The following is a 57,671-nucleotide window of genomic DNA, read 5'->3' as shown; positions in this document are numbered from 1 at the left end:
CACGGCGAAGCCGACGAGCGCATAGGCGATCACCAGCGCGGTCGTGACGATCTGGGCCAGCATGGCGATCGTACCGCCGACGAAACAGAGGCCGAGCGCCACCAGCAGCGCGACCAGCGTCATCGGCGGCAGCACGGTGCTTCGGAGTTCCGGCCATGGCCGATGCAGTCGCCCCGAGGTCTGCGTGACCTTGCCCGCGAGCCACAAATTCAGCGTCAGCGTCACCATCGCGACCATCGTTGCGGCGAGCGGCGCGATTATCACCAGCCAATCGACGACCCGTTCGATGTCGCCACTGGGCTGCTCGTCGGCCGCGGTGGCTGCAGTGAAGACCCTGAGGAGGCCGTGTCGCAGCGTGGCGGTGATCGTCTCGGCATCCGAGCCGAGCGTCAGCAGCGCGCCGGTGGTGGTGAGGACGGCAAATGCCGCGATCCAAAGCAGGATGCGGCCGACCGGATACCATTCGATCAGGGGCTGCGCCGGTTCGACGGCTTCGCCGGCGACTGGCCGCCCGAGCAGCGCGAGATGGCCGAGCCACCAACTGGGCAGGGCGACCATCACGGCAAAGGCGATGCAATAGGGGAGCCCGAAGATCGCGCCGAGGCTCGCAGCCGCAGCGATGCCGCCGATGGTGGCGGCAAGCGGTCCCCAGCCGAGCGCTGTCACCATCAGCGGCAGCGGGGCAAGATAGAACAGCAGCAACGAGATCAGCGCGCCCGATACGATCGAGGCGAACATCAGCGCCGACGCAGCGCCGGCCGCAATGGCTATCAGGACTATTGCGATCATCAGCTGTCCCGCTCCTTTCGAGCGGTTAGAGGTACTCTCTCGAGAACCCCAACCATCGGCGACCGGACGACCCGGAAGCCTTATGAAGAGTGGCGGCCGGCGGCGTGTGCCGCCGGCCGTCAAGGATTAGCGAATGACGTAGGGCAAGAGGCCGAGGAAACGCGAGCGCTTGATGGCGCGGGCGAGTTCACGCTGCTTCTTGGCCGAGACGGCCGTGATGCGGCTCGGCACGATCTTGCCGCGCTCCGAGACGTAACGCATCAGGAGCTTGGAGTCCTTGTAGTCGATCTTCGGCGCATTCGCGCCGGTGAACGGGCAGGACTTGCGACGACGGAAAAATGGGCGGCGGGCGCCAGCTTCAGCCATGATTCTTTACTCCTCGGTCGCTGCTGGTTCTTCATCGCGCGGACGGCGCGGGCCACGATCGCCGCGGAAGCCGCCGCCATCGCGATCACGATCACCACGGAAACCACCTTCGCGGTCGCCACGGAATCCGCCGCCGCGATCATCGCGCTCGCGGTCACGGTCGGCCTTGCGCATCATCGCCGACGGGCCTTCCTCGTGCTCTTCGACGCGCACGGTGAGATAGCGGATGACGTCTTCGCTGATCCGCTCCTGGCGCTCGATCTCGGTGACGACAGCCGACGGTGCGTCGATGTTCATCAGCACGAAATGCGCCTTGCGGTTCTTGTTCATGCGGTAGGTGAGGGAGCGCACGCCCCAATTCTCGGTCTTGGTGACCTTGCCGCCGCCCTGTTCGACGATTCCCGTCATCTGGGCCGTCAGTTCTTCCACCTGCTGGGTGCTCGCGTCCTGACGCGCGAGGAAAACATGCTCGTAGAGAGCCATGGGTGTCCTTTCCTGTGTTGGCGCGGAGCCCAGCGACAAGCCCTTCGAGACCTTCGGAAAGGACTCGATGTTGCTCAGAAGGCGGAAGCACGGGACGACGGGCCGACTGGCCCTATCACATCAAAATCAACAGGTGATTTGCTGAGACCGTCCGTTCAGCTCCCGGCCGGGACCCCACGGATGGCGCGGTTTATACGGATTTTGAGCGGGATGGCAAGCATTCTCGACCTGCCTCGGGACTTCAATTCGCCCGGCAGCCAGTCCCGGAGGCGCTTCGTAGGCCGGAGGAGCCACCAGTTTCAGGTTGATTTTCTTGTTTGTATGTCATACAAATAAACTTGAGGGTACGATCATGGATCCCGATGCGAGCGGCCAGATGCCCGATCCGAAGCACACCGCGCGCGCCACGCGGTCGGCGGGGCGCAAGATGCGCTCGCTGCTGCTTGATGGCGCCAGCCGGCTGTTCAGGGAGCGCGGGCTCTCCGGGACGTCGATCTCGGATATCGCCGCTGCGGCGGACGCCTTTCCGAGCCAGATCACCTATTACTTCCGCACCAAGGAGGCGCTGTTCGTCGAAGCCGCCTGCCGCGACATGCTCTATGTGGCGCGCGCAGCCGAGCAGGCTGCGCTGCAGGCTACCACGCCGCGCGATTACACCCGCACGCTGGTGGAGACCGTGACCGCGGCCGATTCGGTCGCCTTCTTCGCGGAGGCGCTGACCATGACCCGGCGCCGGCAGGATCTGGCGCCGCTGGTCGAACGCACCATCGAGCGGCTGCACGGCGAGGGGGCGCGGGCCTATGCCGGCCAGATCGAGCGCCATGGCTGGCGCTCGCTGCGCGACCCCGATGCAACGTCGCGCCGGTTCTGGGCGGTGGCGATCGGCGTGATGGTCGAAGGCTACGCCATGGGCCGCTCGCCAGACCAACTCGCCGCTGAGATGCTGCGGGTGCTCGGCGAACAGGCGGCCGCAACATCTGCAACGGCGATATCGGCAAATGACGGGCCACGCCTGCGCCTGGTCGGTGAACGTGGCACTGTGACCTCATCAGGCGAGGAGAGTGCATCATGACCGCGCTTCGCATGCGTGCCCGCGATTTCCTGACCGAGGAAGAGCTGATTGCGGTTCGGCAGCGCACGACATGGAGGGGCGCAGCGCTGATCGCGCATGCATGGGCGCTGATCCTGGGCGCGATCGCGCTCGTCGCATGGTGGCCCAATCCGCTGACCTATCTGCTTGCGGTTGCGGTCATCGGCTCGCGCCAGCTTGGCCTGGCGATCCTGATGCATGACGGCGCGCATGGCTGTCTTTCGGCGGACGAGAAGACCAATTTGACGCTGAGCCAATGGTTCTGCGCCTATCCGATCTTTGCCGAGACCCGCGGCTATCGCCGCTATCACCTGCAGCATCACGCCCGGACGCAGCAGGAGAATGATCCCGATCTCGTGCTGTCGGCGCCGTTCCCAATCACGCGGCCAAGCTACCGCCGCAAGTTCATCCGCGATATCACCGGACAGACCGGCTACCAGCAGCGCAAGGCGCAACTGCTCAACGCGATCGGGCCGAGCGAATGGCCGTTGTCGCGGCGCGCCGCGCATTTCTGGGAAAAGCTCGGCCCGCAATGCGTCATCAATGCGGTGCTGTTCGCAGGCCTCGCCGCGGCCGGCGTGTGGTGGGCCTATCCGCTGTTATGGCTGGTGCCGCTACTGACCTGGATGATGGTGATCACGCGGATCCGCAACATCGCCGAACATGCCGTCGTGCCCGACAGCTCCGACCCCTTGCGCAATACCCGCACCACGCGCGCCAATGTCCTCGAACGCCTGTTCATCGCGCCCTATTACGTGAACTATCATCTCGAGCATCATCTGCTGTTCTACGTGCCCTGTTACAACCTGCCGCGCGTCCACCGTATCCTGAGCGAGAGCCGCTATGCCGATCGGATGGAGGTGCAGCCGGGCTATGCCGCCGTGCTGCGGCTTGCGACCGGCAGGCCCGACCACGAGGATCGCCCGGGGCAATTGGTCAACAGCGCGCGCCGGGCGCAGGCCGGTGCCAAGGTTAACGCCGACCAGAATGCCGGCGGGTTCTAGCCCGAGGCGGTCCGGCATCCCCAGGGTTCCGCCGGCGCGGCTTGACATGGCGGCCGTCATCAGTGTCTTACGGCCCGTTCAGGGCATGGTCGGACCCGCCGAGGCGCCTTTCGCCATGCGGACACCGTAGCGACAAACGCGTAGCGTTTGCGGGGGAAGATCACGCTCAACAAGGTAGGGAGCGCCGATGACGGCAGCATTTACGTTTCCCGGGCAGGGCTCGCAGGCAGTCGGCATGGGCAAGGCCCTGGCCGAGGCTTTTCCGGTGGCCAGGGCGGTGTTCGACGAGGTCGATTCCGCGCTCGGCGAGAAGTTGACCGCGACCATCTGGGATGGTCCGGCCGAGACGCTGCAACTGACCGAAAATGCGCAGCCAGCCCTGATGGCGGTCTCGATCGCAACCTTGCGCGTGCTTGAAAGCGAAGCCGGTTTCTCGGTCGGCCGTGACGCGGTCTTCGTCGCCGGGCACTCGCTTGGCGAGTATTCGGCGCTGGCGGCAGCCGGCAGCCTGACCGTCAGCGACACCGCGCGGCTGTTGCGTACCCGCGGCCTGGCCATGCAGAAGGCCGTGCCGGTCGGTGCCGGTGCTATGGCCGCATTGCTCGGCCTCGATTACGAGACCGCTGTTGCGGTCGCCAGCGAGGCCGCCCAGGGGCAGGTCTGCCAGGCCGCCAACGACAATGGCGGCGGGCAGGTGGTCGTTTCGGGCGACAAGGCTGCCGTTGATCGCGCCGTGGAGATCGCAAAGGCCAAGGGCGCCAAACGCGCAATGCTGTTGCCGGTATCGGCACCTTTCCACTGCAAGCTGATGCAGCCGGCGGCGGATGCGATGGCGCAGGCGCTGGCCGGCGTCGCCATCAGGGCGCCCGCGGCGCCGCTCGTCTCCAACGTGCTGGCCTCTGCCATCACGGATCCCGACGAGATTCGCCGCCGCCTGATCGAGCAGGTCACGGGCACCGTGCGCTGGCGCGAGTCGGTAGCCTATATGGCAGGCCAGGGCGTCACACGGTTCTTCGAGATCGGCGCCGGCAAGGTGCTGAGCGGGCTGGTCAAGCGCATCACGGACGGCGCGGTCGGCGTGTCCGTCAGCGGTCCCAACGATATTGCGGCGGCCAAGGACGCATTGGCAGCTTCGGCGTAAACAGCCGCGAGAGGAGATTTTGATGTTCGATTTGACCGGCAAGACAGCGCTCGTCACGGGTGCAACCGGCGGCATCGGCGGCGCGATCGCCCAGGCGCTGCACGCGCAGGGCGCAACGGTTGCGATTTCAGGGACGCGCCGCGAGGTGCTGGATGGCTTTGCCGCCAAGCTTGGCGAGCGCGTTCACGTGCTGCCCTGCAATCTCTCGAGCAAGGACGACGTCGAGGCCCTGGTGCCCGCGGCGGAAAAGGCGATGGGCCAGGTCGACATCCTGATCGCCAACGCCGGCATCACCCGCGACAACCTGTTCGTGCAACTGCGCGACGAGGACTGGGACGATGTCATCGCGGTCAACCTGACCGCGACCTTCCGCCTCGCGCGCGCGGCGACCAAACTGATGATGCGCAAGCGCTTCGGCCGGATCATCGCCATCACCTCGATCGTCGGCGTCACCGGCAATCCGGGGCAGGGCAATTACACCGCCTCGAAGGCCGGCCTTATCGGCCTGATCAAGACGCTGGGTGCCGAATATGCCAAGCGTGGCGTGACTGCCAACTGCATCGCGCCGGGTTTCATCAAGACGCCGATGACGGACGCGCTCAATGACAAGCAGCGCGAGACCATCCTCGCGAAAGTTCCTGCGGCGCGGCTCGGAACGCCCGAGGACATCGCTGCCGCGGCAGTCTATCTGGCTTCGAACGAGGCCGCTTACGTCACCGGACAGACGATTCACGTCAATGGTGGGATGGCTATGATTTGAGCTGCTTACTGGCTCTCGCAATGCGGCGAAAGGCCGTTTTCGGGAGCCGGTTCAGGCGTGTAGTCAAGGCTTGGGAAGTATGATAGCTGAACCCCCCACGGATGGGCAAAGAACGCCATTGCAGGATTTTGAAACCCTGTATATTGGCGTGGCGACGCCTGCCGTTCGCCGGGGCTTAGTCGGCTACGACCGGGCCGAATCAAACTATGCGCGATTGAGTAAATCGAGACGACCACGATGGCTCGTATCGTCTTGGGGTCGGGTCCAATGGAACAACGAGGTTGAACGATGAGTGAGATTGGCGAGCGGGTTAAGAAGATTGTGGTCGAACATCTCGGTGTCGAACCGGAAAAGGTGGTCGATGCCGCCAGTTTCATCGATGACCTCGGCGCCGACAGTCTCGACACGGTCGAGCTCGTGATGGCCTTCGAAGAAGAATTCGGCTGCGAAATCCCGGACGATGCCGCGGAAACGATTCTGACCGTCGGTGACGCGACGAAATTTCTTGAGAAGAACGCGAAGAGCTGACGCCTTTTCGCGAGGTTGACGGAGCCGGACGGACCGTTGTCGAACGGTCCCCCGGTTTCTTACTATTGGCCGCCCGTTTCGGGCCGGAGAGACTGAGATGAGGCGAGTTGTCGTCACGGGGCTGGGCATGGTTACACCGCTCGGCTGCGGCGTTGACGCAACTTGGGCGCGCATTCTCGCCGGACAAAGCGGTGCGACGAAGATCGATACCTTCGAGGTGTCCGATCTGCCGAGCAAGATCGCCTGTTCCGTGCCGCGCGGCGATGGGTCCGACGGCACCTTCAATCCCGATCAGTGGATGGAGCCAAAGGACCAGCGCAAGGTCGACGACTTCATCATCTTTGCGATGTGTGCGGCCAAGCAGGCGCTCGACGATGCCAACTGGCATCCCGAGACCGAAGACGACAAATGCGCGAGCGGCACGATGATCGGCTCCGGCATCGGCGGCCTTTCGGGCATCGCCGAGACTGCGATCATTCTGAAGGAGCGCGGGCCGCGCAAGGTCTCGCCGTTCTTCATTCCCGGCCGTCTGATCAACCTGGCATCGGGTTACGTCTCGATCGCGCACGGCCTCAAGGGACCCAATCATTCGGTAGTCACCGCCTGCTCGACCGGCGCGCACGCCATCGGCGACGGCGCGCGGCTGATCGCGCTCGGCGATGCCGACGTGATGGTGGCTGGTGGCGCCGAGTCGCCGATCAGCCGCATCGGTATTGCCGGATTCTGCGCCGCGCGCGCACTTTCCACTGGCTTCAACGAGACGCCAGAAAAGGCATCGCGTCCGTACGACAAGGACCGCGACGGTTTTGTCATGGGCGAGGGCGCCGGCGTCGTGGTGCTGGAAGAGTATGAGCACGCGAAGAGCCGCGGCGCGAAGATCTACGCCGAGGTGACCGGCTACGGTCTGTCCGGCGATGCCTATCACATCACCTCGCCGTCGCCGGATGGCGATGGCGGCTTCCGCAGCATGCGCATGGCACTGAAGCGGGCCGGCCTCACGCCATCGGACATCGACTATATCAACGCCCACGGCACCTCGACGCAGGTCGGCGACGAGATCGAACTCGGCGCGGTCGAACGCCTGCTCGGCAATGCGGCCTCGAAGGTCTCGATGTCGTCGACCAAATCTGCGACCGGACATCTGCTCGGTGCGGCCGGCGCGATCGAGGCGATCTTCGCGATTCTTGCGATTCGCGATAATGTCGTGCCGCCGACCATCAACCTCGACAATCCGTCGGTCCAAACGGCGATCGATCTTGTGCCCCATACGTCGCGCAAGCGCGAGGTCAATGTGGCATTGTCCAATTCGTTCGGTTTCGGAGGCACCAACGCCTCCGTGATCGTGCAACGCGTAGCGAATTAGTCGTTGTTTTGAACTAGTCCACCGTTTTGCCGTATTCTGCGGTGACTCCTGATAGCGGGCGTATGCTATTGGCTGGGCAGGGGTTTGTCCGGCCACGATTGAACCGGCAGGATTTGGTTTGCATCGATGAGTGAGAGGCCGCCCATTTCACCGAGGAGTCCGCGCGCCGCGTTGGAGCCTGAGCAGGTTCCGCCGCCGCCGAAGCGTTCCGAGCGCGCCCGCAATCCGTTCGTGATCGTCGGCAACGCCATCTTCACCCTCCTGATCATCCTGATGATCGGCGCTGGAACGACGTACTACTACGGCAGGCAGACCCTGGAATCGCCTGGGCCGCTGCTGGAAGACAAGATCGTCAACATCCCGGCCCGCGCCGGCAAGCGCGACATCGCGGACGTGCTCCAGCGCGAGGGCGTGATCAACGTCAATCCCTGGATATTCATCGGCAGCGTGTATGCGCTAAAGGCAAGCTCCGACCTCAAGCCCGGTGAGTATTCGTTCCAGAAGAATGCGAGCCTGCGCGACGTCATCGCCACCATCGTCGAGGGCAAGGTGGTGCAGCACGCCATCACCGTTCCGGAAGGTCTGACCTCCGAGCAGATCCTGTCGCGGCTCTCCGACAACGACATCTTCACCGGCTCGGTGCGCGAAATTCCGCGTGAGGGAACGCTGTTGCCCGAGACCTACAAGTTCCCGCGCGGCACCACGCGGGACCAGGTGATCCAGCGCATGCAGCAGGCGCAGAAGCGTGTGCTGGCCGAAATCTGGGAACGCCGCAATGCCGACACGCCGCTGAAGTCGCCGGACCAGCTCGTGACGCTGGCCTCGATCGTCGAGAAGGAGACCGGTCGTGCCGACGAGCGCAGCCGCGTCGCCGCTGTCTTCGTCAACCGCATGCGGCAGAAGATGAAGCTGCAATCCGATCCGACGATCATCTATGGGCTGGTCGGTGGCAAGGGAACGTTGGGCCGCCCGATCAAGCGCAGCGAGATCACCCAGCCGTCGCCCTACAACACCTATGTGATCGACGGCCTGCCGCCCGGACCGATCGCCAATCCCGGCCGCGCTTCGCTGGAGGCGACTGCCAATCCGGCGCGCACGCGCGACCTGTTCTTCGTTGCTGACGGGACCGGCGGTCACGCCTTTACCGAAACCTACGACCAGCACGCCAAGAACGTCGCCAAGCTGCGCACGATGGAAAAGCAGATCCAGAACGACACCGTCGAGCCCGCGGATGATCAGCCGCCGGCCGCCGCCACGGCGCCCGCATCAGCCGATACCAGTCCCACGGCGACCACGCCCCCGAAGCCTACCAATCAGAAGAAGCCCCCGCGTGGCGGTCGTCAGGGCGCTGCCCAGCAGACCAATGTGCCGCCCGTGGTGCAGCGCTAACCTCTGATTTCCCATGAGTGGAACGTAATTCCACTTTCACGGAATTCGTTTTAAGGTCGCTGGGGCGTCGAGCGAGTCCCGAAGGCTCCAGGCGAGCCTCATATCCTTCTGTTGGAGAGTTAACGCGATGGCGCTATCGAGCATGACAGGCTTTGCCCGAAGCCATGGCGCGAGCGGCCCCTATACGTTCGAGTGGGAGCTGAAGTCGGTCAACGCCAAAGGCTTTGACCTGCGGCTGCGGCTGCCGCCGGGGTGGGACGAACTGGAGGCCTTGGCCAAGAAGCGCGCCGGCGAGGTGCTGTCGCGGGGCACGGTCTACGCCAATCTCAGCGTCAAGCGCGCCGGCGCGGCGCAAACGATCCGCATCAACGAGGACGTGCTGGCCGCCGTGGTTGACGTCGCCGGCCTGCTTGCGCAACGGATCGACGCGGTGGCGCCGAGCATCGATGGCCTGCTCGGCATCAAGGGCGTCATCGAAATGGTCGAACCCGAAAGCAGCGAGGAAGAGGACAAGGCGGCCCGCGACGCGGCCGCGACGGCCTTCGAAACGGCGCTCGGCGATCTCGTCGAGATGCGCAACCGCGAGGGCACAGCCCTCGGCCAAATCCTGATCCAGCGGATGGACGAGATCGAACGGCTCGCCAAGCGCGCCGAGGCCGCCCCCGGCCGCAAGCCCGAAGCGATCAAGGCGCGGCTTGCCGAACAGATCGCAGCCCTGCTGGAAACCTCAGATCGCTTCGATGCCGACCGGCTCAGCCAGGAGGCGATCCTGATCGCCACCAAGGCCGATATCCGCGAGGAGCTCGACCGCATCGCCTCGCATATCGCCCAGGCGCGCGACATGATCGGCAAGGGCGGCCCGGTTGGGCGGCGGCTCGACTTCCTCTCGCAGGAGTTCAATCGCGAGGTCAACACCTGCTGCTCGAAATCGAACGATATCGAGCTGACCAATACCGGCCTCGAGATGAAGAACGTGGTCGAGCAATTCCGCGAGCAGGTCCAGAATCTGGAGTGAGCGATGACGGCGCAGGGTTTTGACGGCGTTGAGCGGCGCGGACTGATGTTCGTTCTGTCGTCGCCCTCGGGCGCCGGCAAGACGACGCTGTCGCGCATGCTGATCGACCGCATGCCGGGGCTGAAGATGTCGGTGTCGGCGACCACGCGGCCAAAGCGGCCCGGCGAGGTCGACGGCCGCGACTATTTCTTCGTCGACAAGGCGAAGTTCGAGACGATGGCCAAGCAGGGCGACCTGCTGGAATGGGCTACCGTGTTCGACAATCGCTACGGCACGCCGCGGCTGCCGGTCGAGGCTGCGCTGTCAGCCGGCCAGGACGTGCTGTTCGATATCGACTGGCAGGGCACCCAGCAACTGCGCGAGAAGGCCCGCGCCGACGTGGTCAGCGTCTTCATCCTGCCGCCGTCCGCTTCCGATCTCGAAAAGCGGCTGCACACCCGCGCGCAGGATTCCGAGGAGGTCATCCGCGGGCGGATGAACCGCGCGACCCATGAGCTGAGCCACTGGGCAGAATATGACTACATCGTCGTCAACCATGATGTCGACGACGCCTTTGCCGAAGTGCAGTCGATCCTGCAGGCCGAGCGGCTGAAGCGCGAGCGGCGCACCGGCCTTACCGAATTCGTGCGCGGCCTGCAGCGCCAGCTCGAGAAATAGCCGCCTCAGTTCGTCGCGGTGCGTGCGAGCCGCTTTAGCATCTCCGCGATCTGCCGATCGCTGTCCTCGGACTGCTCGGGATCACGCACCGGTTCGCGACGCCGGATTGGCGGTTCGGCACGGCGCGGTGGCACATCGGACAGCCGAATCGGACGCTCCCGGCGCGGAGGGATCGGCGGTGCGCGCTCGCTGCTGAGCGAATCCCACGGCGCACGCCACTCGTCGCGGATCTCGTAGGGCGGTGAGCGTCTGCGCGTCTGCCGGAACACGAGCGCGCTGACCAGGCCCGCCAGCGCCAGCGCACCCACCATGACGATCAGCAGCATCTGCGTGGACGAGGAGGACGGCTTCTCTGCGGGAGCTTCCACCGCGACGGGCGCAGCCGGCGCGGCTGTGGCCGCTTGGGGCCTCGCATCGGCTTGCGTGGCGGCAGGCGGCGGAGCGTTGGCCGCGAGCCTTGTGCCGTTCGACCCGCTCATGCTCGACGCATCGAACCAGCGCGCCGTCACCGGCGACGATGGCGCGGTCGCCTCAGGGGGCGTGGCGGCCGCGCTGGCATCGGGGGCGGGATTGCTTGCGTAGCTGACGTCGGTGGTTGCTGCCGGCGCGACGGTTGCGGACGGAGCGACGACTTCAGCATGTGCGTCGGCGACCGATTTGCGCATCGCTGGCTGCGGTTGCACCTGTGGTGGGATGGCGTCCGCTGCCGCTGCGTCGGGCGCAGTCTGTTGCTGCGCGGTTGCGGCTTTGGCGGCCTTGTTCCTGGCTTCACCGAGATACCAGCACTGCTTCTTGGTCGTGCGATCGAGGTGGTAGAACCAGTGGCTTCCTGTCGGCGCGGTTCCCTTCGGGCTGGACAGGCAACTGTCCGCCGGCTTGATATCGGCCGTCTTGGCATCGGGCGTCTTGATATCCACCGTCTTGGCGGCGTTCTCCGCAACAGCAGTAAAATTGGCGCCGGCTAGGAGGCTCGCGACGAGCGCCGCGGCAAATTTTGCTGAACCATTTGACATACGCGTCCCCGGTAATTTCTTTACACAAGCGCTGGCGATCCCAATCTCGGTAAAGAGTTGGGTCGCAATGCGCCGCAAATCCGGAACGGGTAGGGCTTAATTGGGGCTCAAGGCTCGCCGCAATTGTGGCGCACCAGCGGCCAAAATGTCCCCGAGCTCCTTCGCTCGAAAACGCTCTAATTGCTCTCGATCACGTCGCTGAACAGCACGTAGCGCTCGCCGTTGAAGCGGACCAGCCGCATTTGCTTGATCGGCCGCAGGTCGGTCGGAGAGGTCCGCAGCCCAATACCCGGCAGCAGCAGCGGCAGCTCCATGTCGAGATGGGAGGCCTGCTTCATGACGTTCTCGCGCGTCAGGTCGTTACCGCACTGCTTGAGGATCTGCACCACCGCGTAGCCGATATTGTAGCCGTAGGGCGCATAGTAGTCGCTCTTGTCCACGCGCGGATTGTACTTGTCCATCCAGATGTTCCAGGCCTTCATGGCCGGATCGTCGTTCCACTGCGGATCTGCGGGGTCTTTCTGGTACGCCGCCGAGATCACGCCCTTGGCCGCCTCAAACCCAGCCGGACGGATCGCGCCCGCGATCGAGGAGCCGACGCTGGAGAGGAACTCCTGTGGATGCCAGTCGATGTCATAGGCCTTGCGGATCGCCTGCGCGGCGAATTTCGGCACCGAGGCGATGAACAGCACATTGGCGCCGGAGGCTTTCAGCGACACGATCTGCGAATCCACCGTGGGATCGCTGGTGTTGTAGACCTGCTGCGACACGATCATCGTCGCAGCCTTGTCGCCGAGCCCGCGCTTGAGTCCCATCACATAGTCGCGGCCGAGATCGTCGTTCTGCGCGAGGATGCCGATCTTCGCGTCTGGCTGCGTCGACAGGATGTACCTGGCGTAGATCTCGCCTTCGGACGCGTAATGCGGCGTCCAGCTCATCGTCCACGGGTAGTGCTCGGGATCGTTGAAGATGGTGGCGCCCGATCCAACGAAGAGATGCGGCACCTGTTTCTGGTTGATGTATTTGAGCACCGCCATGTTGGTCGATGTGCCGACCGGGTTGACGAGGAACAGCACCTCGTCGCTCTCGATCAGGCGGCGGATCTGCTCGACCGTTTTGGGCGGGCTGTAGGCGTCGTCAAGGCTGATGAAGTTGATCTTGCGGCCGTTGACGCCACCCTGGTCGTTGATCATCGCGAAATAGGCGGTGATCGAGATGGCGCCCGCTGCATAGGCCGACGCCGGGCCGCTATACGGCGTTGTGGTCCCGATCTTGATGTCCGTGTCGGTGACGCCGGGCCCGTAATGCGTTTGCGCGACAGCCGGCGTCGCGGCAAGGGCGAGCGCGAACGCGGCCCATGTCGTGATCGTCGAACGCTTCCTCCTCATGCACGTCCTCCCCAGTTGTTTGGGTGAGGCCGGCGGGACGTTTGCTAAAGCGCGATTGTGCTTTAGTTCTTCAACACAATACGTCCCACGACTTTACCGGCCCGCAACTCATCGATCCATGTCTGGACATCGGCCATCAGCTCTTCCTTCATCGGCGTCGGCTTGATCTTGCCGGCACGGGCGAGCGCCATCAACTCCTGGCCCTCGGCCAGCGTTCCCACCATGAAGCCCTCGATGGTCATGCGCTTGTAGACCCATTGCACCATCGGCAGGCTGAAATTGCCGCCCATCAGGCCGGACACCACGATCTTGCCGCCACGCGCCACCGTCGACACGGCGAACGCCATCGACTTTTCGTTGCCCGCGAAGTCGACGACGCCGTCAAAGCCGCCGTCGCTCTCCTTCAGCATGCGCTTGACCACGTCCGGCTCCGCCGGATCGTAGGCGAGCGCGGCGCCGTTCTTCAGCGCGGTCTCGCGCGCGGCGGGGCTCAGATCGGCCACCGCGATGTTCTGCTTGAACATCGCCTGCGCGAACGACAGGCCCATCATGCCGACGCCGCCGAGCCCAATCAGCAGGAGATTGCGTTGGCGCGGACGATCCACCAGCCGCTTCAACGCGCCGTAGGCGGTGACGCCTGAGCACATCAACGTCGCGGCCTGGTTGATCGGCAACGGATCGTAGTCGAGCAGGTATTTTGCGTCGGGCACCAGCACGTGGGTCGCAAAGCCGCCGTCGATGGAGACACCGAGGAAGCGCTGCTTGGCGCAAAGATTCTCGTCGCCGTTGAGACAGTCGCGGCACTGACCGCAGCCGATCCAGGGAAATACGGCCTTCTTGGTTCCGATCAGATCCTTCGACACGTCGGGACCGACGTCGTCGACGACGCCGGCGATCTCATGGCCGAGCGTGAAGGGCAGGGCCATGCCGCGGGTGGTGTCGAGTTTCTTGCCGCCGCCGAGATCGGCGTAACCGTCCTGGATGTGGAGATCAGAATGACAGAGACCGCAGCGCTCGATGCGGATCAGGACTTCGCGTCCCTGCGGCTTCGGCGTGTCGATGATGGTTTCGCACAATGGTGCATCGAACTTGACGAGGGATTGGCGAACCATGCGCGCCATTACGTTTTCTCCTGATGGTCTATTTTATGGACCGTATATCGGCCAATTCCCGTGCCATGGCAACAAAGCCTGCAACTGGAACGGTTTCAGCGCGCCGCGTGGCGTCGACATGGGCGGCGGCCGCGAGCCGCTCGGGATCGACGGACAGCGATTTCAGGCTCTGGCGCAGCATCTTGCGGCGCTGCCCGAAGGCGGCGGCCGCCACCTGCTCGAGCATGCGACGGTTGCACGGCTCGGGCGCTGCGCGCGGTATCAATCGTACCACCGAGGACGTGACCTTCGGCTGCGGCACGAATGCCGCCGGCGAAATGTCGAACAGGATCTTGGTCTCGGCGCGCCAGTTGGCGAGCACCGCAAGCCGGCCATAGGCCTCGTCGTCCTCATGGGCGACGATGCGCTCGGCGACCTCGCGCTGAAACATCAGCACCATCGTGTCGTACCAGGGTGGCCAGGGTTCGATCGACAGCCAGTCGACCAGCAGGTGGGTCGCGATGTTGTAGGGCAGGTTGGCGACGATCTTGGCCTTGCCGCCATCAAGGTAGGGAAGCGGATCAAAGCGCTGCGCGTCGCCATGCACGATCTCGATGCGGCCGGGATAGCGCTTGACGACATAGTCGAGCGCGGCAGCCGCGCGTTCATCGCGCTCAATTGCGATGACGCGTTTGGCGCCGAGCGCGAGCAGCGCGCGGGTCAATCCGCCGGGGCCGGGCCCGACCTCGATCACCGTGGAGTCCTCGAGCGGGCCGGCGGCGCGCGCGATCCGTGCGGTGAGATTGAGATCGAGCAGAAAATTCTGGCCGAGCGACTTGCGCGCCGACAGTGAATGATCGCGAATGATGTCGCGCAGCGGCGGCAGGTCGTCGATCGCGCTCATCTAAAGCATGATCATGATTGCGCCGCGGCCATCCGCGCGGCGAGCCGCAGTGCGGCGATCAGGCTCGAGGGATTGGCGTTGCCGGTGCCGGCGATGTCGAACGCAGTGCCGTGATCGGGCGAGGTTCGAATGAACGGCAGTCCCAGCGTGACATTGACCGCGTCCTCGAATGCGACGGTCTTGATCGGGATCAGCGCCTGGTCGTGATACATGCAGATCGCGCAGTCATAGGTCTTGCGCGCGGCTTCGTGGAACATGGTGTCGGCCGGCAGCGGGCCTCTGGCGGCAATCCCTTCACTGCGCAGGATATCGACTGCCGGTGCGACGATCTCGACGTCTTCCAATCCAAGCGTGCCGTCTTCGCCGGCATGCGGGTTGAGGCCCGATATGGCAAGGCGCGGCGCCGCGAGGCCGAACCGCGCTTTCATGTCCGAGACCACGATGCGCGCCGTCGACAAGATCAGGTCGGTCGACAGTTGCGCCAGCGCCTCGCGGACCGAAAGGTGTATCGTCACCGGGACGACGGCGAGCTTCGGCGACCACAACATCATGACCGGTTGCGGCACGCGTGCGCCGTTGGCGGCGAGTTCGGCCAGGAATTCGGTATGGCCGGGATGGCGGAAGCCGGCGCGATAGAGCACGCTCTTGGCGATCGGATTGGTGACGACGGCGCTGGCCTTGCCCGACCTGACATCGGCGACCGCCTGACGGATCGAGGCCATCGCTGCAATGGCACTCGTCTCGTCGGGGACACCCGGTCGCGCAGTTGCCGGCTGGCCGGTCGCAACGACCGGCAGGGCGCGTGCAAATGTTGTGGTCGCTTCCTCGGCGCTGACGTCGGCAAATTCGACGGTGATCCCGAGCGTTCTGGCACGTTCGGCAAGGGATGTGCGATCGCCGAGCAAATAGAACGGCGGGAGATCGAGTTCGCGGCGCCGCAGCCATGCGGCGAGAGTGATGTCGGGTCCGATGCCCGCGGGCTCGCCGGATGTCAGCGCGAGGGGTTTTGCCATGCGTCAATGATAGTCGATTATTTTGCGCCCGGATATTCGATCATCGCGGCCCTGCGGATTTCCTGCAGGTAGGACTTCGCCTTCGCCTCGTACTTCTCCGCGAACATCTTGTCTCTGATCTCGCGCTTCTTCGGCGTGTCCACGGTGGTTTCCTTCCTCCCGCAGAGTGCGACCATTTCGATTCCCTGCTTGGTGACCTCGGGAGTGGTCAGATGACCGATCGGGGTCTTGTCCAGCATGTCGCGGAGCGGTGGGGGCAGGTCGGCCGAGGTCTTCACGACGATTTCGCGGATCGCCGCGTTGCGCATCGACTTGAAGTAGGAGTTGGCTTCTTCACAGCTCGTGACGCGTTCGCGCAGGGTGTCCGCTTCCTTGCGCCGTGTTTCAAAGTCGGATTGCGGCGCGCCGCGCGGCACGATCAGGACGATTGGCTGCATCCGATATTCGAAGGCGTTGGTTTCGGTCGTCTCGCCGGTCTGCTGCGCCGCGGCAGCAACGTCCTTTTCGCCAACCTGCAGGCTCTCCTTGAAGCGCCCGCGCACCAGGGCGGTCCAGACCATGTCGGCCTTGATACGTTGCTTCAAAGTGTCCGGCCGGATGCCCTTGCCTTCCAGCACCTTGGTGAGCTGATCGCCGCTGAGCCGCATCCGCTGCGCCATCCCGCCATAGGACTGCTCGATGTCGCTGGCCCCGGGATCGACACCGTATTTCTTGGCTTCCTTGATCTTCACCTTCTCGTCGATCAGGTCGTTGAGAATGGCTTGTCGATCCGGGTTCTTGGCGCCCGTCAGGGTGTTCAGCTTGATGCGCTGCTCGATGTCGAGATTCGTGATGGGCTCGCCATTGACCATGACGGCAATGCTTTGGGCGTGCAGTCGTGCGCCACCGCCCAACAGGAGAGTCAGGGCGAGCAGAGATCTCAGGAGGAGCGAATAGCGGCGAGTTGGCAGGCTAGCGATCGTCATTGTCATATCAGCCGTTTAAACCCATTCAAGCTGGAGCCGCGACGCGCGGCGCTCCAAGGCTGGTTCCACGTTACTGGATGCCGGCCGAGCTGCTCGTGGTCGAGGATTGCGCGATGGTCCGCAGGCCGATCTGGAACATGAAGGCGTGGCTGAGGACGGGTGGCGTGGTGCCCGCCTGGTATGTATAGGACGTGACATAGTTGGCGGCCAGCACGAAACAATCGTCTACGTAACCTGCGCCAACGACATACTGGTTGATCTTGTTCGCTTCAAGGTCCCAGCGCGCCGCACCCTGGAGCACCCAGTTCGTCGCCACCTTGACCGATCCACTGGCAAGAATGCCTTCGCGGCGCGTCAGATATCCAAGTTCCGGCTGCGGCGCGTAGTTGCCGTACATCAGGCTGACCGACCAGCGGTCGAAGTTGGCGGTCCCCTGGGCCTCGAACCGGTTGATGTTCCACGTCGCCTCGTCCATGCGCGAGCGCACGCTGAACGTATAGGTCCTGTTGGGCGAATAGGCGACGCTTGCGACATAGTCCGATCGCGCATTCTGCAAACCGGAGTCGACGCCGGTGTTGGTGACGTCGGTGACCGCGAACGAGTTCGCCCCGAACATCTGGTAGGATTGTCCGAACATCGTCTTGACGCTGCCGCCGCGATCGAACTGGGTGGTGGCCTGCACGCCGACATTGGCGCGGCTGCCGCCCTCGACACGGTCGTAGCCGGAGAACTTGTCAATCGAGAACAGGTTGCTGGTATCGAACACCAGGCTTTGCGCGTCCTCGTTCGGAAGCTTGCCGGCGTTAGGCTCGTTGGGCCGGATGATGACCTGCGCGATCGGCTCGATGGTGGTCGTACCCCACGGCTGTACGTTGATGAAGGGGTAGCGATATTCGAAGCCGACGGTCGGCATCAGGCGAACCGTCTGGGTGTCGCCGACCGGGAGGAAGTTGGACACGCCCGGCTGGTTCGAGATGTCGGCGTTGATCGCGTCGCCGCGAACGCTGACGAACGGTGTCCAGATCTCGCCGAACGGGTCGGTGTACGACTTACGCCACTGCGCCTCGGCCGTCAGGCGGGTGTAGGTGCCCGGCATGCCGCGCAACAGGCACTGCGACGGCAGCCGCGCCATCGGATCGGCGGACGCGGACGTGCACAGGCTGTTGGTGTTGGCGACCGTCGTGATCGGATCGAACACCGCGGTGTCGCGGGTCAGGCTGGTGAAGTTCATCTTGTAGCTGAACTCGCCACCCAGGATCGGGCTGTTGATCACGTTGTTGTAGTCGATGACCGGAGCGATGACCGGAACCTGGCTCTGGTTGCCGGAGAAGCTGAGGTAATAGATCGCACGGGCGTCGAAGAAGCTGCGGTTGCCGACGCCGGTCAGATAGAGCTGCGAGATCGCTTCCGTCGGCAGCGTTATGAACGATCCGAATGGATCCTTGTACGCGGCCAGCCGGTAGTCGGACATGAAGTAGTAATCGGAAAGCGCGACACCGTCCCAGCCCCAGACCCACTTGTCGTTCAGCGCGAACTGACCCTTGGTCTCGACGCCGCCGCGGAACTGGCGATCGCCGGGCTGGCCGGCGAAGGCGCCGGGGTCGGTCTGGTCGATGCCGTAGAGGCGGACCTGATAGGAGCCGTTCGACAGGCGCTGGCGGAATTCACCCTGGAGCAGCACGCCCTGCTTTGAGGTGATGCGCGGATTGAATGTTGCGTCGAAGTCGGGCGCGAGCGCGAAGTAATAGGGGATTTCGACGCCGTAGCCGTAGGCCGAGTACGAGGTGACAGCCGGCATCAGGAAGCCGCTCTTGCGCTTCACGGTCGGGTCGGGCGTTGAGAAGTAGGGCAGATAGGCCATCGGAACGCCGAAGAACTCGATCTGGGCGTTCTCGAAATAGAGCATCTTCTCGGCTTGGTCATGGATGATGCGCGCGCCCTTGACCTGCCAGAGCGGGGGCTTCTTCGGATCGTCCTTACACGGCGCGCACGCGGTATAAACGCCGTTGTCGAACACTGTGTAATTGCCGCTGGAGCGATCGGCGCGAGTCGCCGCCATGCGCGTCGCGTCTTCGGTGTCGACGCGCAGCGAATCGACGAAACCATCGCGGTAGTCGTCGCTCAGATCCATGATGTTGGCGTAGGTGATCTTGCCTTCCGCATCGGTCATGCGGATGTTGCCCTCGGCATGAAGGCGCTTGGTCTTCTGGTCGTAGATGACCTTGTCGGCCTCGACGCTGGTGCCGTTGTAGAACATCTGAACGTTGCCGACCGCCGAGATGCGCTGATTGTTGTAGTCGTAATCGACCTCGGTGGCCTGAACGAGCATCTGCCCGTCATTCTTGGCCGGTGGGTGCGACGGCTTCGGCGGACGCGGATTGTAGGTGAAGCTCTGCGCGGCAGCAGGCGTCGGCGCGGCAACACCGAGTGTACCAACGACTATGAACGCAACGAGGAGCGAGGCGCCGAGCGCGGCCACGCGGCTGCGATGACGGCGCAGCACACTGCGCCACCCGAACACAGGCGACCTCAACTGGCGGGCGGCGACGTCGGCCACTACCCGTCCTCCTGATACAGCAAGGCCAAGAATCCGGTGAGGCCGCCCACAACGACAGGCAACCACGCCGCAGCGATGGGGTGCATCAACTCAGCCTTGCTCAAATCTTCAGTTACTTTCGAGAGGACGTAGAGCAGAAAGCCTGCACCCACGCCACTCAAAACCATCTTCTGCACGCCGCCCATCCGGAAGAAGCGGAGGCTCACAGAAGCCGCCAACATCACCATCGCAGCCAGCAAAAACGGCTGCGCGATGAGCTTGTGATACTGCAAACGATAGCCGGCGGTCGCGAACCCTGAACTCTCCGACGAACGGATGTAGTTCGGTAGTTGCCAAAAGGACACAGTTTCGGGGGTCGAAAAACTGTTGCGAACCTGAGCCGGGGTGAGGGTGGTGGTCAGGTAGAAAGTGTCCTGGTCAACCGGGGGCTTGTCGAGGGTGTATCGGCGTACTCCCGTGAACATCCAGCGCCCGTCTTCGAGGGTCGCCTCACGCGCCTCGATTCGCTCCTTGAACTGCAGCGCCGTGTCGAATCGGAAGATGGTCAGGCCGGTCAGCCGCACGCCCTGCTGCTCGCTGCGGGCTGCGTTGATGATCGCCTGACCTTCGTCGTTGATCTGGTTCAGCCAAAAGCCCGACGCGTCCTGGACGCCGCCGCCCGGCGCCGAGCCGAACAACTCGGCTTCCATCCGTTTGGAGAGCTCGCGCAGATTCGCGGAAATCGGATTGTAGGTGGTGGTCGCTACGACGCCGAGCGCGATCGCACTGACGAGGGCGGGCGAGATGAATTGCCAGGCCGAGACGCCGGCGGCGCGCGCCACGACGAGCTCCAGCTTGCGCGACAAACCAAGATAGCAGGTCATGGCGCCGATCAGCACGCAAAACGGCATCAGCTTCTCGAGCAGCTGCGGCACACGGAACAGCGAGGTCTCCGCGATGGTGATCGCAGAGGCGTCGACGAGTCCCGACGTTTTGCGCACCATCTCGATGTAGTCGACCAGCACCAGCAGCACGAAAATGCCCGCGAACACACCTACCGCCGAGACCACGAAGCGGCCGGCGAAGTAGCGCCCGAGCGTATTTGTGACCATGCTCATGCGGTCACCGGCCGTCGGAAGAAGCGCGCAATGCGCTCGTTATTCCTGTTGATCTGCTCCATCAGCGCGGCCGGCGGCTCGACGACCACGCCACCGACAATCATCCAGATACCGATGCCAATGCCGCTGAACAGCATCAGATACTGGATCAGCGCGGCCAATGGCGACTTCACGGTGATGACCGAGCAGGCGAAGCCGACCATGCGCAGGCCGAAAACCGCGAATACCGAGCCGCCGATCGAGAAATTGCGGCTCTGGCGGGTCGTCCGGGGTGCGCCCAGGAACGCGAAGGTGAGGGCTGCGAACGCGAATGGATAGATCGGCGCCATGAAGCGATCATGCAGCTCGGCGCGGAACTGACCGGACAATTGCTGATAGATCGGATCGTCTTCGCTGGGCCACAGCAATTCCCACATATAGCGCTCACGGATGCCGAGTGTGACGTCGCGGCCCTGAGAGAATTTCGACATGTCGAAGGCGTAGCGCTGGAACACCACCAGCGCAGGATCGCGCTTGCCGACCTCGAATCGCTCGAGATTGCCGTCCTCGAGCACGAGATACGAGCCGTTCTCGTTCTTTAGCACGGTGCCGTGGTCGGCAACGATCGTGACACGCTCCTGCGGATCGCGGCGATCGTCGACGAAGATGCCGCCGAGCACGCCGCCCGGAAGGCGCTCGCGGATCCGAATCGTGAGATTCTGATCGAGCTGGGCGAAGCGGCCGGGCTGCAGGATGTTGGTCAGCACGTCGGCGGTGATCTCGGCGTCCCACTGCTTGATTCGCCGCATGCCGTCGGGCGCGAGGTAGGCGCCGATGAAGGCGACCATCGCCGCCACCACGCAGGTGGCGAAGAGGAACGGCCGGAACAGCCGGAACGGCGAGAACCCCGCCGCGTTCATCACGATGATTTCGGAATCGGTCGCGAGCTTGTTCAGCGTATGCGAGATCGCGATCATCAGCGCGATCGGCGCGATGATCAGGACCAGTGCCGGAATCACGAGGCTGGTGATCCCCAGGAAGGTGAGAATGGTCTGACCCTGGCTCGTCATCAGGTCGATGCCGCGCAACGCCTGCGTAATCCAGATCACACCGGTGAGGCTGACCAGAACAAGCGCAAACGACGCCAGCGTCGTTTTGAAGATGTACTTGTCGATCGACCCCATTACACCCGCACGACCCCCTCGCGCCCCCAAACGCACGGATTTCGACCAACCCCGACAAACGGGTTCCCCTATGGTCGAGCCGCAGATCAGTCCGGCTTCACTTTCACACTACCATCCCTTTGATCCGTCAACAAAATGGCCGAGCCAAGGCATCCTTTACGTATGGTTAATTATTCCCCCTTGTGGCCTTCCCGCCACGCTGGCGCTTGGCAGCGGCGCGGCAGGCGGGCCATAGTGCGGCCGAGCCCGGTCCGGATCGCTTTCGGACCGCCATTCGCAACGCGCATCCCGAGTGCCGCCGGACCGTCCGAGGTCCGGGCAACACCCTGAATTCTGGAGGATTTGCCCATGTCCGACGCCGTCAAGGTCGGCTTTGTCCCACTGTCCGCGCCCGTTCGCGGCATTCTGGTCGTGTTTTGCGACGAGCAATTGAAGCTGGGGACGGCGACGCGGAAGGCACTGGGGACCGCCTCCGAGACGATCAAGCGGGCCGCAGCTGCCAACCAGTTCAAGGGCAAAAGCGGCGCCGCGCTGGACATTCTGGCGCCGGACGGAATCAAGGCCGACCGTCTGATCGTGATCGGCGCCGGCAAGCCGTCCGATCTCAAGGAGAAGGATTTTCTCAAATTCGGCGGCGTGACATCCGGCAAGCTCAACGCCGGCAGCCATGCCATGACCATCATCGCCGAATTGCCCGATGCGACGATGACAGCGGACCAGGCGGCCGCGATCGCGACCGGTGTCCGGCTGCGCGCCTACAAGTTCGACCGTTATAAGACCAGGAAAAAGGACGGCGAGAACGGCGCTGTACGGGCCGATGTCTCGGTCGCCGTGGCTGATGCCGCGGCTTCGAAAAAGGCGTTTGCGCCCGATGCGCATATCGTCGATGGCGTCAATCTGGCGCGTGAACTCGTCAACGAGCCGCCGAACGTGCTCTACCCCGAGGAGTTCGCACGTCGCGCCACCCAGCTCCGCAAGCTCGGCGTCAATGTCGAGGTGCTCGACGTCAAGGCGATGACCAAGCTCGGCATGGGCGCGCTGCTCGGCGTCGCGCAAGGATCGGTCCGACCCGGCCGCACCGTGATCATGCGCTGGAACGGCGGCAAGAAGGGCGAGGCGCCGGTCGCATTCGTCGGCAAGGGCGTCTGCTTCGACACCGGCGGCATCTCCATCAAGTCGGCGGGCGGCATGGAGGATATGAAGGGTGACATGGGTGGCGCGGCCTGCGTGGTCGGGCTGATGCATGCGCTCGCAGCGCGCAAGGCGCGCGTCAACGTCGTCGGCGCCATCGGCCTCGTCGAGAACATGCCCGACGGCAACGCGCAACGTCCCGGCGACATCGTCACCTCGATGTCCGGCCAGACCATCGAGATCATCAACACCGACGCCGAAGGACGCTTGGTGCTCGCCGACGTGCTTTGGTACGTCGCCAAGAAGTTCAAGCCGAAATTCATGGTCGATCTCGCAACCCTGACCGGTGCGATCATGGTCGCACTCGGCACCGATCACGCCGGGCTGTTCTCCAACAATGACGAGCTCTCCGAGCGCCTCGCCAAGGTGGGACTGGAGACCGGTGAGAAAGTCTGGCGCATGCCGCTCGGTCCCGAATACGACAAGCAGATCGACTCGCAATTCGCCGACATGAAGAACACCGGCACGCGCAACGGCGGCTCGATTACTGCGGCTCAGTTCCTGCAGCGCTTCGTTGACGGCACGCCATGGGCCCATCTCGACATCGCGGGCACCGCGATGGGGGCGCCGAAAACCGAGATCAACCAGAGCTGGGGTTCCGGTTATGGCGTCCGCCTGCTCGAACGCCTCGTCTCGGAGTATTATGAATCGAAGAAGTGAGGCGGCTGACCCCGCATGACCGAGGTTCTGTTCTACCATCTGCAGAACATGACGCTGGAAAGCGTGCTGCCGCCGCTGCTCGAGAAGTCGCTCGAGCGCGGCTGGCGCGTGGTCGTGCAATCGACATCGCAGGAGCGCGCCGAGACGCTCGATGCGCATTTATGGACCTACAGCGACGATTCGTTCCTGCCGCACGCGATCTGGCGCGTCGGCGACGCGCAGGACCAGCCGATCATCCTGTCGATCGAGGAGGGGAATCCGAACCGGGCCAATGTCCGGTTCCTGATTGAAAATGCGGCGTTGCCGGCCGATTGCGACAGCTATGAGCGGGTGGTTCTCGTGTTCAACGGCGACGATCCGGATGCGGTCGCTGCGGCGCGGGAGAACTGGGCCGCTTGCAAAGCGCGGGGCTTCGAGGTCACCTACTGGCAAGCCGACGAGCGGGGGCGATGGCAGCGGCGCCAATAGCGATATCAGGCAATTAATGATAATTCGAGGTTTCTTGCGGCGGGCCACGGTCATGCCGCAAAGTGATGTTCGGACAACCCCTTACGCATAAGGGTAGGAGCCTTGTCGATCGTGCGGGACGGAACATTCAGTCGAAAGTCGCTGCTGGCGCTGCTCGTGCTTGCGCCCGGCCTGGCCGGCTGCTCGAGCGCGTCCGACATTTTCTCGCGCGATGCGGATTGGTTCTCGCGTCCGAGCCGGGTGTTCATTCGCAACATCTCGATCGAATCCCCGCCGCTGACACCCGATAAGCCGGTGACCAACGACGACCTCGTCAGTGCCGACGGGGGCTGTCCGGGCATGGCACCACCCCCCGGTGCCACCGATGCGAACGCACTTGCAGACGGCGCCGCGGGTGCGCCAGCGCCCCAGCCGATGGGCGGGACCGTCGCGCTCGGTCATACCGAGTGCGACGTCGTACGCGGCATCGGTGCACCTGACAGCGTGAACATGTCCAGCGGCCCACGTGGCGACCGCGTCGCGGTCGTGACCTGGTCGCGCGGGCCGCGCGCCGGCATCTACACCTTCACCGGCGGCCGGCTGACGTCGGTCGAGCGTGGGCCGGATGCCGCGCCGGAGCCGAAGGTCGCAAAGCCGAAGAAGAAAAAGCCGGCAGCGACCAAGCCTCCGGCAACCTCAAACGGTTGAGGCGAGAACAGGGCGACGTCTCGATTCGCCGCTTACTCGCCGCTTGCTAATTCGTTGCCTCATCATATTCGGCGCTGGCCTCCAGCCACTTTTGCTCGGCGCGCTGCAACGCGCTTTCGGCGCCGGCGCGTGCCTTGGTGAGTTGCGCCGCCTGCTTGGGATCGCGCGTGAAGATATCGGGCAACGCAAGCGCGGTGTCGATCTTGGTGATGATGCCGTTGATGCGCTCGATCTCGGCCTCGGCCTGCGTGATCCGCTGTTTGGGCGAAACGCGCCTTTCGCTCCTGCCGCGCTCGGGCCTTGCAGCCTCCTTGATGCGTTCGCGGGAGGCCGGCCGGCTGCCACTGGCCGACAGGACCATCTTCCGGTAGTCGTCGAGATCGCCGTCATACGCCGTCACGGCCTGGTTGGCGACGATCCAAAGCTGATCGGCGCAGGCCTCGATCAGGTAGCGGTCATGTGAGACCATGATGATGGCGCCGGGAAAATCATTGATGGCCTCCGCCAGCGCGGCGCGGCTGTCGATGTCGAGATGGTTGGTCGGTTCGTCCAGGATGATCATGTTCGGGCCGAAGAAGGTCGCAAGCCCGAGCAGCAGCCGTGCCTTCTCGCCGCCTGAGAGGCTCTGCACCTTGGTGTCTCCGGCTTTTCCGGAAAAGCCGATCGCACCGACCCGGCCGCGGACCTTGCTCTCGGGCGCTTCCGGCATCAGCTTGCGGATATGGTCATAAGGCGAGCCATCGAGATTGAGCTCATCGACCTGATGCTGGGCGAAATAGCCGACCGACAATTTGTCGGCGCGCGTGACCCTGCCCGAGAATGGCGCCAGCTTGCCCGCCAGCAGCTTGACCAGCGTCGACTTGCCGTTGCCGTTGGCACCGAGCAGCGCGATGCGATCGTCGGAATCGATGCGCAGCGTCACGCGATTGAGCACGGGCTTGCTTGCCTCGTAGCCGACCGAGACGTCATCGACCGCGATGATCGGGGGTGACAGCAGTTTCTCGGGCGTCGGGAACGAAATCTCGCGGACGTCCTGCGTCACGAGAGCCGTGACCGGCTTCATCCGCTCCAGCATCTTCACGCGTGACTGGGCCTGCCGCGCCTTTGAGGCCTTGGCCTTGAACCGGTCGACAAAGGCCTGCAGCCGCTTGCGCTCATCGGCCTGCCGCTTGGCATGCTTGGCATCGAGCATGTCGCGTGATGCGCGCTGCTCCTCGAACGAGGAATAGGTGCCCTTGTAGAGCGTCAGTTTGCCGCGATCGAGGTGCAGGATCTGATCGACCGAGGTATCCAGCAGGTCGCGGTCATGGCTGATGACGATCACCGTGCGCGGATAGTTGGCGAGGTGATTCTCCAGCCACAGCGTGCCTTCGAGATCGAGATAGTTGGTGGGCTCGTCCAGCAACAGCAGATCGGGCGCCGAGAACAGCGTCGCGGCGAGCGCGACGCGCATGCGCCAGCCGCCGGAAAATTCGGCGCAGGGACGCGCCTGGTCGGTCGTCGAGAACCCGAGGCCTGACAGGATCGCAGCGGCGCGGGCCGGAGCCGAATGGGCGTCGATGTCGATCAGCCGAGTTTGGATTTCGGCGATCCGGTGCGGATCCTGCGCGCTCTCGGCCTCGCGCAACAAAGCGTCGCGCTCGAGATCGGCCCTCAGCACGACCTTGATCAGGCTCTCGGGACCATCAGGCGCTTCCTGTGCGAGGCTGCCGATCCGCCAGCGCGGCGGGATCGCGATGCTGCCGTTTTCGGTCGGGAGGTCGCCACGGATGGCATGAAACAGCGTCGACTTGCCGACCCCATTGCGGCCGACAAATCCGACGCGCGCGCCGGGTACGATCTGCACGGAACTGTGATCGATCAGCAGCCTTCCGGCGATCCGGACCGAGATGTCGGTGATGGTGAGCATGCAGCGTTGTCACCGGACCCGCCGCCAAACGCAACCCGTCTAAGTGTAAAATCTGCTCCGAAAGCCTGTCCCGGCGCGCCTCGGGAAATGCATCTTGGGGCCGATATCGGCCCCAAGGGATCTAACAGCGGAATCTAACGGCGATCCTGCTCGCGTCGGCGCATTTCGTCCACGAGCTGCTGTAGACGTGGTGAAAGCGAAGTCTCCGCGCGCATGTTTTGTTGCAGCCGTTCACCAACGGCGTCGCAGATTTGGCGACTCGTCTTGTGATCGATCTGGTCGAAATCGCTGTTGGCCTGGGTGATCGTCATGGCATTTCTCTCGGGCAGGTTTTTGAGCATTTCTTGTGGCGAGTTCCGCCTCGCGGCATTTAGTCAATCTGTGACATATCAAGTCGCGAGCCCGAGTTTGGTTTCCGGTTGCGGAGCTATCATGCATCGCCCTGAAGCAGCGGTCGCCGCGTGTGGCGACAGGTTCCAGCGCAAAAAAAAGCCCCGGCGCGATGGCCGGGGCTGTTGAAGTCAGGGGAGGGTCGTCAAATCAGTAGCAGCGGTTGATCAGCCGCCAGCGGGGGCCCCAGGGGGTCGGGACCACGCGCCGCACGTAGCAGCCGCCAGAGCCATATCCGTAGCCGCCGTAATAGGCGGGACCTCCGGCGAAGAAGCGCGGGCCGCCCCAACCGCCGTGCCAGCCGCCATGCCATCCACCACCACCATGCCAGCCACCCCAGGCAGAGGCGGAGGTCGGGGCAAGCGCGGCTGCACCCAGTGAAATGGCGGCAATCGCAGCAAGCGAGAGTTTGCGTAACATGATCGTCTCCTCGAGGTTTGGGCGCGCATCGAGGCGCCCGCGGTGACATCGTTTCCCGAGACGTCCTGTGCGGCTTGCGGAAGGGGCAGCAAGGCGTCCGATCGATGCAGAGCCTAAGCCGCTGCAGCTGAACGCCAGCGGCACGGCGCTGACAGAATGGGTTCACCTTCGTGAAATCGTCGTAATTTGGCCGGGGCGGGAGCCCTGCCGCAGCCGCTGCCACGCCGGATTCGTCACGAGAACGCGTCAAAACTAATGGCTAACGCGTCACAGGGTCGCTTGCCGTTACTCCATCGCGCCGATATAAGCCCCGGCAACTCCCAACCACCCTTTGCAAGGACGAATCATGGCGATTGAACGCACCTTTTCGATCATCAAGCCCGATGCCACCGAGCGCAACCTGACCGGTGCGGTCAACGCTGTTATCGAGAAGGCCGGACTGCGGATCGTGGCACAGAAGCGCATCCGCATGACCCGCGAACAGGCCGAGACCTTCTATGCGGTCCACAAAGCGCGCCCGTTCTTTGGCGAACTGGTCGACTTCATGATCTCGGGCCCGGTCGTGGTCCAGGTGCTCGAAGGCGAGGGCGCCGTCCTTAAGTATCGCGACGCGATGGGTGCGACCGATCCGTCGAAGGCGGCCGAGGGCACGATCCGCAAGCTCTATGCAAAATCGATCGGCGAGAACTCGGCGCACGGTTCGGACGCGGCAGAGACTGCGGCGATCGAGATCGCGCAGTTCTTCTCCGGCAACGAAATCGTCGGCTAACGTACGATCCGGAAGGCGGCACTGGTCTTCCGAAGAGACCGTGCCCAGATAGACCAGGGGAGCGGCGCGCGATCGCCGCCAGGGGGCGGCCGCTAGGCCGAATAGGATTCGCTGTGGACTGGCTGTGGCAGATCTTCGATCCAGCGCACCTCGGCGCGTTCTTTAGCCAGTTCAAGGACGAGATGGCGACGCCGACCTTCTGGGTCGCCGTCGGCAAGATCATCTGGATCAATGTCCTGCTGTCGGGCGACAACGCGCTCGTGATCGCGCTTGCCTGCCGCGGTCTGGCGCCGCGCCAGCGCCTGTGGGGCATGACTTTCGGCGCAGCCGCAGCAGTGCTGCTGCGCGTCATCTTCACCGGCATCGTCGCCAGCCTGATGGAGCTGCCTTATCTGAAGCTCGTCGGCGGACTGGCGCTGATCGTGATCGCCGCCAAGCTGCTGGTGCCGGAGCAGGAGGACGAAGACAGCGTCGATGCGGCCTCGCATTTGTGGGCGGCGGTGCAGATCGTCGTCGTCGCCGACGTCGTGATGAGCCTCGACAACGTGATCGCGGTGGCGGCCGCCGCCAATGGCAGCGTGCCGCTCCTGGTGCTGGGGCTTGCGATCAGCGTTCCCCTGATCGTCGCCGGCGCCGCGCTGATCATGGCGCTGCTCAACAAATTGCCGCTTCTGGTCTGGGCCGGTGCCGCGCTGCTCGGTTGGATCGCGGGCGACGTCATCGCGACCGATCCGGCCGTGCATCCGAAGCTCGACGCGCTGTTCGCTGGCCCGCTCGGTGCCAAGCTCGATTCCTGGTTGGCGTCGGTAGGCATGAGCCCGCAATTCGGCCATGGCGGCAGCGGCGGCGAAATGCTGTTCGGCGTGCTCGGCGTGATCGTGGTGCTGATCGCAGGGTCGATCTGGCGCCGCCACGCGCTGCGGAAGGCCAAGCACGCCGCGAAGCCGGCGTGACCGCAACCGGTTAACGCCGTACGATCGAGCCGGCGCGCCCAACCAGCCGCGCCAACTGCTTGAAGCGGCTGCCGACGCGGTCGGCGACGAGATCGACCATCCGGTGCTCGAACACCAGCATCAGCTTGCGGCCCTGGGTCCGGAAATGGGTTGCCGGCAGCACGCCGGTACGGGCAGCCGAGATCAGGTGGGCGACGCGGAACGCGGCGCCGAGTACGCGGGCGCGCTCGTCCATTGCCGGCGTCACCAGCGCGCGGATCTGCAGCGGCGGCTCGTTTCCCTCGCTCAGTCCCGCGTAGCGGTAGAACACCGAGAGCGCGACGAAGGCGCGGCCCTGGTGTGTGATCGAACCGAAATTTCCGTTCATGATCAGGCTGAGGGTTTCCTCGCCGCGATGATCCGGATGCACCCGCCAGCCGATGTCCGACAACAGGCAGGCGACGTGGCGCAGCCGGCGATCCTCCTCGGTCTCGCGCAGCTTGACCACCCGCACCAGCCGGTCGGTCCACGCGCTCAGCTCCTGGGCGTGACGGCCCGAGCGCGACAGCAATTCGTTGAGGTTCTGCGCGGCACAGACCAGGCCGTCCTTGGCACGCTCGGTCTGCGGCAGCATCTCGTACAGCAGACCTTCGCGCACGCCGAAGGTCGAGAACACGATGGTCTTCGGCTGCGCGACGCGGATGATGTATTCGAGCACCAGCGCGGCATAGGTCAGCAGCGGTCGCCGGGCGTCGGCGACCGCCTCGATGTTGGCCAGCATATTGGTGGCCGCGAGCCGCCGCAGCCGCTGCGCGAAGTCGAGCACGTCGGCGGCCGGAAGAGAATAGCCGTGCATCACCTTGAGCGGATAGCCGCTCTGGATGATGTGGATGCGCGCCAGCGCGCGCCAGGTGCCGCCGACCGCATAGAAGGTGCGGCCACGGCCGGCCTTGAGCTGGGCGACGCCGAGCAACTCGTTCTTGACGATACGTTCCGCCCGCTTGAGCGATTTGTGCGAGAGGTCCTGCAGCGCAAGGCTGCCGAGCGGCAACGTCACGCCGCTGCGCACGCGGTTGCCTCTTACGTCGATCAGTTCGAGCGAGCCGCCCCCGAGATCGCCGACGATGCCGTTTGGGTTGTGCACACCGGAGACGACGCCGAGCGCCGACAGTTTTGCTTCACGCGGTCCGGAGAGAATCTCGATCTTGGCGCCGCAGATCCGTTCGGCCCTGGCGATGAAATCGGCGCCGTTCTTGGCATCGCGGCAGGCGGCGGTCGCGATCGCGTAGACGCGGCCGACCTGCTGGATCTTGCACAGCGCCCGGAAGCGACGAAGCGCGGTGAGCGCCTTGTTGACGGCATCGGTCGCGAGCAGGCCGGTGCTTTGGACCTCGCGGCCGAGCCCGCACAGCGCCTTCTCGTTGAAGATGGTGACGAGATTGCGTGCCATCGACTCGTACACGACGAGACGGACCGAGTTCGAGCCGATATCGATGACAGCGACGCTCGCAGCGCGCTTCCGCGGTCGCTTCACCGTGTAGTTCCCTTATGACGATGACGGCTGCTGGCGTTCGTTGCGACGCGTGAGCCGGCGGGGCGAGGATTCCTTGAGAGACTTGCCACGGCCGGACAGACTCGGATTTGTCATGAAGTAGTTGTGCAGGTTGAAAGGCTCTTCGCCTTTCGCGGCCTTCATACGCGTTGACGATCCATCCGGCAACAATTGCCAGCTCTGCTCGGTGTCCTTCAGGTTGGCGACCATGATCTGTTCGAGAACCTGCTGATGCACCGTGGGATTTTGCAGCGGACAGAGCACTTCGACGCGGCGGTCGAGGTTTCGCGGCATCATGTCGGCGGACGAGATATACACAGCAGCTTTCGTGCTCGGCAGGCCTTGCCCCATGCCGAAGCAGTAGATTCGGCCATGTTCCAGGAAGCGGCCGATGATCGATTTGACGCGGATATTCTCGGATAGTCCGGGCAGGCCGGGCCGCAGGCAACAGATGCCGCGCACCACGAGCTCGATCGAGACGCCGGCCTGCGAGGCTTCATACAGCGCGTCGATGATATCGGGATCGACCAGCGCGTTCATCTTCATCCAGATCATGCCGGGCCGGCCATGGCGGACATGGGCGATCTCGCCGTGGATGTGTTCGATGATCCGCTTGCGCAACGTCAGCGGCGACACAGCCATCTTCTCGATGTCGCTCGGCTCGGCATAGCCGGTGATGTAATTGAACACCCGCGCAGCATCGCGGCCGATGATCTGGTCCGAGGTGAAGTAGGAGACGTCGGTGTAGATGCGCGCGGTCACCGGGTGGTAGTTGCCGGTGCCGGTGTGCACATAGGTCGTGAGGCTGCCGCCCTCGCGGCGCACCACCATCGACAGCTTGGCGTGGGTCTTCAGCTCGATGAAGCCGTAAACCACCTGCACGCCGGCGCGTTCGAGGTCGCGGGCCCAGCGGATATTGGCCTCCTCGTCGAAGCGCGCCTTCAGTTCGATCAGCGCGGTGACCGACTTGCCGGCCTCGGCGGCATCCGCCAAGGCCCGCACGATCGGAGAGTTGTTCGAGGTGCGATACAGCGTCTGCTTGATTGCGACGACGTCGGGGTCGCGCGCCGCCTGCTGCAGGAACTGGACGACGACGTCGAACGATTCATAGGGGTGATGGACCACCAGGTCCTTCTGTCGGATGGCGGCGAAGATGTCGCCGCCATGGTCGCGCACGCGCTCGGGATGGCGCGGCACATAGGACGGGAATTCAAGGTCGGGGCGATCGAGACGGGTGAGCTGCGACAGCTCGTTCATGGCGAGCACGCCGTCGACCAGGAAGATCTCGTCGTCCGCCGCCGACAGCGCGCGCTGCACGAAGCTGCGCAGCTCTTCCGGCATCTTGGCCTCGATCTCGAGACGGATCACCGATCCGCGCCGGCGGCGTTTGAGCGCGGTCTCGAACAGGCGGACAAGGTCTTCGGCCTCTTCCTCGATTTCGAGCTCGGAGTCTCTGATGATCCGGAACGCACCCTGGCCTTTGACCGTGTAGCCGGGGAACAGCCGGCCGATGAACAGGCCGGTCGCCTGTTCCAGCGTGATCAGCCGCACCGCGCCGCCGTCCTTTGCGACAGGGATACGGATGAAGCGGTCGATCTTGCCGGGCATGCGGATCAGTGCGTTCATCGGCTTGCCATCGGAGACCCGCGCCAGATGCAGCGCCACGGTGAAGCCGAGGTTCGGGATGAAAGGGAACGGGTGGGCCGGATCGATCGCCAGCGGCGTCAGCAGCGGGAAGATGTTGTGGAGGAAGTGATCCTCGATCCAGGTGCGCTCGGACTTGGTGACGTCGCGACCGTCGACCAGCTGGATGCCGGCCCCGGACAGGATCGTGCGGAGGTCGCTCCAGATCGCCTGCTGGTCCGAGGCGAGCTGCGAGACCGACTTGTGGATCATCACGAGCTGTTCCGCCGGCAGTAGGCCGTCCGGGCTGCGCTCGGCAATCCCTTCGCGGACCTGCGCCTTGATGCCGGCGACGCGGACCATGAAGAACTCGTCAAGGTTATTCGCTGAAATCGACAGAAACCGGACGCGCTCCAGCGCGGGATGGCCGAGATTGACTGATTCCTCGAGCACCCGGCGATTGAAATGCAGCCAGGAGAGTTCGCGATTGATGAATCGCTCGGGGCTGGTCGCGATCGCAGGGACCGTCGGGGTGTCCGTCTCTTTGTCTTTTATTTCAATAGCTTGCGACGAGTCCATCAAGTGTCGATCCAATTCGGGGCGTGGGGCCGGGGCGGTCTAGCCGAAGGCCGCGCAAACCATGTGATATTGCGATGACGTTTCAATGACATTGATGTTCCGCCAGCTTCCGTCGTCAAGTCTGGCGGGACCGCTTCAGGCATCGCGCAACAGTTCGGCCGCGAGCGCCCGCGTGACCGGCCGGCCCAGCCGCAGCGCTTCGGTATCCAGCAATTCGACCGCCTGCCGGACGGCGGCATAGGAGCGCTCGATCCGGGTGGTCAGGTAGGTCACGACCGACTCGTCCACGGTCATTTGGCGGTCGGCGCAGAATTTCAGGATCAGGCTGCGAAACACCAAATCGTCGGGCGGCAACAGCGTCACCACCGGCACCGCGCGCAGCCGCGAGCGAAGGTCACGAAGTTCGATCTCGATGGCGGCGGGCGCGATGCGTGCGGTGATCAGGACGAAGGCATCGTCCTGACGCGCGAGATTCATCAGATGGAACATCGCGCGCTCGTCGAAATCTGACGGCCGCAGATCTTCGACCACCAGCGCCCCGGTTGCGAGCGCCGCAGGCACGCCATCCGCGGTCAGCGCATGCGCCGAGGTCGCGCGCGCACCTGATAGCTCGGCCCAGATCGCGGCCAGATGGCTCTTGCCGGAGCCTTCCGGTCCGACCAGCAGCATGATGCGGTTCGGCCAGTCGGGCCAGCGATCGATCAGCGCCAGCGCCGCTTCATTGGCCGGACCCTCGAGGAAGTCGTCGCGGGTCAGTCGCTCCTCGTGCGGCAATGCCAAGGCCAATTGACGAGGTTGAACGCTACCTGCCACACAAATCTCCAAACCAGCTATCGCGCGTCGATCGTGCTCATGTGTCGCACCCACTCGACGAGATAGAGGGAGACGGAAACCAAAGTAAAGGTCGTGACGAATCCCATCAGGATCAGGTCATAGGGGTGTGGCCGGAACCCGAACCCGAGCGAGGCCAGCACCAGCGCCGCGAACGCGACCTGCGCCACCGTATTCAGCTTCGACACCATCAGCGGCTTCATCTCAACCGGCTTGTCGAACAACCATGACACAATCACGGCGGAAACGATCATGATATCGCGCGACACCACGAGGATCACGATCCAGCGTGGCACCGCGCCCCAGATCCCGAGCGCGACATAGATCGAAACCAGCAGCGCCTTGTCGGCGAGGGGATCGAGCAGGGCGCCGAGCTCGCTCGTCATGTTGAAGCGCTTGGCCAGGAAGCCGTCGACTGCGTCCGAGACACCGGCGATCACGAAGATCGCGAATGCGATCTCCATCTGGCTGGAGACGATGGCCCAGACGATCACCGGCACCAGGATGATGCGGCCAAGGGTAATGATGTTCGGAATACTCAACTTGGTCGCTTCCCGGCTACAAGCCTGATTTTACTCGATATCCGGCTCTTGGGTGCAGTGGCCGGATGTTATCTACATAGTTACGCGACGCGTGGGCCGCGAGCCATTGCGCGGCGGCGGAATTCCTCGTAACCAGCCGCTGATCATCTGGAATTGGGCATGACCGAGCGCAAAAACGGGCTCACTTACGCGGATTCGGGCGTCGATATCGATGCCGGCAATCGTCTGGTCGATCTGATCAAACCGATGGTGCGGGCCACGGCGCGCCCCGGAGCGGACGCCGAGATCGGCGGCTTCGGCGGGCTGTTCGACCTCAAGGCCGCGGGCTTCAAGGATCCGGTCCTGGTGGCTGCGACCGACGGCGTCGGCACCAAGCTGAAGATCGCGATCGAAACCGGCATTCATGGCGGCATCGGCATCGACCTGGTGGCGATGTCGGTCAATGACCTCGTCGTGCAGGGCGCGGAGCCGCTGTTCTTCCTCGATTATTTCGCCTGCGGCAAGCTCGACCCCGAGGCCACGGCGGCGATCGTGATGGGAATCGCCGAAGGTTGCCGCGAATCCGGCTGCGCGCTGATCGGCGGTGAGACCGCCGAGATGCCGGGCCTCTACAAGGACGGCGACTACGACCTCGGCGGCTTCGCCGTCGGCGCCGCCGAGCGCGGCACGCTGCTGCCGAGCGGCGATATCGCCGCGGGCGATGCGGTGATCGGTCTGGCATCCTCGGGTGTGCACTCCAACGGCTACTCGCTGGTGCGCAAGATCGTCGAGATGTCCGGTGTTGCCTATGACGCGGCGGCGCCGTTCGCGCCTGTCATGACGCTCGGCGCGGCGCTGCTGACGCCGACGCGGCTTTACGTGAAATCCTGCCTGCGCGCGATCCGCGAGACCGGCGCGGTCAAGGGGCTCGCGCATATCACCGGCGGCGGCTTCACCGACAACATCCCGCGCGTGCTGCCCAAGCATCTCGGCGTCGGCATTGATCTGGCGCGGCTGCCGGTGCTGCCGGTGTTCAAATGGCTGGCGGCGCAGGGCGGCATTGCCGAGCTCGAATTGCTGCGCACCTTCAACTGCGGCATCGGGATGATTGCAATCGTCAAGGCTGATGCGATCGACCAGGTCGCGGAGGTGTTCACCGCCAACGGCGAGACCGTGGCGGTGCTGGGCGAGGTGGTCGAGACGAGCGGCGAGCACCGCGTGGTCTATAACGGTCATCTCGATCTCTCGCGATGAAGCGCCGCGTCGCCATCCTGATATCGGGCCGCGGCTCCAACATGGCCGCGCTGATCGAGGCCGCCAAGGCGCCGGATTTTCCGGCCGAGATCGTGGTCGTGATCTCCAACCGCGCCGGCGCCGCGGGGTTGGAGCGGGCGGCCGCCAGCGGTGTTCCAACCGTCGTCATCGAGAGCAAGCCGTTCGGCAAGGATCGCGCCGGCTTCGAGGCCGTGCTGCAGCAGGTGCTCGACGAGAAGCGGGTCGAGTTGATCTGCCTCGGCGGCTTCATGCGGCTGTTCACCCCGGAGTTCGCGCAGGCGTGGTACGGGCGGATGCTCAACATCCATCCATCGCTGCTGCCGTGCTTTCCCGGCCTCGATCCGCACGGCCAGGCGCTGCGCGCGGGCGTAAAGCTCTCCGGCGCGACGGTGCATTTCGTGATCCCGGAGACCGATGCGGGGCCGATCGTGATGCAGGGCGCGGTCACCGTGGCCGATGACGACACGCCCGAGACGCTCGCCGCACGCGTCATCACAATTGAGCATCGTATCTACCCCGAGGCGCTGCGGCTCCTGGCAAGCGGCCGCCTCAGGCTGGACGGCGATCTCTGCCGGACGCTGGGAAGCGCTGCATCCGACAGCACGCTGATCGCGCCGGCGGCGAGCTAGCGCGCCGGCACGCGAAGGAAATCCCCCGGAGGTGATTCGGCCGGGGGCGGTGGCGAGACGTCCTGCGCTGACGGCGCCGGCGTTCAGACCTTGAGATTCTCCGCGGAAGCTTTGCCGCGGTTCTCGACCAGATCGTATTCGACGGTCTGGTTTTCGTTGAGCGTCGAGAGCCCGGCACGCTCGACCGCCGAGATGTGGACGAACACGTCCTTGTCTCCAACGGCCGGCTTGATGAACCCGTAACCCTTCGTCGGGTTGAACCACTTGACGGTACCCTTCGGCATCGCCTCTCTCCCAGTTTAGATACAAAAAAGACGCGGCCACGTTTTGCACGTGCCACGCCACAAACGGGCTTTCCGGTGTCTGTTCAATTCCCGAGTCTTCAAGGTCGAAGTCTTCAACGTCGCGAAACGCACAGTCGAACGGCCGCAATCCGAGTGTGAAGGGATTGCAACACGAAAATCGCAGCTTAGCAAGCCTCTGGCATGCCTCGGCGAATCTTCGCGATGCAACCGCAACCTGTGGCCGCCCGACAACAACGCGTTGCGCTCGGCCAGTGGCCGATCGCCCAAGGCGTTGACGCCTCGCGCAAACTGGAGGCAAATCGGCCGGGGCAGGGCCGGATTTCCGTACCTCTCGCGGCTTGCTGAGCTCCTGGGGAATTGAACGTATGTGCCGCTCATCGCGTGGTTGGCTAGCTGGACTGGCCGGAACTGCCGGCGGCCTCGTGCGGGCGGCCGTGGTCGCCGTGCTCGTCGGCGTCGCGATGGCCACCTCGGCCCATGCACAGACCCCGACGCCGACACCAACGCCTACGCCCACGGTAACCCCCACGCCGACCCCCACACCTTCGCCGACACCCAGCCCGGCGCCGACCCCGACCCAGACGATGATCAATGCCAATGTCTCGGCCGGGTCGACCGTCACCAATCTCGGCAGCAACTTCCTGGAGCGGCTCAACAACCAGACGACCAACGGCTTCAACCGGATGTCGCGCAACAATCCCGGCGGCGGCGGTGCATCCGAGAGCACGGACGGGCCGGTCTACCGCAGTTGGGTCGAGGGCTACGGCCTCTCGATGACCAACGGCGCGGTCGGCGGCTATGTCGGCGACACCAGGACAACCTGGGGCGGCGTTGCCGGGATCGGGGCGCGCGTTGCGCCAGGCGTCAACATCGGCTTCTCGATCGACCAGAGCCACACCGACATCGACGTGCCGCTGGCGCTGCAATCGGCATCGCTCGATCTCACCCAGTTCGGCTTCAGCGCTTCGCTCGACAAGGGGCCGTGGACCTGGGCGGTCGCGATCGTGCACGGCTTCGGCAAGATCAACTCCAGCCGCGACACCGGCTTCGGGCTCGCGATCGCGGGTTACAATGCGCGGCTCGACGGCGCGATCAGCGAGCTCAGCTATTACATCGACAAGGACCAGAGCCGGCTGGTGCCCAAGGGCGCGCTGGAATACGTCCACGCGCGGACCGGATCGTATCAGGAGATCGGCGGCCTCGATCCGGTGTCGGCGACCGCAGCCAGCGTCGACCGGATGCGCCTGCTGCTCGGCGCCGAGGTCGGGCACTACTGGATATTCGACCAGAAGATTCTCGATCTCTCCGCCTACGGCAAGTTCGTCGACAATCTCGTGCAGAATTTCAGCAACACCACCGTCACGCTCGGCGCCCAGAGCCTCACGCTGCAGGGCATCGGCGAGAGCCAGTATGGCGCCGACGCTGGCGCAGCAGCGTCGCTCAGCCTGACTTCCACGGCGCGCATCTACGTCAACTACGACGCCAAGTTCCGCGCCGCGATGCAGTCGCATCAGGGGACCATCGGCTTCGAAGTGAAGTGGTGAGCTACTCCCGATCCACCCGCACCACGCGGCCCTTGTCGATCGCGAGCGCCAGTTCGCCGCGCTTCAGCTTGAGGGCTGCCTCGCCGAACAGTTCGCGCCGCCAGCCGTGCAGGGCGCCGACATCGGCATTGTCGTCGGCGGCGATCTGCTCGAGATCGTCGACGGTCGCGATCACCTTGCTCGCCACCGCGTGGCGCTCGGAGGTCATGCGCAACAGCACCTTCAACAGCTCGACGGTCGCGGCACCATTGGAATTGTTGCGCGGCTTTTCGAGCTTCGGCAGCGTGGCCTGATCGCGCGCCAGCCCGCGCTGCACGGCGGCGATGATGTCGCTGCCCCATTTGGAGCGGTCAAAACCCTTCGGCAGCGAACGCAGACTGGCGAGCTTTTCCAGCGAGGTCGGCGCGTGGGTTGCGATATCGCCGACCGCGTCGTCCTTCAGCACGCGCGAGCGCGGCACGTCGCGGCTCTGTGCCTCCTGTTCGCGCCAGGCCGCGACCTCGATCAGCACCGCGAGCTCGCGCGGCTTGCGGACGCGGGTCTTGAGCCGCTCCCAGGCGCGTTCGGGGTGGAAGTCGTAGGTCTTCGGCGACGTCAGGACCTCCATCTCCTCGCTGACCCACTCGCTGCGGTCGCGCTTCTTCAGGTCGGCGTCGAGGGCCGCGAAGACGTCGCGCAGATGGGTGACGTCGGAGACCGCGTAGTGAAGCTGGTCGTCGGTCAGCGGCCGGCGCGACCAGTCGGTGAAGCGGTGGGTCTTGTCCGGCCGGTGGCCGGTGACGCGCTCGACCAGCTGGTCATAGGCGATGCTGTCGCCATAGCCGAGCACCATGGCGGCGACCTGGGTGTCGAAGATCGGGCGGGGAATGGTGCCGGAGAGGTGCCAGACGATCTCGATGTCTTGCCGCGCCGCGTGGAACACCTTGAGGACCGCTTCGTTCGACATCAGTTCGAAAAGCGGCTTGAGGTCGATCCCCGGCGCCAGCGCGTCGACCACGACGGCCTCGTCCGCGCTCGCCATCTGCACGACGCAGAGCAACGGATAGTAGGTCGTCTCCCGCAGGAACTCGGTGTCGACGGTGATGACCTTGTGTTGGGCGAGGCGGTCGCAGACGGCCGCAAGGTCGGAGGTGGTGGTAATCAGATCCATGAACTGTCCATAACGCTTACCAACGCGTTCGGACGAAAGGGCTACTATGTCAAGGGTCTTGCTGGGATTTTGGCTCTGCATAGGGGGCAGAATTCGACCTTTTGCACGGCTTCGCGGTCTCGCGGCGCGGTTTGCGTCCGAGGATTGAGTATCTTCCGCCCTCATCTGGACAGGGCGCAGGGAAAGCCGGGTGCCGATCGCACCCATGGGCCCCGTGCAACAAAAAGCACGGGGGCAGGACCACAGGTGTAACCGGAAACAACCCGGCTTTCCCTGCGCGATGGGTTACGGCTTATACGTGCTCCCCGGCGAAGACCGGGCTTGTTTGTCACCGTCGTCCGCCAAACGCGTATGCGCCTTGCGAACTTTTGCCTGCCACTGGGGCGTCGAGACCACACGATTTCACCGTCCGCCTCAGCCAAGCTCGTCAGTCGTGACATCGGCGTCCATCGCATCCCACCGCGCGTTCGTGACGTGCGCTCGCCCCTCAATCGGGTGGGACGGGCACATCTATACACTGAGTCGCCCTTCGGATAAAGCGAAATATTTTTGCGCGAGGGGCTTGCGCCGTCGGGCAACTCAGTGATTGGCGTCCTCCGGCGCGGACTCTGCAACCGTCTCTCGGAGTTGGAAGTTGACGCAGGGAACTTCCGGAACCCCAAATCGTTATGTCCTCATGGATTATGAAGCCCAAGAGAAGCGGCAACCCACTGCCGAGGAACGCGCGGCAAAGAAGGAAAAGAGCCTTTGGGACGCCAAGAAGGCGCTCGCCGAGCGGAAAAAGGCGGATGACGCCTTTCGTGCAAACTTCGAACGCTTGAAGGCCGAGCGCCTCACGCGCGAACAGAAGTCATAGCGTATCACGAGGGCGGATACCTCTCGGTGAATTGGGGCCCTCGGTTCTCCCGGGGCCTTTTGTTTGAACAGTGGTCGAGTTCGCGCGTTAGCAATTCCAGAGAGGACGAAAAAAATGGACGTCAAAGAGCATATGGAAGTGATCGGCGCCGATGGCGTGCATATTGGTACCGTGGACAAGGTCGAAGGTGGCCGCATCAAGCTGACGAAAAAGGACAGCGGTGAGGGGTCTCATAAGGGCCATCATCATTTCATCGATAAGGGCCTCATCGCCGAAGTTGAAGGCGACAAGGTCCGGCTCTCCGCGAATGCCGATGTCGCGGTGACAATGGAGCAGGAAAAATAGGAGTAGTCGGTGCAGGCTTGCCGCCATTAAATTGCGGTGGGTGACGCATCTACCGGGAAGGGGCTTACACCGGCTAGGCCTGGACTGGACTGATCATTTGCTTGCCGGCGCGTTGGATGCGCGACGGCCATCCGAGCCGCGATGCGAGTGCCGTCAAACTGTCCTTGGTCAAGCGGTGCACGGGGCGTTCGAGCACGCGCCAAACAAACCACGCCAGCACGACCATGCCGGTCACGACGATCACGGTCCACAGAGCGTGGTTCCGATCAGATGCAGCGGAGAGGAAGATCACGTAACCGAGCTGCTTATGCAGGAGCTAAAGCGGATAGGTGATGCCGCCTACGGCGGCGAGGAGAGTCGTCGGTAACGGGATGGACTTGATGCGGGTCGCCAGGAACACGATGCCGAGCGAGACGACGCAGATGGCCGCAACGATGCGGGGATCGAAGCTGCCACCGGTATGGACGTCGAGCCGTTCCAGCTTGTGGACGGCCTGAAACGCTGCCGTTCCCAGCGCCAGCGCCAGCAGGCCGTAGAGCTTGGCGTCGCGCCGCCCGCGGTAATGCTCGTAGATCAGCAGTCCCACGGCGAAGAAGCCGCTGTCGTCGGCCATGAACAGCTTCTCGAACAGCGGGGCGTCAATGGTGAGTTCGTTGAGGAAAGTGATTGCGAGCCACGCGAGGATGATGACGTCGATCCGCCGCGGGAACAGCCCCAACGCCAGCAACGCCACGACCCACGCGTAGAACACGACCTCGATCACCAGTGACCAGTAGGCCGCATCGACATAGGGCTGGCCGAACATGGGGGCTGCGATGAACAGGTTCGCCAGCCATTGTCCGGAGGTCACCTGGAAATGCGCGCGGCCCAGCACCAGCGTCGCGAGGAACGTCAGCGTCATGCAGATCACGAAGGTCGGGTAGATGCGGCTGAATCGCGCGATCGCGAAACCGACCGGCGTCCTGCCTTCCGCGGAGTAGGCGATGACAAAGCCGCTGATCGCGAAGAACACCGGCACGCCCAGGAATCCGTATTGCGCGATCGGGGTCAGCCACGGCAGCGCGACTTGCGTGACGCCGTCGTTCGACGCGGGGCCCCAGAAACCGTAATGGTACAGGATCACGGCGCCCACGGCGGCCATGCGCATCAGGTCCAGCGCCGGGACTCTCGCTGTGTCCGGCTGTCCATCGACGGTTGGCATCTGCCTTGCTCCAGAGGCAAACATTCTCCAGCCAAACCGGTGAAGGCGCTGTTAACCGGACGCCTGAAAGGGCGGTCCTGACTGTTCAGGTCTGCAACGGCCCCATGGCCATGCCGCATGCTGCGCAGAGCGCGACGACCAGCAGCGGCGGCGCGCGCCATGCGGTGAGCAGGACGAAGCTGGCGAGCGCGATGCCGACATCGAGCGGGCGCTGCACCGTGCTGGTCCATAGCGGATTGTAGAGGGCCGCGCCGAGCAGGCCGACGACGGCGGCGTTGACGCCACGCATGATCGCCTGCGCGTCGGCCCGTTTGCGAAAACCGTTCCAGAACGGCAGCGCGGCGAGCAGGACCAGGATCCCGGGCACGAAGATGCCGATCAGTCCTACGATCGCGCCCGGCACGCCGCCGATGACAGCGCCGAGATAGGCGGCGAAGGTGAACAAGGGGCCTGGCACGGCCTGCGCCGCGCCATAGCCGGTCAGGAAGGTGTCGTCGCTGATCCAGCCCGGCGCCACCACCGCTTCGCGCAGCAGCGGCAGGACGACGTGTCCGCCGCCGAACACCAGCGCACCCGAGCGATAGAACGCGTCGAACATGCCGAGGCCGGGCCACATCCGGGCAAGCAGCGGCAGCCCGACCAGCAGCGCGACGAACACCGCGAGGGCGCCGAGGCCAACGCGGCGCGATACCGGCATTGCGATGTGGGCGGCGCCATTGGCCTGTTGCTGCGCCCGGCAGAGCCAGAGTCCAGCGACGGCGCCCAGGATGATCGCTCCGATCTGCGCGATTGACGAGGAACTGATGAGGATGACAATCGCCGCCACCGTTGCAATCGACGCACGCTCGCGGTCGGGACAGAGTGAGCGCGCCATGCCCCAGACCGCCTGGGCCACGATCGCAACCGCGACCAGCTTGAGGCCGTGGACCAGACCGGTGCCGACTGGGCCGCTCAGCCCGCTCGCGCCGAAGGCGAACAGCACCAATGCGATCGCCGAGGGAAGCGTGAAGCCGGTCCAGGCCGCCAGCGCGCCCAGATAGCCGGCGCGCATCAGGCCGAGCGAAAAGCCAACCTGGCTGCTCGCCGGGCCCGGCAGGAACTGGCAAAGCGCGACGAGGTCCGCGTAGGACTGCTCGTCAAGCCAGCGCCTGCGGACGACGAACTCGTAGCGGAAATAGCCGATATGGGCGATCGGGCCGCCGAAGCAACTCACGCCGAGCTTGAGGAAAATCAGCAGCACCTCGAGTGGCGAATGCGCATGGTTCGCCGCGGAAGGTGATGCGTTTCGCGGCTCGACGTGTTTGGTGTCGCTCAAGAGTTTTCAATCCCCTGCCTTGCCCTGCGGAGGTGAACCCGTCGGGCCACGATATCGCCATTCGATGACGAGTTGAGCGAGATTATTCTGACGACGACCGGACAGCCTCATCCGATCCAACCGAGCAGGCGAAACCACAGCAGATAGAGCGGCCCGAGCAGCACGAACGAGATCAGCCCGACCAGCAGGCACATCTTGAGCGCGGCGCTGGCTGGGACCCTGGCCATGCTGGCGGCAACGACGATCGGTGCGGCCTGATAGGGCAATAGCGGCGTCGCATAGGCAAAGACCTGCGACATCAGCACGGTCGGCAGGCTCAGGCCGGTGTGCTCGGCGAGAACAGAGGCAAGCGGTGTGAACACAGCGGGCACGCCGTTGGCGGTGACGACGAAATTCAACAGGCTGGCGAGCCCGATCATCGAGGCGAAATCGGCGGCCGGGTGGGCGGGATCGAGCGGCAGATGCGGAATCAGCGCATCGCCGATCGTGTTGCCGAGCCCGGACCAGGCGACCACGGCGGCAAGCCCGAGGATGCCGGCGAGGTAGACGCAGGTCCGGACATTGACGCCGGCGGCGAATTCCTCGCCGTTGAGGAATCCGATCCGCGGCAGCAGGCAGAGGCACGCCGACACCAGGCCCACCCAAGCCGGCCGGATGCCGTGCACATTATCCGTCATCCAGAGCGCGAGCGTGACCAGCAGGATGAGCGACAGCCGCCATTCGGCAGCGCTCATCGGTGTTGTTACCGCGCGGCCTTCGATCCGCTGCGGCGAGGCCGGAAACATCCACATCAGGCAGCCGACGAGGACGACGCCCTTGAGGATGCCGATCACAGGCGCGTGCAGCACGAGATACGACATGTAGTCGAAATGAACGCCATAGGCGCGTTCGGCCGCGCCCGTCATGATCAGGTTCGGCACATTGGCCGGCAGGATCGACGCCGACAGTTGATAGGTGCCGAAGCCGACGGCGAGCGCGAGGCCGTAGCGGCCGAGCGATCCCTCAGCCAAGCCGGCGCGATCGGCGAGCGCCATGATGATCGGCATCAGCAGCGCGATGCGGCCCATGTTCGACGGCATCACGAAAGCCAGCGCGTAGGTCAGCGCAATGACGCCGGCCACCATCGCAAACCAGGATCCGGTAAGCCGGCCGGCAAGATGCCCGGCAATCCGGTCGGCCAGTCCCACTTTGCGGATCGCTGCACCAATCACGAAGCCGCCGAGCACCAGCCAGAACGCATCCGACTGAAAACCGGAAAACAGCACCTCCGGCGGCGCGGCGCGGAACACGGCGACGGCTGCAAAGAACAGCAGCGCGGTCAGATATTCGGGCAGCACGCTGTTGGCCCAGAGCAGGATCGCGATCGCTGCAAACCAGCCGGGATGAATCAGCGACGTGGCGGTCGAGGTCATGGTGTAATGGCTGGAAGAGGGCGGGATCGGTGAAGTCGCAATGTCACGACTCGCTGGAACATCCCCAAACATAGCATTGGAGAACAGGGCTGTGTGCGAGCCCAGCGGGGCTGCTGTGCTGCGGTCGCGATAGGCAGTGCACGCGTCGAGGCCGCGCGTTCGGCGGCAAGCCTGATCTTAATGCGGGCGCGCCATGTCAGCGAGGGCCGTCCACTCCCGTGCGATCGTGCCCCGGATGATGCCGGGCGGAAGCGCGCCAATTCTTGCAAGATCAGGCATCGGAATATTGCACACTTCGACGAAGTAATTCACCGCGTCGCCGATCGTCTGAATTCCGATGGCCTGAGCTGCGGGGGCATGTGTTCGGACGCAGGCCTTGAGATTGGAAATGACGTGCCGCAGTTGCTCATCTTGAGCAGTCTGCGCTGACACCGCCGATGCTGACCATGGCACCGCTGCAAGCATCAGTGTGATCGCGGTCCTCGACAGCACAATTCACCCATCAAAATGCTATCGGGTTGGATCAGACTATTGGGGCTCAAATGCGGTCGGGACCGGCTCATACTAATGCCACTGAACGTCGCAAAGGCGATCGGATCGCGCACTCACTCGTAGCCCATCTTCTTCGACGGCCGACGCGCCGCCGGCACCGCCAGCACCAAGAGGCACAGCGCAATCATCGCCATTCCCATAAACTCAAATGCAAACGCGTCCACGGGTCATTCTCCCCCATTACGAAACCGTTAGACTTGTTCGGGGTGCGTTGACGCGCTGTTAAGTCTTATGGTTACCGCGGCCGGGCTCCGCGCATGGTGCAAGGTGAGTTAACGCTCACGAGGCGGCGTTACGCCGCCACGCTCAACGGACCGGTGCGAAGCTTCAGATCGACCGGCGTCGGGTTGCGGAGAATATCCAGCACGGGACAATGCCGGTCGACCGTCTCCTTCAGCCGCGCGATGTCGGCGGCGGATGCGGGACTATCGATGACGACGTGCGCCTCGATGTGCTGGAAGCCGGGCCGGACGCTTTGATCGACGTTGAAGAAGCCGCGCAGATCGATCGCACCGGACAACTGGACCGACACGCCGTTGAGGGGAATCCCCAGCGCGTCCGCATAGAGGCGATAGGTGATTTCCTGGCATGAGCCGAGCGCTGCAAGAATGTACTCGACGGGATTGGGCGCGGTGTCCTGACCGCCGAGCGCCGGCGGCTCGTCGACGCCGACATTGAACTGCCGGACCGCGACGCTGCTGTTCACGCCGTCACCGAGACGCGAACTCGCCTGAAACACGGCCTGTGCCTGTGCGGGATCGGCGCCGAGCGCCTGTTGAGTGTCCGAGAAAACCTGTTTGAACTTGAAGGTCATTGTTCGTCTTCCCCTGGGATCAGCGACCAGAGGCTGATCGAACAGCGTAAGTCAGGCAATAGCGGCACAACAAAAACGACAGCTGCGGTGCGAAGCGCGAAATTTGCAGCAGCATTTTTCTCGTGCGTGCAGGAGTGCAGACGAAATCGATCGAGAGGTTGGAGGCGGGATGGACTGCGGCGACGCCGATCGTTTCCGATAAAGCGAGTTGATGCTCACCAGTGGCGGATGGAGGCTACGTACCGCGTTGGTCACGCAAATGTCCGAGCGGAAGCGGCGCTCCTGCCTTGATGGTCTGGAGCGCAATGTTGCTCCTCACTTCCTTCACGATCGACAAGTTCAAGAGCTTGCCGACCAGGAATTGCTGGTAGTGTTCGAGGTCGGGCACCACCACTTCCAGGAAGTAGTCAGACTCACCTGAAACGAGGTGGCATGCGACCACCTCGGGGAGTGCCGCGATGGTCTTCTCGAAGCCGAGCGCGACGTCGTTGGCGTGGCCGTCAATCTTGACGCCGACGAAGACCGAGAAGCCGAGACCGACGCGCTCGCGGCGCAGGGCTGCACGATAGCCTTCGATATAGCCCTCGCGCTCCAGCCGCTTGACGCGACGCAGGCAGGGTGAGGGCGAAAGCCCGATACGGTCGGCGAGTTCGACATTTGTCAGCCGCGCATCCGCCTGCAACTCGACGATGATCCGGCGGTCAATCGCGTCCATATCGGATTTTGGCATGATAGCGAAGCTTTCGCGAGGCCAAGGGCGAGATATTGCGCGCAGCTTAGGTCAGGCGATGCACTTTGCAAGGACCTGCCTTGCCTCGAGGTGCGATCGTTCGGCTGCAATTCTCAACCTGGAGCCGACGCAAATGACGAACGCCGCCACCCATGCCGCCTTGCTCGTCGCGGTCGATCAGTACCTCGAGCTGATGTATGATTCAGACACGGAGCGATTTGACAGCGTGTTCGCGCCATCGGCCCAATTGCACGGACTTCGCGACGGCAGTTTGCACATCCTGCCCGCGGCCGAGTATCGCAAGCTGCTTGCGTCAAACCCATCGCCAAAGAAAAAGAACGCGCCGCGGCAGCAAGAGGTCTTGTTTGTCGATTTTGCCTCTCTTGATCAGGCGCTCGTCAAGGTGAGGGTACGGATCAACACGATCATCTATGTCGACTACCTCTCGTTCCATCTGGTCAATGGCTGCTGGCTGGTGACGGCCAAGTCGTTCCACGCCGAGAAGCGATCTGAAACTTAAGCAGCGGAGGCGTGGTGTCTGGCGCTGCCAGCCACGCGCCAATGCGCCCGATGAAAGCTGTGCTCTCTCCGCGTCATTGCGAGGAGCGAAGCGACGAAGCAATCCATGCTACCGCGTATGCGGCGCGATGGATTGCTTCGCGGAGCCTGTCATCGGGCGCGCATTCGCGCGACCCGTTGGCTCGCAATGACGATGCGGATAGACCTACGTCCCGCAGAAGGTCTGCGTGACGCGCTGCTCGGGCAGCGGCGTTTCGGCGTAAGCCGCGTACTGCGGCTGGTCGTCGAACGGCTTTGCCAGCACCGTCAGCAGTTCCTCGAACGGCGCGTAATCGTCGTTGGTGACGGCGGCCTGGATCACCGCCTCGACGCGATGGTTGCGCGGGATGAAGGCGGGGTTGACGGCGTGCATCGCGGCCTTGCGCTCGGCCGATGTCTGCGGCTCCAGCGCGGTGCGCTCGCGCCAGCGGCTGGCCCATTCGTCGAAGGCTGCGGGGTCGGTGAATTGCGCGCGCACATCGGCGATGCCGGCCTCGTCGCCCGCGGCATGGCCGAGCTGGCGGAAGGTCAGCGTAAAGTCGGCCTCGTTCTTCGCCATCGTGTCGAGCAGGTCCTGGATCAGCGCCTCGTCGCCGTCGCGCGCGGTGAACAGGCCGACTTTCTTGCGCAAGCCGGCCTGATAGGCCGCCGTGAATTTTTCCGGGAATTCGCCGAGGATCGCCTGCGCCTGTTCGATCGCCTTGTCCTTGTCGTCCGTGAACAGCGGCAGCAGGCACTCGGCGAGCCGGGTCAGATTCCACAGCGCGATGCGCGGCTGGTTGGCATAGGCGTAGCGGCCCATCTCGTCGATCGAGGAAAACACCTGCGCCGGGTTGTAGGCGTCGAGGAAGGCGCAGGGACCGTAGTCGATGGTCTCGCCCGAGATCGAGGAGTTGTCGGTGTTCATCACGCCGTGGATGAAGCCGGCATGCAGCCAGCGCGCGACCAGCTCGGCCTGCTGCGCCACCACGCCGGCGAGCAGGGCGTGATAGGGCTGCTCGGCGTCCTTCACATGCGGATAGTGCCTGGCGATGACATGGTCGGCGAGCGCGCGGATGCCGTCAGTGTCGCCGCGCGCGGCGAAGAACTGGAAGGTGCCGACGCGGATATGGCTCGAGGCGATGCGGGTCAGCACCGCGCCGGGCAGGGCCGTCTCGCGCATCACGGGCTCGCCAGTGACGACGGCGGCGAGCGAACGCGTCGTCGGAATGCCCATCGCAAACATCGCCTCGCTGACGATGTATTCGCGCAGCACCGGACCGAGCGCGGCGCGGCCGTCGCCGCGGCGGGAGAACGGGGTCGGGCCACTTCCCTTGAGCTGGATGTCGCGGCGGACGCCATCCTTGTCGATGACCTCGCCGAGCAGGATGGCGCGGCCGTCGCCGAGCTGGGGCACGAAGTGCCCGAACTGGTGGCCGGCATAGGCCATCGCGATCGGGTCGGCCCCGTCGGGGACGCGCTTTCCGGCGAGGATTTCGGCGCCCTCAGGCGTCGATAGCAGGTCCGGATCGAGGCCGAGCTGGACCGCCAGCGGCCGGTTCAGCTTGATCAGCCGGGGGGCGGCCACCGGGGTCGGCGCGACCCGGGCGAAGAAGTTCGCCGGCAGCGCCGAATAGGTGTTCTGGAACGGGAAATGGACGGTCACGTCAGAAAGATAGGGCTACGGGGCGAATAGGCAAACGGTTCGCGCCATTGGTCCCGAAAATGTGCGATTCCGGGCCAAAACCGGCCGTTCCCTTGGTTGCCGCACCGGGCGGGCTCGGGTAAACCCTCCGCAACTTCGGATAGGCCATTTTGGCTTGGTCCGATTCTCCTCCGACATCAGTCTTTGGAACTAATATGCATCGCTACCGGTCACACACATGCGGCGCGCTCCGAGAGAGCGATATCGACCAGACGGCCCGGCTGTCAGGCTGGGTTCACCGTGTCCGAGACCATGGCGGCGTGCTGTTCCTCGATCTGCGCGACCATTACGGCATTACCCAGTGCGTGGCCGATCCGGATTCGCCGGCATTCGCCGAGGTCGAGAAGTTCCGCTCGGAGTGGGTGGTGCGGATCGACGGCAATGTTCGACGCCGCCCTGGCGGTACTGAAAACGCCGATCTGCCGACCGGCATGATCGAGATCTATATCAAGGAAATCGAGGTGCTCGGCCCCGCCGCCGAGCTGCCGCTGCCGGTGTTCGGCGAGCAGGAATATCCCGAGGACATCAGGCTTAAGTACCGTTTCCTCGACCTGCGTCGCGAGAAACTGCACCAGAACATCATGACCCGCGGCGCGGTCGTCGATTCCATGCGCAAGCGGATGAAGGAGCAGGGCTTCTTCGAATTCCAGACCCCGATCCTGACGGCGTCCTCGCCGGAAGGCGCGCGCGACTTCCTGGTGCCGTCGCGCATTCATCCCGGCAAGTTCTACGCGTTGCCGCAGGCGCCGCAGCAGTACAAGCAGCTGCTGATGATGTCGGGCTTCGACCGCTACTTCCAGATCGCGCCCTGCTTCCGCGACGAGGACCCGCGCGCCGACCGCCTGCCGGGCGAATTTTATCAGCTCGACGTCGAGATGAGCTTTGTCACGCAAGACGATGTCTTTGCGGCGATGGAGCCTGTCATCACGGGCGTGTTCGAGGACTTTGCCAAGGGCAAGCCGGTCACCAAGAACTGGCCACGGATACCGTTTGCCGAAGCGGTGCGCAAGTACGGCTCCGACAAGCCCGATTTGCGCAACAAGATCGTCATGCAGGAGGTCTCCGAGCATTTTCGCGGGTCCGGCTTCAAGGTGTTCGCGCGGATGCTGGAAGACCCGAAGAACCAGGTCTGGGCGATCCCCGGCACCGGCGGTGGTTCACGCGCGTTCTGCGACCGCATGAACTCGTGGGCGCAGGGCGAGGGTCAACCCGGCCTCGGCTACATCATGTGGCGCGAGGGTGGCGAGGGCGCCGGTCCGTTGGCGAACAACATCGGCCCTGAGCGCACCGTTGCAATCCGCGACCAGCTCGGCCTCAAGGAAGGCGATGCGGCGTTCTTCGTCGCCGGCGACCCAGAGAAGTTCTGGAAGTTCGCGGGTCTCGCGCGGACAAAACTCGGCGAGGAGCTGAACCAGATCGACAAGGACCGCTTCGAGCTCGCCTGGATCGTCGACTTTCCGATGTACGAGTATGACGAGGAGAACAAGAAGGTCGACTTCTCGCACAACCCGTTCTCGATGCCACAGGGCGGCCTCGACGCGCTGAAGTCGCAGGACCCGCTGACGATCAAGGCGTTCCAGTACGACATCGCCTGCAACGGCTACGAGATCGCCTCCGGCGGCATCCGCAACCACAAGCCGGAAGCGATGGTGAAGGCGTTCGAGATCGCAGGCTATGGCGAGCAGGAAGTGGTCGACCGCTTCGGCGGCATGTACCGTGCGTTCCAGTACGGCGCGCCGCCGCATGGCGGCATGGCGGCCGGCCTCGACCGCATTGTGATGCTGTTGTGCGGCACCAACAATCTGCGCGAGATCTCGTTGTTCCCGATGAACCAGCAGGCGATGGACCTGCTGATGGGCGCCCCGTCGGAAGCCTCGGCCAAGCAGCTCAAGGAGCTGCACGTCCGGGTCAATCTGCCGAACAAGGCGTAGGCGGAGAGGCTACGGGAGCATCATAACCCTGTCGAGGCCTCGATCCGGAATTGCGCGAGCGCCACCAGCGGATCGGTCTTGAGCAGCTGCATCAGCTGAGCCGCCGGCACCTTGCCGAGCGGGGTCAGCTTGATGACGAGCGTCTGCCCCGGCGTCTCGACAAAGCTTGTGACAGCCGCAAGCAGGGCGTTGGCATCGGGATTGGCCGCGCCGATCGCCTCGCCCTGCGCCTTGATGGCATCGCGGATGGCGCGCCGCGCGTCGTCGCGGCTGATGTTCTGGACGCCGGCGAACTGCGCGATCCCCAACTCGACGCAGCCGAGGTCACGCAGCGTGACCTCGAGCGCGCCAGCCTCGATCTGCCCCGCCGCGGTTGCGGCCTGCGCCATATCCGATGAGAACACCGCGCGCGGCACGTTGGCGAGCGAGATGCGCGCCTGCGCCTTCAAGAGATTGCCGAGTTCGAGCGACACCGGCTCCAGTGCGAAGCTGTGGGATGCTTCGGTCCAGGCCGCGCCGAGCTCGAAATCGAGCGCGATCGTATCCATCCCCGCGGCGGCGAGCGGCTGCAATCCGACGTCCGTCCGGTCGATCGGCGAGGTCAGCTTCGCGGTGACATGGGCCTCGCTGGGAATCGGTCCGACAAACCGGCCCCAGCTCAGGTTGATGGTGTCGATGTTGATCGGCTTGCTGGTGCTTTTGTAGGGCGCGACAAGGCCTTTGACCTCGACGCCCTGGATCAGCGGCAACAGCGCAAACGCTTGCGCGGCCGACGGCTTTTGCGCGGAAAACTCCGCGCCCATTCGCATCAAACCGGAAATGTCGAGAGATTTCAGCGCGAAGCGTCCGAGCTTGATCGGTCCCTTCGGCGCGCGCGCATCCAGACCCTCGAAGACCATTTCGCCGATCTTGCCGTTGTCGATGTTGAACCGCATCGCCTGGAGCTTCACCGGGCCCTCCGGCGTATCGACCGAGAGCCCATGCAGTTCGGTGTTTCCGATCCGGATGCCCGCATAGAGGGTGGCCATTTTTTCCATCATCTCGCGCACTTGCGCGGGAGTAGGCGGCGCGGCGCCTGCCGGCGGGATCGCCGCCATCAGGGCTGGGAGTTGCAGCCGTGACGGCTTGAAGGCGACGTCATCGATGGTTATGCCATCGATCCGCATGTTCAGGCCTTGCGTGGAGGTGATGACGTAGGGACCGGCCGAGATGTGCCGGTAGGCGCGGTACTCCCTGTCGTCGTTGGCCTTGCCCGGATCGAAGATGGCGGCCATCGCGCCGACATCGACGTCGGAGGCGACCAGATTGGCGAGATTGCCGGTCATCTTGATCGGCTTGCCGGCCGGTTGCGAATTGACCGTGAAGGTGAACCTGTCGGTCTTGATCGACGCGATCTTGCCGTCCTTGAGGTTCTCCAAAGCAAGCCCCGAATAGGCGAACTCGCCGCCGTCGCTGTGCATTTGGGGGCCGAAAGAGATCGTCCCTTTGACCTCGGGGACGCTGACCGATGCCGCGCTGATGCTTGCCAGCTGTTCGAATCCGAACCGGTACAGATCGAACAAGGACGCCGACGCTGGGAGCTGCCGAGGGCCGGCGGGGCCGGAGTAATCCTTCACCGCAACGCGCGGCAATCTGTAGGTCAGGCCCGCGATCGTCTGGCCGGGTACCGCCGCGCCGATTTCGACATCGGTGGCCTCGATGCTATCGGCGGAAAATCGCGTTGCATCGCCCTCGCGGACGCCCGCCGCTGTGAAGTTGGCAATCTTGATGCTGACCGGAGGCTGTGTGGCCGATTCGTTGGCAATGTCGGCGATTGTGACGGTGCGGCTCCGCAGGTCGAACGAGACCTTGCCATGACTAGCCTTGGCACCCGTGGCGCGGATTTGCGCGAATGCCGCCTCGACCTCGCCCTCGACCCGATGCTGTACATAGAAGTTGAAGCCGAAGAAGCCTCCCACCGCGACGACGACGACCGCGATCAGGCCCAGCAGAATTTTCTTCATTCGGTCAGCTCCGGATCAAGCAGAGAACAAAATTGCCATTCCCCGGCCCGATGAGCGGGGAGAGAAGGGGTGATACGGCTTCGCCGGGGTGCCTGCCGGCGGCCTTTTGACGGGGAAATTATCGAATATTGCATCCGAGCGGCTGGACGTGCTTCACATCCGGCTCGATTTGCCGGCAAACTGATTTGCCTTGGACTAGCATAGAAACAAGACTTCAGGGCCGGAAACGCGGGAGCACGCATGTCGTCATCGTCCGAAGAACTCCATAACGCGGCGCTCGCCTATCACCGCCTGCCGCGGCCGGGGAAACTTGAGATCCAGGCAACCAAGCCGCTCGCCAACCAGCGCGACCTGGCGCTGGCCTATTCGCCGGGCGTGGCAGCGGCCTGTATGGAGATCGCCAACAATCCGGCCGAGGCAGCGACGCTGACGACGCGCGCCAATCTGGTGGCGGTGGTCTCGAACGGCACCGCGGTGCTTGGCCTCGGCAATATCGGCCCGCTGGCCTCCAAGCCCGTCATGGAAGGCAAGGCGGTGCTGTTCAAGAAATTCGCCGGCATCGACGTCTTCGACATCGAGATCGACGCCAACACCATCGAGCGGGTGGTCGAGACGGTGGCGGCGCTGGAGCCGACCTTCGGCGGCATCAATTTGGAAGACATCCGCGGGCCGGAGTGCTTCGAGATCGAGGCCCAGCTCAAGGCGCGGATGAAGATCCCGGTGTTCCACGACGACCAGCATGGCACCGCCATCATCGTCGCAGCCGCGATCACCAATGCCCTGCTGCTGAACGGCAAGAAACTCCCCGAGGTCAAGATCGTCTGCTCCGGCGCGGGCGCAGCGGCGATCGCCTGCCTCAATCTGCTGGTGTCGATGGGCGCACAACGCAAGAACATCTGGGTCTGCGACATCGACGGCGTCGTCTATGACGGCCGCAACACCACGATGGACCGCTGGAAGGCGGTTTATACCCAGAAGACCGACGCCCGCGTGCTCGGCGACGTGATCGGCGGCGCCGATATCTTCATGGGACTGTCGGCACCGAACGTGCTGAAGCCCGACATGGTCAAGCGGATGGCTGATCATCCGCTCGTGATGGCGCTTGCCAACCCGAACCCGGAGATCATGCCGGACGAGGCGCGCCAGGCGCGCCCCGATGCGATGATCTGCACCGGGCGGTCGGACTTCCCGAACCAGGTCAACAACGTGCTGTGCTTTCCCTTCATTTTCCGCGGCGCGCTCGATGTTGGCGCCACTGCGATCAACGAGGAGATGAAGCATGCCGCGGTCGACGCCATCGCACAGCTCGCGCGCGATCCGCCGTCGGACGCCGTGGCCCATGGGTTCGATACCGGCGAGACGCAGGGGTTCGGCCCGGGTTCGCTGATCCCGAGCCCGTTCGATCCGCGCCTGATCCTGCGGATCGCGCCGGCGGTGGCCAAGGCCGCGATGGAGTCAGGCGTCGCGACCCGGCCGATCACCAATTTCGACGAATATGCCACCAATCTCGAGCGCTTCGCGTTCCGCTCCGGCCTCACCATGAAGCCGGTGTTCGCCAAGGCCAAGACCCAGCCGGTGCGGGTGATCTACGCCGAAGGCGAGGACGAGCGCGTGCTGCGCGCGACGCAAGTGGTGCTGGAGGAGAAGCTGGCGCGGCCGATCCTGGTCGGCCGTCCGTCGGTCGTCGAAGCCCGGATCCAGCGCTTCGGCCTCTCGATCAAGGCCGGGCGGGATTTCGACCTGGTCAATCCCGAGGACGATCCGCGCTACCGCTCCTATGTGCAGTCCTATATCGACGTTGCCGGTCGGCGCGGCGTGACGCCGGAGGCGGCGCGCACGGTGGTGCGCACCAACAACACTGTCATCGCGGCGCTCGCGGTGTCGCGCGGTGAGGCCGACGCCATGCTGTGCGGCGTCGAGGGGCGCTACATGAGCCATCTGCGCCATGTCCGCGAGATCATCGGCTTCCAGCCGGGGATCAGCGATTATGCCGCGCTGTCGCTGTTGATCACCACCAAGGGCGCCCATTTCATTGCCGACACCCAGGTGCGGCCGAATCCGAGCGCCGAGGAACTGGCGGAGGTGGCCTCGCTTGCGGCGATCCACGCCCAGCGCTTCGCGTTCAAGCCGCGGATTGCCTTCGTGTCACATTCCGACTTCGGCAGCTATGATACCGAGTCGTCGCGCAAGATGCGCCGGGCCACCCAGCTGCTGAAGGAGAGGCATCCGGAGATCGAGGCTGATGGCGAGATGCAGGGCGACACCGCGCTGTCGGCGTTGGCGCGCAAGCTGGTGCTGCCGCATTCCAAGCTGGAGGGCGAGGCCAACATCCTGATCATGCCGAATCTCGACGCCGCCAACATCGCCTATCAGATGATCAAGTCACTAGCGGACGCGCTGCCGGTCGGACCGATCCTGATCGGCCCGGCGCGTCCGGCGCACATCCTCACCCCCTCGGTGACGGCACGCGGCATCCTCAACATGACCGCGGTCGCCGCGGTCGAAGCCCAGGAGCGGGCCGGCCGCGCACAGCCGACGCTGTTTGGCTAGCGGCTGGAGGGAGACCGATTCGATTTGATCGGGGCAGACGGAACGACCATAATCGCTGCGCCTGCTTCGTCCGATTTCTGCCATCCAGTGAGGCCGACCCATGCCAGCGTTCATTACTTTCGGGCGCGTTTTGTTCGCCGTGCTGTTCCTCTATTCGGGGGCGACCAAACTCTTCGGCATCCAGGCGACCGCCGACATGCTGACGGCCAAGGTGGTCATTCCCGCCGTCATCGCACCGTATACGCAGCAGATCGAAACCTTTGTCGGCATGCCGTTCATGCAGCTGCTGGCGATCACGATCGGCGGCTTCGAAATCCTGGCAGGCCTGATGATCGCGGTGAACGTGCTGACGCGGTTCTTCGCGATCCTGCTGATCATCTTCATCTGCGTTGCGACCTTTTACGCTCATGACTTCTGGAATCAGGCGGCGCCCGACAACGGCAAGACCTTGATCGATGCGCTGAAGAACCTGTCGCTGATCGGCGCGCTGTTCGTCATCGCCGGCTACGGCCGCGGCCCGCGCAGCACCGAGCCGGCCTACGGGGACGTGTAGGTTTATCTACGACGCCACGGCGCCGCTCAGGCCGCTCGCCTCGCTGGTCCGGTAGCGGCCGATCGAGAGGAACAGCAGGGCAGGGATGATTTGCAGGCCCGCCAGCAGCATCAGCGGGAGGTCGGAGCCGCCGAACGTCGCGCTGAGCTGGGCGAAGGTGACCGGGCCGATCGCGGCGCCGAGGAAGAACGCGAACAGGAACCAGCCGAAGATCCGTGAGACGGCGGCAGTGCCGAAGTAACGGCTGGCGAGATACGGCATCAGGTCGGTATCGCCGCCGATCGCAAGCCCATTGAGGATGGATGCGAAGATGATCAGCATCGGGACGGACGTTGTCGCATAGGTCATCGCGCAGATGCTGGTGAGCACCAGCGCGACGATTCCGACAAATGGCGCGTGCACGCGGTCGAGCAGATAGCCAAAGCCGATCCGTCCGAACAGGACGGCAATCCCCGAGACCGCCTGGATCGTCGCGACGTCGGCAAGGCCCAGCCCGGCCTTCTTGGTCAGGATGTAAACGATGTTGGGCGCGATCGCGTAGAACGACATGCCCATGATCGCAAACGAGATCGCAAGCTTCCAGAACACGCCTGTGCGGACGATCTCGCGGACCGTCATGCTGTCATCGGCCGGTGTGCTCGCAGTGACTGTCTCGGCGCTTGCGCCATCGGGGAGCAGGCCGAGCGGTTTCGGGCTGTCCTTGACGAGCAATGCGACCAGCGGCAGGCAGATCACGAGCTCGAAGACCGCCATCGCAACCAGCGTCCACGACCAGCCATGCGCTGATATCATTGTGTGGAAGGCGATCGGAATGATGAACGAGCCGACCGCCTGTCCGCTCGCCGCAAAACCGAGCGCCAGCCCGCGCTTGCGATTGAACCAGAGTGCGATGGCGCGGGCGTAGGAGACAACGTTGGTGCCGGCGGCGACGATGCCCATCAAGGCGAAGGCGAGATAGAACTGCCACAGCGAGCCGTCGATTCGGCTCAACACCAGCGCCGAGGCGGCAAACAGAGCGATGCTGACGAGCGCGAATGCGCGCGAGCCCCAGCGATCGAGCGGCCAGCCGCAAAGCGGGTAGGCGACGGTTTGCAGCAGCAGATAGATCGAGGCGGCCTTGGCGACCTCGGGCTGGCTCCAGCTGAAATCCTTGGCCATCGCGCCGGCGAGCAGGGCAAAGCCCGAAGCGAAGAACGGGACTGAGCCAAAGCCGATGCCGACGCTCGAGCCCGCGACGACATTCCAGCCGGGAAAGTAGGGTATATTGCGCATCGTCGGTCCCTGCGACAGATTGTGAAATCAATTTCACACTGAGGACATCTGCCGCGTATTGCGTCAAGAACCTAGGTCGCCTGAGATTTGGGCGGAATGCTCGGATATTCTACATGATGGCAATATTGCAGCGGCATACTGCTATATCTGCCAAGGTTTCTTGACTTGACCGTCCGACCGGATTACGCAGACGGAAATGAAATAGATATCAGGAACCATGGTTGCGACCCGGAGCAAATCCCCTGGTGTTTCGAGGCTGGCGGAGGTCGCCCGCCTGGCCGAGGTGTCGCCTGCCACCGTGTCGCGGGCGTTCAACACGCCGGACCTGCTCACTGAAGCAACGCTGAAGCGCGTCAATGCTGCCTCCGCGCAACTCAACTATATCCCGGACGGTCTTGCCCGCTCGCTGCGCCGGAACCGCAGCATGGTGATCGGCGCCGTCGTGCCGGCGCTGCGCCATGCGTATTTTGCGAGCACGGTCGAAGGGCTGCAGTCGGAAATTGCCAAGCGCGGCTACACGCTGCTGCTGGCAACCTCCGACTTCGACGAGAAGGCCGAGCTCGCCGCGGTCCGCTCGATGATCCGGCAGGGTGTCGACGGCATTGTGCTGGTCGGCATGCAGCACGATCCCGCGCTGCTGCCGCTGCTCAATGATCTCGGCAAGCCGTTCATCGTCACCTGGTC

55 protein-coding genes (2 of these 55 cut by a window edge) are annotated in these 57,671 nt (G+C 64.1%); 24 read left to right on the top strand and 31 right to left on the bottom strand.

Translation table 11 applies throughout. From position 1 onward, the window contains the following. The 3 genes from UP10_RS16740 to rpsF form a co-directional block, all read right to left on the bottom strand. Positions 1-789, bottom strand: the 5' portion of a protein-coding gene (locus tag UP10_RS16740; RefSeq protein ID WP_044588423.1) for a DUF2232 domain-containing protein. 180 nt of this gene lie to the left of the window's left edge; only the first 789 of its 969 coding nucleotides appear in the window; it begins with the start codon at positions 787-789; its stop codon lies off the left edge, out of view. Positions 790-915: 126 nt separating this feature from the next. Next, positions 916-1,155, bottom strand: coding sequence for a 30S ribosomal protein S18 (rpsR, locus tag UP10_RS16735; RefSeq protein ID WP_044536455.1), 240 nt, complete (start codon positions 1,153-1,155; stop codon positions 916-918). 6 nt (positions 1,156-1,161) lie between these two features. Then, a complete protein-coding gene (gene rpsF, locus UP10_RS16730) occupies positions 1,162-1,638 on the bottom strand; it encodes a 30S ribosomal protein S6 (RefSeq protein ID WP_044536454.1) in 477 nt (158 codons plus the stop codon). Positions 1,639-1,990: 352 nt separating this feature from the next. On the opposite strand from rpsF, the gene UP10_RS16725 reads away from it, so the two are divergent. The 9 genes from UP10_RS16725 (at position 1,991) to gmk (ending at position 10,585) form a co-directional block, all read left to right on the top strand. Next, on the top strand, positions 1,991-2,710 hold the full coding sequence (locus UP10_RS16725; RefSeq protein WP_044588422.1) for a TetR/AcrR family transcriptional regulator C-terminal domain-containing protein: 720 nt from the start codon (positions 1,991-1,993) through the stop codon (positions 2,708-2,710). Continuing rightward, the gene (locus UP10_RS16720; protein ID WP_044588421.1) at positions 2,707-3,732 is read left to right on the top strand and encodes a fatty acid desaturase family protein; all 1,026 of its coding nucleotides are present in this window, start codon (positions 2,707-2,709) and stop codon (positions 3,730-3,732) included. Before UP10_RS16725 ends, UP10_RS16720 begins: the two co-directional genes overlap by 4 nt. Before the next feature lie 187 nt (positions 3,733-3,919). Next, positions 3,920-4,873, top strand: a complete 954-nt coding sequence (fabD, locus tag UP10_RS16715; protein WP_044588420.1) for an ACP S-malonyltransferase — start codon at positions 3,920-3,922, stop codon at positions 4,871-4,873. A gap of 22 nt (positions 4,874-4,895) precedes the next feature. Next, on the top strand, positions 4,896-5,633 hold the full coding sequence (gene fabG / locus UP10_RS16710) for a 3-oxoacyl-[acyl-carrier-protein] reductase (protein ID WP_044536450.1): 738 nt from the start codon (positions 4,896-4,898) through the stop codon (positions 5,631-5,633). 288 nt (positions 5,634-5,921) lie between these two features. Continuing rightward, positions 5,922-6,161, top strand: coding sequence for an acyl carrier protein (locus tag UP10_RS16705; RefSeq protein ID WP_006020277.1), 240 nt, complete (start codon positions 5,922-5,924; stop codon positions 6,159-6,161). A gap of 97 nt (positions 6,162-6,258) precedes the next feature. Further along, on the top strand, positions 6,259-7,524 hold the full coding sequence (gene fabF, locus UP10_RS16700; RefSeq protein ID WP_044588419.1) for a beta-ketoacyl-ACP synthase II: 1,266 nt from the start codon (positions 6,259-6,261) through the stop codon (positions 7,522-7,524). 126 nt (positions 7,525-7,650) lie between these two features. After that, entirely contained in the window at positions 7,651-8,913 is a 1,263-nt protein-coding gene (gene mltG / locus UP10_RS16695) for an endolytic transglycosylase MltG (protein WP_044588418.1), read from the top strand. Positions 8,914-9,040: 127 nt separating this feature from the next. Then, positions 9,041-9,928 (top strand): YicC/YloC family endoribonuclease, encoded by an 888-nt coding sequence (locus UP10_RS16690; RefSeq protein ID WP_044588417.1) that lies wholly within the window; start codon positions 9,041-9,043, stop codon positions 9,926-9,928. 3 nt (positions 9,929-9,931) lie between these two features. Continuing rightward, complete coding sequence (gene gmk, locus UP10_RS16685) at positions 9,932-10,585, top strand: guanylate kinase (protein WP_044588416.1); 654 nt, start codon at positions 9,932-9,934, stop codon at positions 10,583-10,585. Positions 10,586-10,590: 5 nt separating this feature from the next. Here the strand turns inward: gmk and UP10_RS16680 are convergent, their stop codons facing one another. The 9 genes from UP10_RS16680 to lptF form a co-directional block, all read right to left on the bottom strand. Beyond that, complete coding sequence (locus UP10_RS16680) at positions 10,591-11,598, bottom strand: hypothetical protein (RefSeq protein WP_050043703.1); 1,008 nt, start codon at positions 11,596-11,598, stop codon at positions 10,591-10,593. A 176-nt stretch (positions 11,599-11,774) separates the two neighbouring features. After that, positions 11,775-12,986, bottom strand: a complete 1,212-nt coding sequence (locus UP10_RS16675) for an ABC transporter substrate-binding protein (RefSeq protein WP_044588415.1) — start codon at positions 12,984-12,986, stop codon at positions 11,775-11,777. A 62-nt stretch (positions 12,987-13,048) separates the two neighbouring features. Further along, positions 13,049-14,107: an alcohol dehydrogenase gene (locus tag UP10_RS16670; RefSeq protein WP_044588414.1), complete on the bottom strand. Its 1,059-nt coding sequence runs from the start codon at positions 14,105-14,107 to the stop codon at positions 13,049-13,051. Positions 14,108-14,126: 19 nt separating this feature from the next. After that, positions 14,127-14,981: a 16S rRNA (adenine(1518)-N(6)/adenine(1519)-N(6))-dimethyltransferase RsmA gene (rsmA, locus tag UP10_RS16665; protein ID WP_044588413.1), complete on the bottom strand. Its 855-nt coding sequence runs from the start codon at positions 14,979-14,981 to the stop codon at positions 14,127-14,129. Positions 14,982-14,992: 11 nt separating this feature from the next. Beyond that, positions 14,993-15,994, bottom strand: coding sequence for a 4-hydroxythreonine-4-phosphate dehydrogenase PdxA (gene pdxA / locus UP10_RS16660; protein WP_044588412.1), 1,002 nt, complete (start codon positions 15,992-15,994; stop codon positions 14,993-14,995). A gap of 17 nt (positions 15,995-16,011) precedes the next feature. Beyond that, positions 16,012-16,959 (bottom strand): peptidylprolyl isomerase family protein, encoded by a 948-nt coding sequence (locus UP10_RS16655; RefSeq protein ID WP_044588411.1) that lies wholly within the window; start codon positions 16,957-16,959, stop codon positions 16,012-16,014. A gap of 70 nt (positions 16,960-17,029) precedes the next feature. Continuing rightward, positions 17,030-19,516 (bottom strand): LPS-assembly protein LptD, encoded by a 2,487-nt coding sequence (locus UP10_RS16650; RefSeq protein WP_502692198.1) that lies wholly within the window; start codon positions 19,514-19,516, stop codon positions 17,030-17,032. Next, entirely contained in the window at positions 19,516-20,613 is a 1,098-nt protein-coding gene (lptG, locus tag UP10_RS16645; protein WP_044588410.1) for an LPS export ABC transporter permease LptG, read from the bottom strand. Before lptG ends, UP10_RS16650 begins: the two co-directional genes overlap by 1 nt. Further along, entirely contained in the window at positions 20,610-21,776 is a 1,167-nt protein-coding gene (gene lptF, locus UP10_RS16640) for an LPS export ABC transporter permease LptF (protein ID WP_044536440.1), read from the bottom strand. Before lptF ends, lptG begins: the two co-directional genes overlap by 4 nt. Before the next feature lie 348 nt (positions 21,777-22,124). Here lptF and UP10_RS16635 point away from each other — a divergent pair, with 348 nt between their 5' ends. The 3 genes from UP10_RS16635 (at position 22,125) to UP10_RS16625 (ending at position 24,782) form a co-directional block, all read left to right on the top strand. Further along, positions 22,125-23,627, top strand: a complete 1,503-nt coding sequence (locus tag UP10_RS16635) for a leucyl aminopeptidase (RefSeq protein ID WP_044588409.1) — start codon at positions 22,125-22,127, stop codon at positions 23,625-23,627. A 15-nt stretch (positions 23,628-23,642) separates the two neighbouring features. After that, positions 23,643-24,095, top strand: a complete 453-nt coding sequence (locus tag UP10_RS16630; RefSeq protein ID WP_044536438.1) for a DNA polymerase III subunit chi — start codon at positions 23,643-23,645, stop codon at positions 24,093-24,095. Positions 24,096-24,197: 102 nt separating this feature from the next. Continuing rightward, positions 24,198-24,782, top strand: coding sequence for a hypothetical protein (locus UP10_RS16625; RefSeq protein WP_082077153.1), 585 nt, complete (start codon positions 24,198-24,200; stop codon positions 24,780-24,782). 46 nt (positions 24,783-24,828) lie between these two features. Here UP10_RS16625 and UP10_RS16620 read toward each other — a convergent pair whose 3' ends face one another. The 3 genes from UP10_RS16620 to UP10_RS43095 form a co-directional block, all read right to left on the bottom strand. Further along, positions 24,829-26,691, bottom strand: coding sequence for an ABC-F family ATP-binding cassette domain-containing protein (locus UP10_RS16620; RefSeq protein WP_044588408.1), 1,863 nt, complete (start codon positions 26,689-26,691; stop codon positions 24,829-24,831). Positions 26,692-26,825: 134 nt separating this feature from the next. Further along, positions 26,826-27,002 (bottom strand): hypothetical protein, encoded by a 177-nt coding sequence (locus UP10_RS45280; RefSeq protein ID WP_197086834.1) that lies wholly within the window; start codon positions 27,000-27,002, stop codon positions 26,826-26,828. 229 nt (positions 27,003-27,231) lie between these two features. Continuing rightward, entirely contained in the window at positions 27,232-27,501 is a 270-nt protein-coding gene (locus UP10_RS43095; protein ID WP_082069940.1) for a sulfur globule protein precursor, read from the bottom strand. 346 nt (positions 27,502-27,847) lie between these two features. Here UP10_RS43095 and ndk point away from each other — a divergent pair, with 346 nt between their 5' ends. Next, a complete protein-coding gene (gene ndk, locus UP10_RS16610) occupies positions 27,848-28,270 on the top strand; it encodes a nucleoside-diphosphate kinase (protein WP_044588406.1) in 423 nt (140 codons plus the stop codon). Positions 28,271-28,383: 113 nt separating this feature from the next. Continuing rightward, entirely contained in the window at positions 28,384-29,223 is an 840-nt protein-coding gene (locus UP10_RS16605; protein ID WP_044588405.1) for a TerC family protein, read from the top strand. A 10-nt stretch (positions 29,224-29,233) separates the two neighbouring features. Here UP10_RS16605 and ppx read toward each other — a convergent pair whose 3' ends face one another. The 4 genes from ppx to UP10_RS16585 form a co-directional block, all read right to left on the bottom strand. Continuing rightward, a complete protein-coding gene (ppx, locus tag UP10_RS16600; protein WP_044588404.1) occupies positions 29,234-30,736 on the bottom strand; it encodes an exopolyphosphatase in 1,503 nt (500 codons plus the stop codon). 12 nt (positions 30,737-30,748) lie between these two features. Continuing rightward, entirely contained in the window at positions 30,749-32,956 is a 2,208-nt protein-coding gene (locus tag UP10_RS16595) for an RNA degradosome polyphosphate kinase (RefSeq protein WP_044588403.1), read from the bottom strand. Positions 32,957-33,091: 135 nt separating this feature from the next. After that, on the bottom strand, positions 33,092-33,769 hold the full coding sequence (locus UP10_RS16590) for a P-loop NTPase family protein (protein ID WP_044588402.1): 678 nt from the start codon (positions 33,767-33,769) through the stop codon (positions 33,092-33,094). 17 nt (positions 33,770-33,786) lie between these two features. Next, positions 33,787-34,329 carry a CDP-alcohol phosphatidyltransferase family protein gene (locus UP10_RS16585; protein ID WP_044588401.1) on the bottom strand — a complete coding sequence of 181 codons (543 nt, stop codon included), beginning with the start codon at positions 34,327-34,329 and terminating at the stop codon, positions 33,787-33,789. Positions 34,330-34,488: 159 nt separating this feature from the next. On the opposite strand from UP10_RS16585, the gene purM reads away from it, so the two are divergent. Both purM and purN read left to right on the top strand, forming a co-directional pair. Continuing rightward, on the top strand, positions 34,489-35,562 hold the full coding sequence (gene purM / locus UP10_RS16580) for a phosphoribosylformylglycinamidine cyclo-ligase (protein WP_044588400.1): 1,074 nt from the start codon (positions 34,489-34,491) through the stop codon (positions 35,560-35,562). Beyond that, entirely contained in the window at positions 35,559-36,212 is a 654-nt protein-coding gene (gene purN / locus UP10_RS16575) for a phosphoribosylglycinamide formyltransferase (RefSeq protein ID WP_044588399.1), read from the top strand. The genes purM and purN overlap by 4 nt, the downstream gene beginning before the upstream one ends. A gap of 83 nt (positions 36,213-36,295) precedes the next feature. On the opposite strand, the gene UP10_RS16570 is transcribed toward purN, so the two are convergent. Then, a complete protein-coding gene (locus UP10_RS16570) occupies positions 36,296-36,496 on the bottom strand; it encodes a cold-shock protein (RefSeq protein ID WP_044536427.1) in 201 nt (66 codons plus the stop codon). A 386-nt stretch (positions 36,497-36,882) separates the two neighbouring features. On the opposite strand from UP10_RS16570, the gene UP10_RS16565 reads away from it, so the two are divergent. Continuing rightward, on the top strand, positions 36,883-38,061 hold the full coding sequence (locus UP10_RS16565; RefSeq protein WP_044588398.1) for an autotransporter outer membrane beta-barrel domain-containing protein: 1,179 nt from the start codon (positions 36,883-36,885) through the stop codon (positions 38,059-38,061). Position 38,062: 1 nt separating this feature from the next. Here UP10_RS16565 and rnd read toward each other — a convergent pair whose 3' ends face one another. Continuing rightward, positions 38,063-39,211 (bottom strand): ribonuclease D, encoded by a 1,149-nt coding sequence (rnd, locus tag UP10_RS16560; RefSeq protein ID WP_044588397.1) that lies wholly within the window; start codon positions 39,209-39,211, stop codon positions 38,063-38,065. Between the two features lie 634 nt (positions 39,212-39,845). Here rnd and UP10_RS16555 point away from each other — a divergent pair. Then, positions 39,846-40,067 carry a hypothetical protein gene (locus tag UP10_RS16555; RefSeq protein ID WP_156180061.1) on the top strand — a complete coding sequence of 74 codons (222 nt, stop codon included), beginning with the start codon at positions 39,846-39,848 and terminating at the stop codon, positions 40,065-40,067. 114 nt (positions 40,068-40,181) lie between these two features. Continuing rightward, a complete protein-coding gene (locus UP10_RS16550; protein WP_044588395.1) occupies positions 40,182-40,412 on the top strand; it encodes a DUF2171 domain-containing protein in 231 nt (76 codons plus the stop codon). Between the two features lie 73 nt (positions 40,413-40,485). Here UP10_RS16550 and UP10_RS46495 read toward each other — a convergent pair whose 3' ends face one another. The 7 genes from UP10_RS46495 to UP10_RS16520 form a co-directional block, all read right to left on the bottom strand. Next, positions 40,486-40,704, bottom strand: a complete 219-nt coding sequence (locus tag UP10_RS46495; protein WP_349643968.1) for a hypothetical protein — start codon at positions 40,702-40,704, stop codon at positions 40,486-40,488. 24 nt (positions 40,705-40,728) lie between these two features. Further along, a complete protein-coding gene (locus UP10_RS16545) occupies positions 40,729-41,613 on the bottom strand; it encodes an acyltransferase family protein (protein ID WP_349643967.1) in 885 nt (294 codons plus the stop codon). Positions 41,614-41,698: 85 nt separating this feature from the next. Continuing rightward, positions 41,699-42,928, bottom strand: a complete 1,230-nt coding sequence (gene chrA / locus UP10_RS16540; RefSeq protein WP_082077152.1) for a chromate efflux transporter — start codon at positions 42,926-42,928, stop codon at positions 41,699-41,701. A 107-nt stretch (positions 42,929-43,035) separates the two neighbouring features. Further along, positions 43,036-44,340 carry an SLC13 family permease gene (locus tag UP10_RS16535; RefSeq protein ID WP_044588394.1) on the bottom strand — a complete coding sequence of 435 codons (1,305 nt, stop codon included), beginning with the start codon at positions 44,338-44,340 and terminating at the stop codon, positions 43,036-43,038. Between the two features lie 177 nt (positions 44,341-44,517). Further along, the gene (locus UP10_RS16530; protein WP_156180059.1) at positions 44,518-44,805 is read right to left on the bottom strand and encodes a hypothetical protein; all 288 of its coding nucleotides are present in this window, start codon (positions 44,803-44,805) and stop codon (positions 44,518-44,520) included. A 379-nt stretch (positions 44,806-45,184) separates the two neighbouring features. Then, positions 45,185-45,706, bottom strand: a complete 522-nt coding sequence (locus UP10_RS16525) for an OsmC family protein (RefSeq protein ID WP_044588392.1) — start codon at positions 45,704-45,706, stop codon at positions 45,185-45,187. A 235-nt stretch (positions 45,707-45,941) separates the two neighbouring features. Beyond that, entirely contained in the window at positions 45,942-46,436 is a 495-nt protein-coding gene (locus UP10_RS16520) for an Lrp/AsnC family transcriptional regulator (protein WP_044588391.1), read from the bottom strand. A 133-nt stretch (positions 46,437-46,569) separates the two neighbouring features. Here UP10_RS16520 and UP10_RS16515 point away from each other — a divergent pair, with 133 nt between their 5' ends. Then, complete coding sequence (locus UP10_RS16515) at positions 46,570-46,956, top strand: nuclear transport factor 2 family protein (protein WP_044588390.1); 387 nt, start codon at positions 46,570-46,572, stop codon at positions 46,954-46,956. A gap of 204 nt (positions 46,957-47,160) precedes the next feature. Here UP10_RS16515 and UP10_RS16510 read toward each other — a convergent pair whose 3' ends face one another. Beyond that, positions 47,161-48,639 carry a protein adenylyltransferase SelO gene (locus UP10_RS16510; protein WP_044588389.1) on the bottom strand — a complete coding sequence of 493 codons (1,479 nt, stop codon included), beginning with the start codon at positions 48,637-48,639 and terminating at the stop codon, positions 47,161-47,163. A gap of 194 nt (positions 48,640-48,833) precedes the next feature. Here UP10_RS16510 and aspS point away from each other — a divergent pair, with 194 nt between their 5' ends. Then, positions 48,834-50,609, top strand: a complete 1,776-nt coding sequence (aspS, locus tag UP10_RS16505; RefSeq protein WP_044588388.1) for an aspartate--tRNA ligase — start codon at positions 48,834-48,836, stop codon at positions 50,607-50,609. A gap of 20 nt (positions 50,610-50,629) precedes the next feature. Here aspS and UP10_RS16500 read toward each other — a convergent pair whose 3' ends face one another. Beyond that, positions 50,630-52,612 carry an aq_1923 C-terminal domain gene (locus tag UP10_RS16500; protein ID WP_044588387.1) on the bottom strand — a complete coding sequence of 661 codons (1,983 nt, stop codon included), beginning with the start codon at positions 52,610-52,612 and terminating at the stop codon, positions 50,630-50,632. Positions 52,613-52,852: 240 nt separating this feature from the next. On the opposite strand from UP10_RS16500, the gene UP10_RS16495 reads away from it, so the two are divergent. Next, positions 52,853-55,162, top strand: a complete 2,310-nt coding sequence (locus tag UP10_RS16495; RefSeq protein WP_044588386.1) for an NADP-dependent malic enzyme — start codon at positions 52,853-52,855, stop codon at positions 55,160-55,162. A 100-nt stretch (positions 55,163-55,262) separates the two neighbouring features. After that, positions 55,263-55,715: a DoxX family protein gene (locus tag UP10_RS16490; protein WP_044588385.1), complete on the top strand. Its 453-nt coding sequence runs from the start codon at positions 55,263-55,265 to the stop codon at positions 55,713-55,715. Between the two features lie 6 nt (positions 55,716-55,721). Here UP10_RS16490 and UP10_RS16485 read toward each other — a convergent pair whose 3' ends face one another. Continuing rightward, on the bottom strand, positions 55,722-56,987 hold the full coding sequence (locus UP10_RS16485) for an MFS transporter (protein WP_044588384.1): 1,266 nt from the start codon (positions 56,985-56,987) through the stop codon (positions 55,722-55,724). 217 nt (positions 56,988-57,204) lie between these two features. On the opposite strand from UP10_RS16485, the gene UP10_RS16480 reads away from it, so the two are divergent. Further along, a protein-coding gene (locus tag UP10_RS16480) for a LacI family DNA-binding transcriptional regulator (protein ID WP_044588383.1) crosses the window boundary here: on the top strand, positions 57,205-57,671 show its start. 568 nt of this gene lie beyond the right edge of the window; 467 of the gene's 1,035 nt are visible here — the first part of the coding sequence; the start codon lies at positions 57,205-57,207; its stop codon lies beyond the right edge, outside the window.

This window comes from Bradyrhizobium sp. LTSPM299, from assembly GCF_000938235.1.
Taxonomy (GTDB): Bacteria; Pseudomonadota; Alphaproteobacteria; order Rhizobiales; family Xanthobacteraceae; genus Bradyrhizobium.
This window is presented reverse-complemented; position numbering and strand designations above follow the sequence as displayed.

Coding starts and splice junctions, on each gene's coding strand:
- rpsR (WP_044536455.1), bottom strand. CDS start 1,155: ATGGCTGAAGCTGGCGCCCGCCGCCCATTTTTCCGTCGTCGCAAGTCC.
- rpsF (WP_044536454.1), bottom strand. CDS start 1,638: ATGGCTCTCTACGAGCATGTTTTCCTCGCGCGTCAGGACGCGAGCACC.
- UP10_RS16725 (WP_044588422.1), top strand. CDS start 1,991: ATGGATCCCGATGCGAGCGGCCAGATGCCCGATCCGAAGCACACCGCG.
- UP10_RS16720 (WP_044588421.1), top strand. CDS start 2,707: ATGACCGCGCTTCGCATGCGTGCCCGCGATTTCCTGACCGAGGAAGAG.
- fabD (WP_044588420.1), top strand. CDS start 3,920: ATGACGGCAGCATTTACGTTTCCCGGGCAGGGCTCGCAGGCAGTCGGC.
- fabG (WP_044536450.1), top strand. CDS start 4,896: ATGTTCGATTTGACCGGCAAGACAGCGCTCGTCACGGGTGCAACCGGC.
- UP10_RS16705 (WP_006020277.1), top strand. CDS start 5,922: ATGAGTGAGATTGGCGAGCGGGTTAAGAAGATTGTGGTCGAACATCTC.
- fabF (WP_044588419.1), top strand. CDS start 6,259: ATGAGGCGAGTTGTCGTCACGGGGCTGGGCATGGTTACACCGCTCGGC.
- mltG (WP_044588418.1), top strand. CDS start 7,651: ATGAGTGAGAGGCCGCCCATTTCACCGAGGAGTCCGCGCGCCGCGTTG.
- UP10_RS16690 (WP_044588417.1), top strand. CDS start 9,041: ATGGCGCTATCGAGCATGACAGGCTTTGCCCGAAGCCATGGCGCGAGC.
- gmk (WP_044588416.1), top strand. CDS start 9,932: ATGACGGCGCAGGGTTTTGACGGCGTTGAGCGGCGCGGACTGATGTTC.
- UP10_RS16680 (WP_050043703.1), bottom strand. CDS start 11,598: ATGTCAAATGGTTCAGCAAAATTTGCCGCGGCGCTCGTCGCGAGCCTC.
- UP10_RS16675 (WP_044588415.1), bottom strand. CDS start 12,986: ATGAGGAGGAAGCGTTCGACGATCACGACATGGGCCGCGTTCGCGCTC.
- UP10_RS16670 (WP_044588414.1), bottom strand. CDS start 14,107: ATGGCGCGCATGGTTCGCCAATCCCTCGTCAAGTTCGATGCACCATTG.
- rsmA (WP_044588413.1), bottom strand. CDS start 14,981: ATGAGCGCGATCGACGACCTGCCGCCGCTGCGCGACATCATTCGCGAT.
- pdxA (WP_044588412.1), bottom strand. CDS start 15,994: ATGGCAAAACCCCTCGCGCTGACATCCGGCGAGCCCGCGGGCATCGGA.
- UP10_RS16655 (WP_044588411.1), bottom strand. CDS start 16,959: ATGACGATCGCTAGCCTGCCAACTCGCCGCTATTCGCTCCTCCTGAGA.
- lptG (WP_044588410.1), bottom strand. CDS start 20,613: ATGAGCATGGTCACAAATACGCTCGGGCGCTACTTCGCCGGCCGCTTC.
- lptF (WP_044536440.1), bottom strand. CDS start 21,776: ATGGGGTCGATCGACAAGTACATCTTCAAAACGACGCTGGCGTCGTTT.
- UP10_RS16635 (WP_044588409.1), top strand. CDS start 22,125: ATGTCCGACGCCGTCAAGGTCGGCTTTGTCCCACTGTCCGCGCCCGTT.
- UP10_RS16630 (WP_044536438.1), top strand. CDS start 23,643: ATGACCGAGGTTCTGTTCTACCATCTGCAGAACATGACGCTGGAAAGC.
- UP10_RS16620 (WP_044588408.1), bottom strand. CDS start 26,691: ATGCTCACCATCACCGACATCTCGGTCCGGATCGCCGGAAGGCTGCTG.
- UP10_RS45280 (WP_197086834.1), bottom strand. CDS start 27,002: ATGACGATCACCCAGGCCAACAGCGATTTCGACCAGATCGATCACAAG.
- UP10_RS43095 (WP_082069940.1), bottom strand. CDS start 27,501: ATGTTACGCAAACTCTCGCTTGCTGCGATTGCCGCCATTTCACTGGGT.
- ndk (WP_044588406.1), top strand. CDS start 27,848: ATGGCGATTGAACGCACCTTTTCGATCATCAAGCCCGATGCCACCGAG.
- UP10_RS16595 (WP_044588403.1), bottom strand. CDS start 32,956: ATGGACTCGTCGCAAGCTATTGAAATAAAAGACAAAGAGACGGACACC.
- purM (WP_044588400.1), top strand. CDS start 34,489: ATGACCGAGCGCAAAAACGGGCTCACTTACGCGGATTCGGGCGTCGAT.
- purN (WP_044588399.1), top strand. CDS start 35,559: ATGAAGCGCCGCGTCGCCATCCTGATATCGGGCCGCGGCTCCAACATG.
- UP10_RS16570 (WP_044536427.1), bottom strand. CDS start 36,496: ATGCCGAAGGGTACCGTCAAGTGGTTCAACCCGACGAAGGGTTACGGG.
- UP10_RS16565 (WP_044588398.1), top strand. CDS start 36,883: ATGTGCCGCTCATCGCGTGGTTGGCTAGCTGGACTGGCCGGAACTGCC.
- rnd (WP_044588397.1), bottom strand. CDS start 39,211: ATGGATCTGATTACCACCACCTCCGACCTTGCGGCCGTCTGCGACCGC.
- UP10_RS16550 (WP_044588395.1), top strand. CDS start 40,182: ATGGACGTCAAAGAGCATATGGAAGTGATCGGCGCCGATGGCGTGCAT.
- UP10_RS16545 (WP_349643967.1), bottom strand. CDS start 41,613: ATGCCAACCGTCGATGGACAGCCGGACACAGCGAGAGTCCCGGCGCTG.
- UP10_RS16535 (WP_044588394.1), bottom strand. CDS start 44,340: ATGACCTCGACCGCCACGTCGCTGATTCATCCCGGCTGGTTTGCAGCG.
- UP10_RS16530 (WP_156180059.1), bottom strand. CDS start 44,805: ATGCTTGCAGCGGTGCCATGGTCAGCATCGGCGGTGTCAGCGCAGACT.
- UP10_RS16525 (WP_044588392.1), bottom strand. CDS start 45,706: ATGACCTTCAAGTTCAAACAGGTTTTCTCGGACACTCAACAGGCGCTC.
- UP10_RS16520 (WP_044588391.1), bottom strand. CDS start 46,436: ATGCCAAAATCCGATATGGACGCGATTGACCGCCGGATCATCGTCGAG.
- UP10_RS16515 (WP_044588390.1), top strand. CDS start 46,570: ATGACGAACGCCGCCACCCATGCCGCCTTGCTCGTCGCGGTCGATCAG.
- aspS (WP_044588388.1), top strand. CDS start 48,834: ATGCATCGCTACCGGTCACACACATGCGGCGCGCTCCGAGAGAGCGAT.
- UP10_RS16500 (WP_044588387.1), bottom strand. CDS start 52,612: ATGAAGAAAATTCTGCTGGGCCTGATCGCGGTCGTCGTCGTCGCGGTG.
- UP10_RS16495 (WP_044588386.1), top strand. CDS start 52,853: ATGTCGTCATCGTCCGAAGAACTCCATAACGCGGCGCTCGCCTATCAC.
- UP10_RS16490 (WP_044588385.1), top strand. CDS start 55,263: ATGCCAGCGTTCATTACTTTCGGGCGCGTTTTGTTCGCCGTGCTGTTC.
- UP10_RS16485 (WP_044588384.1), bottom strand. CDS start 56,987: ATGCGCAATATACCCTACTTTCCCGGCTGGAATGTCGTCGCGGGCTCG.